Origin of the sequence: Acinetobacter sp. YH12086 (assembly GCF_013419345.1) — a bacterium.
GTDB classification, from domain to species: Bacteria; Pseudomonadota; Gammaproteobacteria; order Pseudomonadales; family Moraxellaceae; genus Acinetobacter; species Acinetobacter amyesii.
Genome location: NZ_VPAF01000005.1, coordinates 1 through 57,671 on the forward strand (window position 1 = coordinate 1; position 57,671 = coordinate 57,671).

General features: G+C 39.6%; 44 protein-coding genes and 4 pseudogenes (1 of these 48 running past the window's edge). 18 read left to right on the top strand and 30 right to left on the bottom strand.

Translation table 11 applies throughout. The features are described from left to right. Together FTU29_RS07375 and sbmA are read right to left on the bottom strand one after the other, a co-directional pair. The coding region (locus FTU29_RS07375) for a BapA prefix-like domain-containing protein (RefSeq protein ID WP_180121171.1) at window positions 1-2,317 on the bottom strand (2,317 nt) is incomplete at its 3' end. 499 nt (window positions 2,318-2,816) lie between these two features. Continuing rightward, window positions 2,817-4,013 (bottom strand): peptide antibiotic transporter SbmA, encoded by a 1,197-nt coding sequence (gene sbmA / locus FTU29_RS07380; protein WP_180121173.1) that lies wholly within the window; start codon window positions 4,011-4,013, stop codon window positions 2,817-2,819. A gap of 459 nt (window positions 4,014-4,472) precedes the next feature. On the opposite strand from sbmA, the gene FTU29_RS07385 reads away from it, so the two are divergent. Continuing rightward, window positions 4,473-4,667, top strand: a complete 195-nt coding sequence (locus tag FTU29_RS07385) for a hypothetical protein (RefSeq protein WP_078193067.1) — start codon at window positions 4,473-4,475, stop codon at window positions 4,665-4,667. Window positions 4,668-4,945: 278 nt separating this feature from the next. Here the strand turns inward: FTU29_RS07385 and FTU29_RS07390 are convergent, their stop codons facing one another. The 14 genes from FTU29_RS07390 to FTU29_RS07450 form a co-directional block, all read right to left on the bottom strand. Further along, a complete protein-coding gene (locus FTU29_RS07390; protein WP_180121175.1) occupies window positions 4,946-5,998 on the bottom strand; it encodes an AbrB family transcriptional regulator in 1,053 nt (350 codons plus the stop codon). Between the two features lie 46 nt (window positions 5,999-6,044). Then, window positions 6,045-7,544, bottom strand: coding sequence for a tripartite tricarboxylate transporter permease (locus tag FTU29_RS07395; protein ID WP_180121178.1), 1,500 nt, complete (start codon window positions 7,542-7,544; stop codon window positions 6,045-6,047). 13 nt (window positions 7,545-7,557) lie between these two features. Continuing rightward, window positions 7,558-8,004 carry a tripartite tricarboxylate transporter TctB family protein gene (locus tag FTU29_RS07400; protein ID WP_180024036.1) on the bottom strand — a complete coding sequence of 149 codons (447 nt, stop codon included), beginning with the start codon at window positions 8,002-8,004 and terminating at the stop codon, window positions 7,558-7,560. Window positions 8,005-8,058: 54 nt separating this feature from the next. After that, complete coding sequence (locus tag FTU29_RS07405; RefSeq protein ID WP_180077340.1) at window positions 8,059-9,114, bottom strand: tripartite tricarboxylate transporter substrate binding protein; 1,056 nt, start codon at window positions 9,112-9,114, stop codon at window positions 8,059-8,061. Window positions 9,115-9,149: 35 nt separating this feature from the next. Further along, window positions 9,150-10,301 carry a tricarballylate utilization 4Fe-4S protein TcuB gene (tcuB, locus tag FTU29_RS07410; protein WP_180121185.1) on the bottom strand — a complete coding sequence of 384 codons (1,152 nt, stop codon included), beginning with the start codon at window positions 10,299-10,301 and terminating at the stop codon, window positions 9,150-9,152. A gap of 3 nt (window positions 10,302-10,304) precedes the next feature. Continuing rightward, complete coding sequence (gene tcuA / locus FTU29_RS07415) at window positions 10,305-11,699, bottom strand: FAD-dependent tricarballylate dehydrogenase TcuA (protein ID WP_180024033.1); 1,395 nt, start codon at window positions 11,697-11,699, stop codon at window positions 10,305-10,307. 99 nt (window positions 11,700-11,798) lie between these two features. Then, window positions 11,799-12,731, bottom strand: coding sequence for a LysR family transcriptional regulator (locus FTU29_RS07420; RefSeq protein ID WP_180077346.1), 933 nt, complete (start codon window positions 12,729-12,731; stop codon window positions 11,799-11,801). A gap of 226 nt (window positions 12,732-12,957) precedes the next feature. Beyond that, a complete protein-coding gene (locus FTU29_RS07425; protein WP_111886050.1) occupies window positions 12,958-13,065 on the bottom strand; it encodes a DUF2474 family protein in 108 nt (35 codons plus the stop codon). Window positions 13,066-13,076: 11 nt separating this feature from the next. Next, window positions 13,077-14,081: a cytochrome d ubiquinol oxidase subunit II gene (gene cydB, locus FTU29_RS07430; RefSeq protein ID WP_078193076.1), complete on the bottom strand. Its 1,005-nt coding sequence runs from the start codon at window positions 14,079-14,081 to the stop codon at window positions 13,077-13,079. Next, window positions 14,074-15,504 (bottom strand): cytochrome ubiquinol oxidase subunit I, encoded by a 1,431-nt coding sequence (locus FTU29_RS07435; protein ID WP_180121186.1) that lies wholly within the window; start codon window positions 15,502-15,504, stop codon window positions 14,074-14,076. The genes cydB and FTU29_RS07435 overlap by 8 nt, the downstream gene beginning before the upstream one ends. Window positions 15,505-15,763: 259 nt before the next feature. Continuing rightward, window positions 15,764-16,177 (bottom strand): DUF2946 domain-containing protein, encoded by a 414-nt coding sequence (locus FTU29_RS17425; protein ID WP_078193302.1) that lies wholly within the window; start codon window positions 16,175-16,177, stop codon window positions 15,764-15,766. A gap of 206 nt (window positions 16,178-16,383) precedes the next feature. Further along, complete coding sequence (locus FTU29_RS07440; RefSeq protein WP_180121188.1) at window positions 16,384-17,256, bottom strand: MBL fold metallo-hydrolase; 873 nt, start codon at window positions 17,254-17,256, stop codon at window positions 16,384-16,386. Between the two features lie 2 nt (window positions 17,257-17,258). Next, window positions 17,259-17,675 carry a DUF6691 family protein gene (locus FTU29_RS07445; RefSeq protein ID WP_180121190.1) on the bottom strand — a complete coding sequence of 139 codons (417 nt, stop codon included), beginning with the start codon at window positions 17,673-17,675 and terminating at the stop codon, window positions 17,259-17,261. 1 nt (window position 17,676) lies between these two features. Then, entirely contained in the window at window positions 17,677-18,093 is a 417-nt protein-coding gene (locus FTU29_RS07450) for a YeeE/YedE family protein (protein ID WP_180035493.1), read from the bottom strand. A 125-nt stretch (window positions 18,094-18,218) separates the two neighbouring features. On the opposite strand from FTU29_RS07450, the gene FTU29_RS07455 reads away from it, so the two are divergent. After that, complete coding sequence (locus FTU29_RS07455) at window positions 18,219-18,530, top strand: metalloregulator ArsR/SmtB family transcription factor (RefSeq protein ID WP_078193081.1); 312 nt, start codon at window positions 18,219-18,221, stop codon at window positions 18,528-18,530. Window positions 18,531-18,570: 40 nt separating this feature from the next. On the opposite strand, the gene FTU29_RS07460 is transcribed toward FTU29_RS07455, so the two are convergent. The 4 genes from FTU29_RS07460 to dsbD form a co-directional block, all read right to left on the bottom strand. Beyond that, window positions 18,571-18,933 (bottom strand): YidH family protein, encoded by a 363-nt coding sequence (locus FTU29_RS07460; protein WP_180121192.1) that lies wholly within the window; start codon window positions 18,931-18,933, stop codon window positions 18,571-18,573. 88 nt (window positions 18,934-19,021) lie between these two features. Then, a complete protein-coding gene (gene dsbG, locus FTU29_RS07465) occupies window positions 19,022-19,774 on the bottom strand; it encodes a thiol:disulfide interchange protein DsbG (RefSeq protein ID WP_180121194.1) in 753 nt (250 codons plus the stop codon). 21 nt (window positions 19,775-19,795) lie between these two features. After that, window positions 19,796-20,638, bottom strand: a complete 843-nt coding sequence (locus FTU29_RS07470; RefSeq protein WP_180121196.1) for a TlpA disulfide reductase family protein — start codon at window positions 20,636-20,638, stop codon at window positions 19,796-19,798. Continuing rightward, window positions 20,635-22,608, bottom strand: coding sequence for a protein-disulfide reductase DsbD (gene dsbD, locus FTU29_RS07475; protein ID WP_180121197.1), 1,974 nt, complete (start codon window positions 22,606-22,608; stop codon window positions 20,635-20,637). Before dsbD ends, FTU29_RS07470 begins: the two co-directional genes overlap by 4 nt. Window positions 22,609-22,727: 119 nt before the next feature. Here dsbD and FTU29_RS07480 point away from each other — a divergent pair, with 119 nt between their 5' ends. Both FTU29_RS07480 and FTU29_RS07485 read left to right on the top strand, forming a co-directional pair. Further along, the gene (locus FTU29_RS07480; protein ID WP_180121199.1) at window positions 22,728-23,417 is read left to right on the top strand and encodes a response regulator transcription factor; all 690 of its coding nucleotides are present in this window, start codon (window positions 22,728-22,730) and stop codon (window positions 23,415-23,417) included. Beyond that, window positions 23,396-24,757: an ATP-binding protein gene (locus FTU29_RS07485; RefSeq protein WP_180121201.1), complete on the top strand. Its 1,362-nt coding sequence runs from the start codon at window positions 23,396-23,398 to the stop codon at window positions 24,755-24,757. Before FTU29_RS07480 ends, FTU29_RS07485 begins: the two co-directional genes overlap by 22 nt. A gap of 101 nt (window positions 24,758-24,858) precedes the next feature. Here FTU29_RS07485 and FTU29_RS07490 read toward each other — a convergent pair. Continuing rightward, window positions 24,859-25,095: pseudogene (locus FTU29_RS07490) on the bottom strand (Arm DNA-binding domain-containing protein); the annotation flags it as partial. Window positions 25,096-25,538: 443 nt separating this feature from the next. Here FTU29_RS07490 and FTU29_RS07495 point away from each other — a divergent pair. Beyond that, a pseudogene (locus FTU29_RS07495) lies at window positions 25,539-25,959 on the top strand (Fic family protein); the annotation flags it as partial. A gap of 55 nt (window positions 25,960-26,014) precedes the next feature. Here FTU29_RS07495 and FTU29_RS07500 read toward each other — a convergent pair. Continuing rightward, a complete protein-coding gene (locus FTU29_RS07500; protein WP_180115471.1) occupies window positions 26,015-29,455 on the bottom strand; it encodes a pyruvate carboxylase in 3,441 nt (1,146 codons plus the stop codon). Window positions 29,456-29,751: 296 nt separating this feature from the next. On the opposite strand from FTU29_RS07500, the gene FTU29_RS07505 reads away from it, so the two are divergent. Next, window positions 29,752-30,186, top strand: a complete 435-nt coding sequence (locus FTU29_RS07505; RefSeq protein WP_180115472.1) for a PaaI family thioesterase — start codon at window positions 29,752-29,754, stop codon at window positions 30,184-30,186. A gap of 72 nt (window positions 30,187-30,258) precedes the next feature. On the opposite strand, the gene FTU29_RS07510 is transcribed toward FTU29_RS07505, so the two are convergent. The 4 genes from FTU29_RS07510 to FTU29_RS07525 all read right to left on the bottom strand — a co-directional run bounded on the left by FTU29_RS07510 (window position 30,259) and on the right by FTU29_RS07525 (window position 35,235). Continuing rightward, a complete protein-coding gene (locus FTU29_RS07510; RefSeq protein ID WP_180115473.1) occupies window positions 30,259-31,497 on the bottom strand; it encodes a DcaP family trimeric outer membrane transporter in 1,239 nt (412 codons plus the stop codon). A gap of 183 nt (window positions 31,498-31,680) precedes the next feature. Further along, a complete protein-coding gene (locus FTU29_RS07515) occupies window positions 31,681-32,880 on the bottom strand; it encodes a CaiB/BaiF CoA-transferase family protein (RefSeq protein ID WP_180115474.1) in 1,200 nt (399 codons plus the stop codon). A 65-nt stretch (window positions 32,881-32,945) separates the two neighbouring features. Continuing rightward, on the bottom strand, window positions 32,946-34,463 hold the full coding sequence (locus FTU29_RS07520; RefSeq protein WP_180115475.1) for a 3-hydroxyacyl-CoA dehydrogenase: 1,518 nt from the start codon (window positions 34,461-34,463) through the stop codon (window positions 32,946-32,948). A 4-nt stretch (window positions 34,464-34,467) separates the two neighbouring features. Continuing rightward, a complete protein-coding gene (locus tag FTU29_RS07525) occupies window positions 34,468-35,235 on the bottom strand; it encodes an enoyl-CoA hydratase-related protein (protein WP_180115476.1) in 768 nt (255 codons plus the stop codon). Window positions 35,236-35,506: 271 nt separating this feature from the next. Here FTU29_RS07525 and FTU29_RS07530 point away from each other — a divergent pair, with 271 nt between their 5' ends. From FTU29_RS07530 to FTU29_RS07545, 4 genes and pseudogenes are all read left to right on the top strand, one after another. Further along, window positions 35,507-36,658: an acyl-CoA dehydrogenase family protein gene (locus tag FTU29_RS07530; RefSeq protein ID WP_180007406.1), complete on the top strand. Its 1,152-nt coding sequence runs from the start codon at window positions 35,507-35,509 to the stop codon at window positions 36,656-36,658. 59 nt (window positions 36,659-36,717) lie between these two features. Further along, entirely contained in the window at window positions 36,718-37,959 is a 1,242-nt protein-coding gene (locus tag FTU29_RS17650; RefSeq protein WP_373423586.1) for an acetyl-CoA hydrolase/transferase family protein, read from the top strand. A 12-nt stretch (window positions 37,960-37,971) separates the two neighbouring features. After that, the gene (locus FTU29_RS07540; protein ID WP_180115478.1) at window positions 37,972-39,165 is read left to right on the top strand and encodes an acetyl-CoA C-acetyltransferase; all 1,194 of its coding nucleotides are present in this window, start codon (window positions 37,972-37,974) and stop codon (window positions 39,163-39,165) included. Between the two features lie 382 nt (window positions 39,166-39,547). Continuing rightward, window positions 39,548-40,786, top strand: a pseudogene (locus tag FTU29_RS07545) (MFS transporter); the annotation flags it as partial. Window positions 40,787-40,900: 114 nt separating this feature from the next. Here the strand turns inward: FTU29_RS07545 and FTU29_RS07550 are convergent. Beyond that, on the bottom strand, window positions 40,901-41,836 hold the full coding sequence (locus FTU29_RS07550; RefSeq protein ID WP_180115480.1) for a LysR family transcriptional regulator: 936 nt from the start codon (window positions 41,834-41,836) through the stop codon (window positions 40,901-40,903). A gap of 112 nt (window positions 41,837-41,948) precedes the next feature. On the opposite strand from FTU29_RS07550, the gene FTU29_RS07555 reads away from it, so the two are divergent. The 6 genes and pseudogenes from FTU29_RS07555 (at window position 41,949) to FTU29_RS07580 (ending at window position 49,022) form a co-directional block, all read left to right on the top strand. After that, a complete protein-coding gene (locus FTU29_RS07555; protein WP_180115481.1) occupies window positions 41,949-43,109 on the top strand; it encodes an acyl-CoA dehydrogenase family protein in 1,161 nt (386 codons plus the stop codon). Between the two features lie 12 nt (window positions 43,110-43,121). Further along, complete coding sequence (locus FTU29_RS07560; protein ID WP_257223733.1) at window positions 43,122-43,934, top strand: CoA ester lyase; 813 nt, start codon at window positions 43,122-43,124, stop codon at window positions 43,932-43,934. Between the two features lie 31 nt (window positions 43,935-43,965). Then, window positions 43,966-44,808 (top strand): hypothetical protein, encoded by an 843-nt coding sequence (locus tag FTU29_RS07565; RefSeq protein WP_180115482.1) that lies wholly within the window; start codon window positions 43,966-43,968, stop codon window positions 44,806-44,808. 1 nt (window position 44,809) lies between these two features. After that, window positions 44,810-46,000: a CaiB/BaiF CoA-transferase family protein gene (locus FTU29_RS07570; protein WP_180115483.1), complete on the top strand. Its 1,191-nt coding sequence runs from the start codon at window positions 44,810-44,812 to the stop codon at window positions 45,998-46,000. 97 nt (window positions 46,001-46,097) lie between these two features. Beyond that, window positions 46,098-47,810 carry an electron transfer flavoprotein-ubiquinone oxidoreductase gene (locus tag FTU29_RS07575; RefSeq protein WP_180115484.1) on the top strand — a complete coding sequence of 571 codons (1,713 nt, stop codon included), beginning with the start codon at window positions 46,098-46,100 and terminating at the stop codon, window positions 47,808-47,810. Between the two features lie 382 nt (window positions 47,811-48,192). Beyond that, a pseudogene (locus FTU29_RS07580) lies at window positions 48,193-49,022 on the top strand (TIGR02391 family protein). A gap of 30 nt (window positions 49,023-49,052) precedes the next feature. Here the strand turns inward: FTU29_RS07580 and FTU29_RS07585 are convergent. The 3 genes from FTU29_RS07585 to FTU29_RS07595 form a co-directional block, all read right to left on the bottom strand. Then, window positions 49,053-52,190 (bottom strand): type I restriction endonuclease subunit R, encoded by a 3,138-nt coding sequence (locus tag FTU29_RS07585; RefSeq protein WP_180115485.1) that lies wholly within the window; start codon window positions 52,188-52,190, stop codon window positions 49,053-49,055. A 74-nt stretch (window positions 52,191-52,264) separates the two neighbouring features. Beyond that, window positions 52,265-53,521 carry a restriction endonuclease subunit S gene (locus FTU29_RS07590; RefSeq protein ID WP_180115486.1) on the bottom strand — a complete coding sequence of 419 codons (1,257 nt, stop codon included), beginning with the start codon at window positions 53,519-53,521 and terminating at the stop codon, window positions 52,265-52,267. A gap of 1 nt (window position 53,522) precedes the next feature. Beyond that, window positions 53,523-56,285: a type I restriction-modification system subunit M gene (locus FTU29_RS07595; RefSeq protein ID WP_180115487.1), complete on the bottom strand. Its 2,763-nt coding sequence runs from the start codon at window positions 56,283-56,285 to the stop codon at window positions 53,523-53,525. Window positions 56,286-56,482: 197 nt separating this feature from the next. Here FTU29_RS07595 and FTU29_RS07600 point away from each other — a divergent pair, with 197 nt between their 5' ends. Further along, on the top strand, window positions 56,483-57,487 hold the full coding sequence (locus FTU29_RS07600) for a hypothetical protein (protein ID WP_121523161.1): 1,005 nt from the start codon (window positions 56,483-56,485) through the stop codon (window positions 57,485-57,487). Beyond that, on the top strand, window positions 57,484-57,671 hold the beginning of the coding sequence (locus FTU29_RS07605) for a hypothetical protein (RefSeq protein WP_180115489.1). 430 nt of this gene lie beyond the right edge of the window; the window shows 188 of its 618 coding nt (coding positions 1-188); it begins with the start codon at window positions 57,484-57,486; the stop codon falls past the right edge of the window. Before FTU29_RS07600 ends, FTU29_RS07605 begins: the two co-directional genes overlap by 4 nt.

Below are 57,671 nucleotides of genomic sequence, written 5' to 3' on the forward strand. Positions count from 1 at the left end.
CTTCTGCTGCTTCAACAAGATCTGTGGCTAAATCAACTGGATTTTCTGTGCTGTCATCAACTCCGTTTTCATTGGCATCGTTGACTGCTGGAATGGTGATATCCGTCAACGCATCAATACGGTCTTGCAAACCATCTTTGGCATCTTGCACGGCTGCTGGTGCAGACGGTAAAGCATCCACTGCATCTTGCGCTGCGTCTTTGGCGTCTTGTGCCGCTTTGAGTGCTTCTTCAAGTTCAGCTTTTTCGGTTGGGGTGATTAAGCCGTTTGCATTGGCTTCTTCTAATGCATTTTCTGCGGCTTGATACGCATCTTCCGCGGCTTTTACTGCCGCTTCGGCATCGGCAATTTGTGCATCAACTGCATCATCAATGCCATTGCCATCGGTATCGGTGACCGCTGGAATCTCGATATCCGTTAAGGCATCAATGCGATCTTGCAGTGCATCTTTGTCCGCACTGTCTGGCAAGGCATCCACTGCATTTTGTGCTGCATCTTTGGCATCTTGCGCATCTTTCAAGGCATCTTCTAAAGCTGCTTGTTCTTCTGCTGTAATCACGCCATCTGCATTCGCATCAGTAAGTGCATCTTCTGCTGCTTGATACGCATCTTCTGCTGCTTCAACCAGATCTGTAGCTAAATCCACTGGATTTTCTGTGCTGTCATCTACGCCGTTTTCATTCGCATCGTTCACTGCTGGAATGGTGATATCTGTCAACGCATCAATACGGTCTTGGAAGCCATCTTTGGCATCTTGTACTGCTGCAGGTGCAGATGGCAAGGCATTCACCGCGTCTTGTGCTGCATCTTTGGCATCTTGTGCCGCTTTGAGGGCTTCTTCAAGTTCGGCTTTTTCGGTTGGCGTAATTAAGCCATTTGATTCAGCATCCGCTAAGGCATCTTCTGCAGCTTGGTACGCATCTTCTGCCGCTTTCACTGCCGCTTCTGCATCAGCAATTTGCGCATCCACCGCATCATCAATGCCATTACCATCTGCATCGGTCACAGGTGGAATCACGATATCCGTTAAGTTATCGAGACGATCTTGTAAGTCGTCTTTATCTGTTCCTGCTGGCAAGGCATCCACTGCATTTTGTGCTGCATCTTTGGCATCTTGCGCATCTTTCAAGGCATCTTCTAAAGCTGCTTGTTCTTCTGGTGTAATCACGCCATCTGCATTCGCATCAGTAAGTGCATCTTCTGCTGCTTGATACGCATCTTCTGCTGCTTCAACCAGATCTGTAGCTAAATCCACTGGATTTTCTGTGCTGTCATCAACTCCGTTTTCATTGGCATCGTTGACTGCTGGAATAGTGATATCCGTCAACGCATCAATTCGATCTTGGAAGCCATCTTTGGCATCTTGCACTGCTGCAGGTGCCGATGGTAAGGCATCGACCGCATCTTGCGCTGCGTCTTTGGCGTCTTGTGCCGCTTTGAGGGCTTCTTCAAGTTCAGCTTTTTCGGTTGGGGTGATTAAGCCATTTGATTCAGCCTCTGAAAGTGCATCTTCTGCTGCTTGGTACGCATCTTCCGCTGCTTTCACTGCTGCTTCTGCATCGGCAATTTGCGCATCCACCGCATCATCAATGCCATTACCATCTGCATCGGTCACAGGTGGAATCACGATATCCGTTAAGTTATCGAGACGATCTTGTAAGTTGTCTTTTTCAGTACTGTCTTTTAATGCGTCAACAGCTTTCTGAGCAGCATCCTCAGCAGCTTTGGCATCGGCAAGTGCTTGCTCAAGCTTGGTCTTTTCTTCAGGGGTAATTAATCCATCCGCTTGTGCATCGGTCAAAGCATCCTTTGCGGCTTTATTTGCATCTTCTGCTGCTTTTACCGCTTTTTCTGCCGCATCGAGTGCTTGATTTGAGTTACCCGAACCCGATGAACTATCTGAATCATTATTTGCCCAAGCTAAAATGCCTCCAGCAGTAACTAAAGGAAATAACCACGTCCATAAACCAACTGTTGAATCTGAATAGAGTAAAGGATTAATTTCATCGATCGGATTATAGTTAATTTCAAATAATCCAGCTTCATTTGGATTTGTTTCTAATAGATATAATTTATCATCTTCTTCTAGTACAACATTGTTTTCATTTGGATTATCTGTAAAGTAATTCTCAATTATTAGTTGCTGTCCGTCTTTCATTTTTATAATTAAAGTATTTCCACTTCTCTCCATACTTAAAACATTTTCTTTTGAAGTATGTATAACAACAACAGAAGCCTCCTTTAATAAAATATTACTCGTTTGTATGTTTTCTAAAACAGAATGATGTTCTTTTGATACAACTTGGACGTGTAACATGACAATTACCCTCTGGTTTATTTATATATTTATGATTTAAATTTTTTTTTAACCACAAGCTTTATCTTATTAATCAAAAGGCATGTGAATGGACATATAACAGTTCAGCAAAGTTAAAAAAAATATTAAAGTTTTTTTCTTTATCGCATTGTTAAGATGTTTCACGCCAAACAGAAAGAATAAATTTGCAAAAAAATACACACAAACACCAAAAATATGTGATTTTGTTTGCATTTCAAATGTAAAAAAAAGCAAATAAAATGTGATAAAATTCAACAAAAATGTAATTTTTATAAATTAATCATCGATATGAATACAATATACATACGTAAAATTACCAAAATTACATAATAAGTATTTTTATTTACATTTTTTTTAAAAAATCATGAAATAAGATCTAACCTCTTTAATTTATTGATTTTATTTATTTGTAATTCTCATTAATTAAAACCATAAAAAAAACCTGTAATTAACTACAGGTCATTTTTAAGATTAAAAATTAATTATTAATTGTTTTTTCAAATGATTTTAAACGTTTGTAAATAGAAATCAGTTCAATAATGGTTGTCCACGAGGAAATCAGGTATTGGAAAGAATCACGTACACGCCCAAAGACATTTAAAATTTGCATTAATATACCGAGCGTGATTGTTCCCGCTGCAATACTTGGAAACAATACAAAGAACCCATAAATATTATCAAGCTGCATATACCAAATACGAACTAGGTTGAAATAAGCATAGTGAAAATACAGTCTAAAATAATTAAATCGGACTTTACCAAATAATTCTTTTAATGTGAGAGGATCTGCTCGATCTGCATGATCTTCACCATAAACTAATTCTTTACGATATGCTGCTTCGACTTTTTGATTATTAAACTCCAAACCCGGTAGTTTATAACCCACAAGCATTAAAATAACCGTCCCTAATACTGCCCAAAGGACTGCCGCCCAAACTAATGCATAGGTGATTTCCCCCACGACAGGTAATTTCTTTACATGTGTTGACAAAGTTAACAGCACAGGGAGAAATGCAATTAATGTCATCACCGATTCAACCAAGCTAACCCCAAGTCCTTCTGTGGTTCTCGCAAAACGCATCGTATCTTCTTGAATACGCTGTGAGGCACCTTCGATGGTTCTCAGTTTTTCCCAATGCGCTGTATAAAAGTCATTCATTGCGGTACGCCAACGAAAAACATAATGACTAACGAAAAACAGGTTCAATACCGCCAGTGTGACATATACCATGGCCACATAGAGAAAAGTCAGCGTCTCTGAATATAGCGTCGCCACTTCGCCCCCACCACCTGAAAGCATCTTCTGGATCAGATCATAGAATGGGTTATACCAAGCATTGATTACGACATTACATTCCACACTAAACCAAACATTAAACAGGATAAATGCGGTTCCCCACACAGACCATCGTTGCCAAGGATTATCTGATTTAATCTTCCAAAAGGCTGCAAAGAGTGCCGTTGCTACAAAAAACCAAGCATAGAACCATAAAAATTTGGGGCTCCAAAATCGGCTAATACCAATAGGCAGCTCTGCTTGATGATAATTTGCAGGTAAACCAAACATCGTACCCCAACTATTGCCACCGCTATACCACAAGACAATATTGATCACGAACCATATAAGGAATGATCCAAAAAACCATTTTGGATTTGGAAAAAAAGATTTAAACATTGGTCCTACATTTCCCTGAATCTTTGTTTTTAGATTGAGTTGCTGATAATAAGTTTTATTTCATTAATTTTCTTGTTCAGATTGAAGATTTAACGCTGTTTAATCTGAAATTTAACAATCAAATACAAGACGACACATCATTCGGTTAGCTTAAGGATGAAAACTGAAGTTCACCTTAAATTCATTATTGATCATGCCCTTTTGATGATCTGGTCATTGTTTGTGGAACAAAAGACACATCTTAGGACATATAATTACAATTAAAAAGTTTGTCATATTTTAAAATTATTTTTGATATCAATAGATTAAAAAACCTTAATTTATTTAACCATTATTTAAACTTAAGTTATGGAAATTTCTAAAATATTTTCTGCGATGGAGCTCACATCATTTACAAAACATGTTTCTTCACCAATAATATGCTAAGTTCAATTAACAACCTATGCTTGGGGAAGTAAAATGGAAAGTGCAATTGTTGAATTACTCAAACCAATTACATTAAATAAAGAAAATTGCAGTCCTTTGGTTTTTGAAACTGGTACCGTTCTGAAAGTGATTATGCAAACGCCAGAAGGTCTGTTGGTAAGCAATGATGATAAATTTAACTTTATGATTTCATTCAAAGATAAGAATGATGTTTGGCGCGAAATTTAATTTTGACGTTAAATCTTCGAATTTTGCATAATAATGAAATTTAAAATTTACTGCTCTAAAACGGCATTAAAATAATAAGGGACTGACGAGAGCAGTCCTGAATCAAATTGATCCCTCTTGCTCATCTTCACTTTCAAACCATCATTTAAGACCCTTTTCTCAACTATCTTTCATTAATCTCATTTTTTTCTAACTTCTACTCCACTTTATTTTAAATGCAATCTATAGAAAGTGTTCTATTTAATTCATCTGAATCAAAGATCGAATTGAGTGGACGATTAAGGCTTATCTGTTGTTTTAAAAAATATTTTTTTGCTCAATTGATAGAAATAATTGGTGGTCAATATCACAAAAATCAGCCGTGATAGTTGAAACGCAACCACGATAGGCACAGCTAATCCAAGGGCTTTTGCCATTAAAGACATTTCTGCAATGCCGCCGGGAGATAAGCCTAAAACTAAAATCTTCCCATTAGCATGACTGATATACATCAAGAACAATGCAAACAGGATAGATAATCCTAATGCCAACAAATTCAAAATGGTCGTGATGGCGATGAATTTTTTATGGCTTTTTAAAAAGCCAAAAGGAAACTTTGTGCCTAATGACCAACCTATACATATTTGTCCAAAGGCCGTAAACCACGTCGGAAATTTTAATTCCAATGCTCCGAAAAATGAAAGAAATCCCACCATAACTAATGGTCCGAGAACCCATGCATTTAATACGTTGAATTTTTGAAATATTTGCGCAATCAAGCAGGCTAGAGCAAATAAAAGAAGAATTTGGACAATTCCAAAGTGATCAATGATGTGTGGGTCTAGACTCACCCAATGAATATCAAATAATGCTGCTAAAACGATTGGTACAAGCACCACAAGTGCCACGATTCTCAAACTATGCGCAGCAACAACTTTATCCACTTGCGCATGATGATGTTCTGCGATATTCACCATTTCACTGGCACTGCCGATTGCAGAAGAAAACCACGCCGTTGCCCAATCTAAACCATTGATACCATATTGTAATCCTGCGATAAGTGTTCCCAAAATCAATGACCATAAGATGCCGAGTACGATAAATATCCAATAGGCAGAAATAGCATGGACTAGCGCTGGGGTAAAATATAGTCCCAAAACCATACCAATAATGACTTGTCCCACTTTACGCCAATGCGGTGAACATGTGAGTGGTTGGCCTATACAACCAAACAATAAAGCCGCGAGTAATGGCCCGAGCAACCACGGTAAAGGGAGATGAAGTAAATTTGCGATGAGCGCACCGATCAGTGCGCATACCAATCCTTTGGCATTTAATTTTATTATTTCCATATGATCTAACAGCAATGGTCAGACTCGCTGACCATTGCTTCTCCATTTAAGCTTTTTGCTTTTTAATGAATAGATATTTACGGACGATTGGCAAGATCAACAACAGTGCTGACATGACCCATAGTCCCATACTGATGTTACTGCTCCACAGAATACTGAGCTCACCTTGAGAAATGGAGAGTGCACGTCGTAGATTTGACTCCATCAATTCACCCAGTACAAAACCAAGAATCAGAGGTGCCAATGGAAAATCAAATTTTCGAAGGATATATCCAACAATACCGAGCCCCATACAAAGCACGAGATCGAAAACAGTGCTGTGAATTGCAAATACCCCAACAAAGCTGACTGTAGCAATAATTGGAATCAAAATATAACTTGGAATCGAAAGTAAACGCGCAAAGAAGCCAACTAAGGGTAAGTTCAATACCAATAAGATAATATTTCCCACCATTAAGGATGCAATCAATACCCAAACCAAAACTGGTTGCTCCGTAAATAACTGCGGACCTGGAGTAATGTTATACATGGTCAAAGCCCCCATCATGACCGCAGTTGTTCCAGAACCCGGTACACCTAAAGTCAACATTGGGACAAAAGAACCACATGCTGCCGCGTTATTAGCACTTTCTGGCGCGGCCAAACCACGTAGATCACCTTTACCAAATTGACTACTATCCCCCGCCATTTTACGTTCAGTGGTATACGCCATGGCACTCGCCACACTGGCACCCGCACCCGGTAAAATCCCTGAGAAAAACCCAATCAAGGATCCACGAATCATGGTGGCTAAAGCACTCAGAAACTCTTTGACATTAAATAATGAGCGTTTTCCTTGTTCTAAAACCACTTTGCCCATCGTGGTCCGTTCAAGCAGCAGTAAAATTTCACTGATACTAAATAAACCAATCACCACAGTTGTAAAGGCAATGCCGTCACTTAAACCCACACTATCAAATGTAAAACGATAAACACCGGTAATCGCATCCATACCCACGGTCGAAATTGCCAGACCGATCAGCGCCATGATTAACGTTTTAAATGGTTGCGTGCTGACTAAACCCGTCAGGCAAACAATGGCAAAAACCATCAAGGCAAAGTATTCCGCTGGTCCAAAGGAAACCGCCCATCGTGCCAAAATCGGAGCAAATAAAACAATCCCAATAAAGGCAATCGTACTACCTATAAATGAGCTAACAGATGAAAGGGATAAAGCAATACCTGCCTTACCTTGCTGAGCCAAAGGATAACCATCTAAAGTGGTCATAATTGCACCCGCATCGCCCGGTACATTCAGCAAAATTGCAGAAATTCGTCCACCATATTCACAACCGAGATAGACTGCTGCCAATAAAATTAAAGCACTATCAACGGGTAATCCTAAGGCGTAAGCAAATGGTAATAAGATGGCAACACCATTGATTGGACCCAATCCCGGCAACAGTCCGACAATCGTTCCAATAAATGCACCAATAAAAGCAATGAGTAAATTTTGTGGTTGTAAGGCAACTTCAAAACCTGTCATTAAGAAATTAAATATGTCCATGTCGTTGTCATCCCTAACCCAAGAAGCCTAGTGGCAATGGCACATCCAAAACACGGTCAAACAGATAGTAGGTACTCATACTCAGCACCAAACCCGTAATAACAACTGGTACTGTTTTCCCGTTAAAAAGTTTCCCAACCGCGATGGTCATCAGTAGCGTTGCCGCGATAAATCCCAACCATTCGAAGCAAAGCGCATACAGTGACAATGCCAATGTACATAGAACAAGTTTGCCGATTAAATGCTTAGTCCAACCTAGTTCAACAGGTTCAAACATCATGGCTGGGCGCACAGTCAAATAAATGGCACTCACTGTAATTAAACCCATCAGTAAAATTGGAAAGGCTTTCGGTCCTACAGGGTCGTAGGAAATCGGCGCTTCAAAATTGCATGCGTAAATTAATAAGAAAAAACCGCAGACCGCAATGATGGCCGTAAGAATCCGTTCAGATTTCATCATCTATCCTCGAAAACAAAAAACTGAGTTGAAAAGGCATTCAACTCAGCGTATTTGTTATTTTGATAATTTATATTCTTCTGATAATTGACGCATTTCAGCCGTTTGCTTATAGACATAAGCACTAATTTCTTCACCTGTTAATTCAAATGGCAACAGATCCTGATTTTCTCGAACGGCATCAAATTTCTGATTGGTCATCATTTTATCAAAGGCATTTTTCCACCAAGCATATGCCTCATCACTGACCTTTGGTCCCATGTAGAAACCACGAATCACAGGCCATTCCAAGTCGTAGCCTTGTTCCTTCGCAGTTAATAACTTAGAAAATTTACCCGCTAAACGTTTATCAGAAAACACTGCTAGAACGCGGATATTACCCGCTTCGAGATGCGAGCCAATTTCACTCACATTCCCCACGCCCACTTGAATATGTTGACCTAACAAGGCTGTTAATACTTCGCCACCGCCTTCGAGAGCTACAAAACTCAAGTTGGCAGGATTTACCCCAGCCTTTTTAGCCAAAATTGCCGTTTGCATCCAATCTTGACCACCCACACTGCCAGCACCACCAAAACTGATCCCTTTTGGATTTTCTTTTAGCGCCTTCATCAGATCATCCAGTGTTTTTAATGGCGAATCCTTATGCACTGCCACTAAACCGTAATCAACAGCTACACCCGAAAGCCACTTCACATCCTTCTCAGTAAAATTACCAAATTTACCTTGAGCCAAATTCAGTAAAGAACCAGTTGAAAATGCGATGACCGCATTGTTATTTGCTGGATCATTATTCACGATTTTATTGTAAGCAACGGCCCCAACGCCGCCTGGCATATAGGTCACACGCATCGGATCTTTTAATACTTCTGTTTCTTTAAAGCCGGATTGGATCAGCTTACAGGTCATATCAAAACCACCACCCGGCTTTGCAGGTGCAATACATTCTGCACGTTTTGGATGACCAGGATCTTTTGAGGCATTGCCTGTGCCGCAGCCAACGACTGCAATACTGGTGCAAGCGACGGCTAACCATTTTAATTTCTTCATTGTTAAAATATCCTTATAACGTTGTAGTCCATTTAAAAATTCAATTTTCTTACCTATAGCCATCATCGACCTCCATGGTCCGGTTGTGGTTTGGGTGCTTACTTGGTTTTTGAATTCGTTTTAAGTTTTGCGACACGTTCTTCGACGGCAAATTTTAGTAATGCGGCACTTCGGTAAAAGCCGTGCGCAAACTTACCAAAAGGGATCGTCAAGAAGAAAGTCATAACGGTTGCAAGATGAACAATCAGCAAGAGAGCCATTGCGGAACTATCGCGAAATACCAATAACGCCAGACCTGTAATGCTGATCAGCAATAACAAGAAGATAAAACCACGGTCCATTGGTTTTTGTTTTGCATCACCATGCATCGGATGTCGTTTAATATTGAGATGTAGCAGCCCGATCGGTCCAATGATCAGACCAATACCGCCCAATGTACCTAAAATCACCGGTAAACTGGTGTAGGCATACGGTGCTTCTAAGCCCAAAAAGTAGTGATACATCGTCGCGACACTGGTTGCCATAAAGCAAAGTAAAAATCCATACATCGTAAAGTGATGGAAAACACGGCGGATTTGTGTATAACGATCATCTTCCTCATTACAGCCTTTACTATGTCCACCATCTAAATATTTTAAGGTCAGGACATTTTTTGACGCTTGTAAGATATCGGGTTGAGCAACGCCTTCTGGAATAATTTTTGAAGTTTGTTTCCAAAATTTTGCTATTCCCAAGCCCAAAAGCATAAAAGCTAAGAGAAATACAGAGCCAAATAACACGGCAAGAAAGTTATGCGGAAAAATTGCATAAAAATTCCCTTGATATTGACCAAAGATATTGGTGCCATTGAGCCAAACACCCAAGAGCATCAGTAATGCAAAAAATACCGACATCGCAGAAACTAGCGGAATTCCGGTCTTTTTATAAATCGCACCAAAAGATGCAGGAACTGCAAATTCTTGATAGGTTTCTAGGCGGACTTGTGCCATGGCTTGAGGAATATTGACGCCAAATTCATGCGGAGGCGCATACTGACAGGCATGTAAACATGCGCCACAGTTGTGACATAAATTTGCCATGTAATGAATATCGGCTTGAGTAAACTCAAGTCTTTTGGTCATTGCAGGGAAAACCGCGCAGAATGTTTCGCAGTAACGACATGCATTACAAATCTGTAAAGCCTGTTTTACTTGTTGTTCATGATCCGTGAGCTGCACAACTGGTATTAAGTTTTTAACATTTGCATTCATTCTTTAAACTCCCAGTTTAAACGCAGCTTGAGCCGCATTTTTTCCTGCAATCCGGCCAAATGTCGTTCCGATCGACATACCTACACCGGCCGTATAACCTTGCCCAAGTACATTGCCTGCCATCATTTCGCCTGCAACAAATAGATTTGGACTCGCGACATTTTCAAAGCGCACAGCGGCATCATCTTCGACTTTTAAGCCTAGATAGGTGAAAGTAATGCCTGGACGTAAAGCGTAGGCATAATATGGCGGTTGGTTTAAAGGAACAGCCCAATGTGTTTTTGCGGGCGTTAAATTTTCGGTATGGCAATTATCCAGTACCGTGTGATTAAACTCACCCGCCACACAGGCTTGGTTATAGTCCTTCACGGTTTGAACTAAAGTCGCAACATCTAGATTTAATTTTTCTGCCAACTCTTCGATCGTATCTGCCTTAGTACCTTCAAAGACTGGTGGCATAAAACGCCCAACCGATTTTGAATCAATAATTGAATACGCAATCTGACTTGGCTGTTTTGCAACTAAACGCCCCCAAATGGCATAACGTTTCGGCCAGAAATCTTCGCCTTCATCATAAAAACGTTGCGCATTTTTATTGACCACGATGCCGAGTGAAACACAGTCAATACGGGTGCAAATGCCACCATCGTAGAGCGGTGCGCGGGCATCAACTGCGACACAATGTGATTGAGATGGGTCGCCAATAATATCTGCACCCTGATCAATCATGAACTTTAATAAGTTGCCTTGGTTAAAACGTGTGCCTCGTATAATGAAATGATCTGCAGGCCATTCGCCATTTTCATTTTGTCCCCACGCTTCTTTTAACCATTCGCGATTGGATTCAAATCCACCTGCAGCTAATACACATGAAGCGCCGTCAAAACGCGTGCCATCTTCAGCAATTGCAGCAATAAATGTCCCATCTTCAATAATTAGTTCATTGATTTTTGTGTTGTAGCGAATCTCGACCCCTAAATCTTTTGCACTTCTAAAATAGGCATTCACCAAAGCTTTACCACCGCCCATAAAAAATGCATTGGTCCGTGCTACATGTAAGGCACCTGATAACGGTGGTTGAAAATTTACCCCATGTTGACGCATCCAATTACGGCAAGTTGCCGTGGTGCGAATCACTAAACGCGCTAAATGCTCATTGGTTTTACCTGCAGTTACTTTGAGTAAGTCCTGCCAATATTCTTCTTCTGGATAGGCATCGACTAACACATCTTGAGGTTCATCATGCATACAACGCAGGTTACGGGTATGTTGTGAATTTCCACCGCGCCATTCCTTTGGTGCTGCTTCTAACAATAAAACTGAAGCGCCAGCCTCCCTTGCTGTCAATGCTGCACATAAAGCGGCATTCCCACCGCCAATTACAATTACATCATGCATTCGATGTCTTCCCTTTCGAATTTGATGTAATTTAAGACCAAAACTGCCTAGCGCTGTGATAGGCAACTTTTAAATAGGTGTTTAGTAAAATTAAATAGGCTAAAAGTCTAATAGCTCTGCACTTGACCATAATCCTTTATTGATCAGCTGCTTAACACAAATTTTAATTGCTACTTTGGTCGCGAGACTTGCAGGAGAAAGCTCTTCTTCAGCAATACTAATAAGATAATTAATTCGATCCAGCACTGGTTCGACTACTTTGAGTAAACAAATATCTGATTTGAGATAATCAAAATGTGCACTGACAGGTTGAATAGTCGCCATATTTAAGTTGCTGACACAGTTCATGAGTAAGTGTAAACCATCAACTTCATAATTTACGTCTAGCCCCTCAACCTTTTGATCTATGAATTTACGTAAACCATGTCGTTGGCTTGGTAATACCAGAGGCAAACGATTCACATTTTCTAAATCAATTTTTCCATTTTCAATGCAGTGTTCAAAGCCATACTCTTTCAGTAAAGAACGATTTGCCATAAGAAACATTTGTTCTTTTAATAACGGTTGTACTGCCCAATTGGCATCGACATCTTGGGTAAAAATAATGGCAATGTCGAGCTGTCTTGAGTTGACTAAATTGGTTAAATTTCCCGAGAGACTTTCAACTAAATGAATTTTAATATCAGGATAACGCTCTGACATGAGCTGCATAAATGGTATGCCCAAAACTGACGCTATACTGGGTGAAAATCCAACGCTGACATGACCCGTCAGACGAGATGAGTGCGCCGCCTCAATGGCATATTGCACATGACGTAGAGAAAGTTGAGCTTGCTTAAAAAATGCTAAACCCGCTGGCGTGGGCGTCACACCTGTAGAATTTCGCTGTAATAAACGTGTACAAAGTTCATCTTCAAGTTTTGCAATTTGTTGACTGAGTGCCGATGTGCCAACCTCAAGTTTTTGTGCAGCTTTGCCTAAACTTCCAGATTCTACAATGGTGATGAAATATTTGAGCTGTTTAAGTTCCACTCACGCTCCTTAAGATTTTTTCAATGCTTCATGTTAGTTTTAACAATATAGAAGCTAAAAAAACAGAAAAATCATTCAAAAGAAGTATTGAATATAAAAAAATATATTTTATGTATTTCGACACTTTAAATTGTCATATTTTACCTACTCAATTCACCTTTAGTCCCTCAAAAAAATCCACTATCTTACCCGGCAAGATAGTGGATTCAGATTTAAGGAATAGGTTCTAGTAAGCCCACTGCACCAGCAGTCTAAAGAACCCTGCGACAAGCGCCAAACTCAAGACACCACCAAGCCATAGCACAATAAACCAGCCTGCTTGATTCAGTTTCATGATGATTCTCCTTAATGATAGCCATCATCGCCGACACGAACTTTGTCACGGAACACCCAATACGACAGTGCGGTATAGAACAAAATAATCGGTATCAGCACCAATGCTCCAATCAAGGCGAACAATTGACTGCTTTGCGGTGCTGCTGCCTGCCAAATGGTGACGGATGGTGGGATGATATTTGGCCATAGACTGATTAAGAACCCTGTATATGCCAGCACAACTAAGACAAGTGTATAAATAAATGGCGCAAATTCCTGACGTCTTTTACAGGCACGTAAAGCCAATAATGTGAAGATCAATACTAAAATCGGCACAGGGCTAAAATAGTACAGTTGCGGCAAGCTAAACCAACGATTTGCAATCTCTGCATGTACCAATGGGGTGTAAATACTCACCGCAGCAAAAATCACAAATAAGGCGATAATCAGTTTGGGCATGAGGCTAAACATATGATTTTGAACACGTGCATCCGTTTTAAAAATCAGCCAACCACAGCCTAAGGTGGCATACAGCACCACTACAGCAATCCCAGTAAAAATTGAAAATGGAGTCAGCCAATCCAATCCGCCTCCACTATAAATACCATTGGTGGTTTCAATCCCTTGGATATAAGCACCTAAAATCATACCTTGGAAGAATGATGCCAAGATCGAGCCCCAAATAAACGCTTGATCCCATAAATGTTTGGTTCGGTTCGCTTTAAAACGAAACTCAAAGGCGACTCCACGGAAAATCAGCGAGATGACCATTAAGATAATCGGCATATACAGCGCAGAGAGTACAGTCGAATACACCAATGGAAATGCCGCAAATAAGCCTGCACCACCTAAAACCATCCAAGTTTCATTGCCATCCCAAACTGGTGCAACGGTATTCATCATCACATCGCGTTCTTGGCGATCTTTTACTAAAGGAAAAAGGATACCAATCCCTAAATCAAAGCCATCGAGTACCACATAAATCAGCACACCTACAGCAATGATTACTACCCAAATTAAGGATAAATCAATCATGGTTTTTCTCCTGTGGTTGTACTTCAAGCGACTCATCAATCGTACTCATTGGACGATTTGATGCACGAATGACCTCACCATCGCTATGGGCATGAGAATGAATGAACTGTGGTCCTTTAACCATCAATTTGAGCATGTAATAAATCCCAATACCAAATACGATGCAGTACACGATCACAAAGATTATTAAGGTTAAACCGACTTGTTCTGCCGATACTGGTGACAAGGCGTCTTTGGTACGCAGTACGCCATACACGACCCAAGGTTGACGACCGACTTCTGTGGTAAACCAACCAGCAAGCAGGGCAATAAAGCCTGAAGGTCCCATACATAAGGCAAATTTGTGTAGCCATTTTGACTCATAAAATTTCCCAGTTTTACGCAACCATGCACCCATCAGAGCAAGTAAAATCATCAAGACTCCCATACCGACCATAATGCGGAAGCTCCAAAATACTATGAGCGAGTTTGGTCGATCTTCAGGGGCAAAGTCTTTTAAGCCTTTCACCTCTCCCTCTAAGGTGTGCGTCATGATCAGACTACCAAGGTTCGGAATGCCAATTGCATACTTGGTTTCTTCCGCCTCCATATCAGGAATACCGAACAAATATAACGGCATGCCATGATCTTTATTAGTTTCCCAATGTCCTTCAATTGCAGCAAGTTTCGCAGGTTGATGTTCTAATGTATTTAGACCATGCATATCCCCCACAAATACCTGTAAAGGTGCAAGTGCGAGAATCATCCACATCGCCATAGAAAATGATTTTTTTACTAAGGCATCACGGCGACCTTTGAGTAAGTGCCATGCTGCAGTAGCAGCGACCAATAAGCCAGATACAAGGAATGCTGCTAGAGCCATATGCGCTAAGCGATATGGGAATGATGGGTTAAAAACGATAGCAAACCAATCTTGCGGCACTATAATGCCATTTTCAAAGCTGAAGCCTTGTGGAGTTTGCATCCAGCTATTGGAAGATAAAATCCAAAACATGGAAATACAGGTGCCAATTGCCACCATCAGTGTGGCAAAGAAATGGGTTTTAGGACCCACTCTTCCCCACCCAAACAGCATAATGCCTAGGAAACCCGCTTCTAAGAAGAAGGCACTCAAGACCTCATAACTGAGTAAGGGGCCAGTGACACTACCCGCAATACGAGAGAATTCACTCCAGTTGGTGCCAAATTGGTAGCTCATGACTACCCCTGAAACCACTCCCATTCCGAAAGATAATGCAAACACCTTGATCCAAAATTGGAACAGATCACGGTAAACGGGATCTTGTGTTTTTAGCCAACGCCATTCTAAGACCGCAAGAAAACTTGCTAGCCCAATGGAAATTGCAGGGAAAATAATATGAAAAGAAACTGTAAAAGCGAATTGAATTCGCGCCAATTCAAGTGCTGTCAAACCTAAATCCATGTCTATCACCTTATTGTGGAATTATGCGGTGAACCACAAACGGCCCATAATTTCGGGACTGCTTTAGGAAAGATAGACCAGTACGATGACGCAGACTGTTGTGAATCTGTTGGGATTTGATCAATTGTTTTAGCCTAATGATATAGGCGAACCGATTCTGTTCGCATCCACTAAACGGTGCAAAAATATAAAGTTTCATAAAATCACTCTTTAAATACCGAGGTAAATCAACAATTCAAATTGTTGGTCTGATTAGGATTTAAAGTGTGTGTGGAGGTGCCCTACCTTGTGGAAGTAAGTAAAGCCTTTGCAGTGAGAAATATACATGTCGGAAAGCATCTTTATAGAAACTTAGACGGACTTGAATCTTATCGATGATTTCAACTATCTCAAAATCAAAAGGTAGGACAACATCACCATAGACGGTACAGTATTGGCATTGATGGTTATGTCCATTGTGATCGTCGTGATTATGATCGTGGGTCAGATGATGAACAAGTTCGTTATACGTCTCATGTACGTGTTTGTGCTTTTCTGGGGACAGTAAATTATGTGTAATAGAGAGACATACCGGAGCAATTTGAAATTCTTCGGGTAATAGTGGTTGTAAATATACTGCGATTTGCAAAACTAAAGTTAAAATTGCAAAAAACAGTCCACTCTGTCTTAGCAACATATTCTCTCAACAGATGCCAACGAAAGCAAAAATACTTAAAAGGCAGTGCTTCCTTGAAATCCGATCATACAAGTCAGCTTTATAGAATATAATATACCTAAAATACCAAGATCTTTAAAGTGAATATTCACTTTAAAGATATAAATATGAATTTTTAAGATAAAGACATAAATAAGTCTTTAATAATTTGAAATACAATATTTTTAGGTTTTAAAAAAATTAAGCGGTAACTTTAAATACGACACCCCATTTTCTTCAGGTTCGGGAAATTGACCCGCTTTCATATTGATTTGAATCGAAGGCAAAATCAGTTTAGGCATACTTAATGTTGCATCCCGCTCATGACGCATCTGCACAAATTCAGATTTTGTAGTTCCCTCATGAATATGAATATTGTGCTCTTTTTGCGTTTGAATATCGGTTTGGCAGTGATATTCATCACGCGTTTTTGGCAAATAGTCATGGCATAAGAACACCCGGGTGGACGCTGGCAATTGATACAGTTTTTGCACCGAATCAAATAAGGTATCTGCACTACCACGCGGAAAATCACAACGTGCTGTGCCATAATCTGGCATAAATAAAGTATCACCCACAAAAACTGCATCACCCACTACATAACTTAAACATGCAGGCGTATGACCTGGTGTCGGGATGTTATATGCCTCTAGCTCACCAATATGAAAATGCTCATGATCATCAAATAAATAATCAAATGGTTGTTGAGCATTAAACTGCTTGATATCTAAATTATAAATGGCACTAAAGGTTTCTTGCACCAAGGCAATGTGATGACTCATGGCAATTTTGCCACCGAGTACAGATTTTAAATACTGTGCTGCAGTCAAATGATCGGCATGCACATGGGTTTCCAAAATCCAATCTACTTTTAAATCTTGTACTTTGACATATGCAATGATTTCATCAGCATGGGTGGTCGAGGTGGTTGCCGAAGCCGCATCATAGTCCAAAACACTGTCAATGATAGCGCAGCGCTTGGTTACCGGATCACTCACCACATAACTAAATGTATTGGTCGCTTGATCAAAAAAATCCTGAACAATCGGTTGTTGCATAGTTAAGCTCCTGACCATTTACGGTGAATCAACACGCCTGCAAGCATCGCCACTATAAAATATAAAACTTGATAATGCCCTAAGCCAATTAAGGTGAAACTTGGCGCTGGGCAAATGCCGGCAATCCCCCATCCTGCACCAAATATTAAGGCACCGATAATAAGCTTTGAATCAATTTTATTGTTACTTGGTAAATCAATCTGCTCATTAAATACTGTGGTTGGTGCACTGCTACGTAGCGCTTTTTGGAATGGAATAAATGCCACAGCAATTGCCCCCATCATGACAAAGGCAAGGCTTGCATCCCAATTACCAAATATGTCTAAAAAATCGATCACTTTTTGCGGATTAGACATGCCAGAGAACATCAAACCCACTGAAAAAAGCGAACCAAATACAAAAGCTAAAAAGTTTTTCATTTTAGAATGCTCCAATCAAGTGACGAACGACATATACAGCAATAAAGCCTGCAAACATAAAGGTCATAGTTGCAATGATGGAACGTTTAGATAATCGGCTGATCCCACAAATACCGTGACCACTGGTACAACCAGAACCTAAGCGGGTACCAAAACCCACCAGTAAACCAGCAATAATCATCATTATTGGGCTAGCAGACACGATAATCTCTGGTTGTACAAAAAGACCATAAATAAATGGCGTGATGATCAAGCCTGAAAGAAACCACACTGCAGGCGTTTTAAAAATCGTTTGTGGATTCAGTACCTGCGCAATCAAGCCACTGATGCCTGCAATACGCCCATGGACATACAAATAACCCACCACTGCTATACCCAACAGAGCACCACCAAGAAACGCTGTCACAAAATCATGCATAGTTAACGCGCCATAAACAATATTCAAACTTATATTATATATCTTTGTATATTAATCAAGCCATTTTATGTTATTATCTCGACATACTTTGCTCTTTTTGCTTTTTATGATTCGGGTTAGACGTTATGAACATCGCATTCGATAACTTAAAAATTGAATTTACGCAGGTTGATACCGTTTCCAATTGTTTGAAAGTGTTATCAAATCCTGACCGTTTAAAAATTTTATGTGTGTTGATCAATGGCGAATTAAATGTTCAGCAAATTGAGGAATGTACCGATATTCATCAGCCGACCCTATCGCAACAATTGACCGTTTTACGGAACAATAAAATTGTTTCGACACGTCGCGAAGGCAAACAAATTTTTTATCAATTGGCAGACCCTAAAGTGCTGGGTATTATGCAAACGCTGTATCAATTGTACTGTCAGGAATAAACATTTTTGTGCATGCTTTTGTATGGAGGCTCAGCCAAGTTTAGTAAATCCAAAATGAGATGATCAGTAAAAACCCAGTCAGCATGGTCAATAAATTCAGCCACACGGGATGTTGGGTCTGATAATCCTCAATAAATTCCTGTTCGGTTAATGAGCGCAACCCTCGACGATATTGCAAAATTGAGGCAAAGTTCACCAATAAACCAAACACAATCACGACACTGCCAAGCCACTGTCCATAGATAATTTTGTGCTGATATTGCTCAGGGTGCAGTAGTTGTAGCAATACATTTGATTTTTCAATCACAAAACCAAAGGCTATCAGGGCTAAACCACTGCGGTTCCATGCCAATGCTGTACGTTCCAAAGCGAACAATACGCGTGGATCTTGTAAATTTGACATTGCGCCCCCTGATGTTTAAGTCGTTGACGTTGAGCTTAGCATGATCGTAGACGGGCTATTGTGTTGGCTTGGCGAACATCTATTTTCCTTATTTTTCAAATATTTCTTTGAGATCACTCGGCATCCCTTGTGCAGACTGGAAGTTCCCCTTGCTATCACGCCAAGCAATGGATGGTGTTGAGAAGAAACCATATTTGCCCATTAAGCTTTGGTTAAAATCAATTTTTTCTGCAATCTCTAAAGGAATATTTTCAGCTGGTTTAAGACGATTTTTGCCACGATTGATATTAATGTCATTAAATACGGCTGTTGGATTTTTTGACATGAGTAAAGTTGCCACCTGAGCACGGCTTTCTTCACGAATCACACCCACTTGAATATGACGTAATTGAACCTTGCCTGACTCTACCCAAGGACGTGCTTCTTGCCAAAATTTATGGCAATACGGGCAATTTGGATCAGAGAACACATAGACGATACGTGGTGCATCGCTTTTGCCATCTTGAATCCAAGTTGAACCTTCTAATGTTTTCCATACATCATCCAAAATGGCTTTTTTCATATGGGTTTCAATTTGGGTGTTTGAAAGATTATTGCCTTGGGCATCAAATAACTCACCTTTTATATAATATTTACCATCTTTAGAAATAAAAATGGTATTGGAATATTGGTCTTCATGCCCCACCCAACCTGTTAAACCTTCGGGTGCAGGAATTGGTTTTACAAATTGAAAGCCTTCTTTTTCTAGTTGTTTTTTAATGGCATTCGGATTAGCACTGACACCACATGCCACCGTCAACAGTGTTCCGATAACTAAACTGGTTTTAAGTAAAGTATTCATGACACATATCCTATGATTAATTTATGGATTCATTTTCTTTAAGTATTGTTGCAACATCGCTTGACTGATTTCGCCTTGATGACGCTCAATTAACTGACCTTGTGCATTGAAAAATAAGGTAGTGGGTAAACCTAAACTGTTCACTGCTTGTGGCATTTCACCCTGCATATCGAGCAAAATATTTTGAAAACTGAAGTGATGTTTTGTGAGATAAGTACGGACGGTATCGACCTCTTCACCTTGATTGAGCATGACAAAATGCACCTCAGGATATTGATCCTGCGCACGCTGTAATACAGGCATTTCACGATGACAAGGCGGACACCAACTCGCCCATAAATTCACAACCGTGGGCTGACCTTGAAATTGTTTTAGCGCAATCATTTCTGACCGACCTAGACTGGCTAGGTTCAGACTTGGAAAACTCAAACTTGGATAATGGCTGTCTTGATGCGTGATTTTTTGTGCTGTCCATCCTGTCCCTACGAGCATGACAAAGATCAGCAATAATGTGGCCTTTGCTTTGTTCGCAATGGCTGAATTTCGCCACCAAAACCATGCACTTCCTATAATTATTCCGCCACTCAGATGAAACCCTTTGTCTTGAATTTTCAGCATATCAATGGGCGATGCGAGATAAGATTCCAGATTTAATCCAATAAAGACTAGGCGTGCACCTATTAATCCGATCCAAACACTGTTCCAAATCGAATCTTGGAAACGCTGTTGAATCTCGGCTGACCACTGTGCTTTTTGCCCGACTTTTCGTCCAATCATGGCGCTGACCAGCAAAGCCAACACAAAACACAACAGTCCCCAAGGCAACATGAATGGTCCAAGATGCAAGGCTTCATTCGAAATCATCGCTGTGCTCCCACCTTAAGTCGGTTCAAGAGTTGCTCTGCACTAAAGGTACCCGTCAAACGTAGATTGCGCTGTTCTTGATGGTGTACATCTAAGAAAATCATGGTTGGAGGTCCTAAAATCTGCCAGTCTTTCAGCACAATATCTTGACTTGCTTCATATTCGGTTAAATCGAGTTTGATTCGAGCAACAGCATCTAAAGCTGTTTGTACATCGGCACGAGGTAACACCTCTTTTTCAATCGGCTGACAAGCCATACACCAATCAGCATACACATCGATGAGTACTGCTTGTCCTTTGACTTTATTGAGTGCCTGTTCAAGCTCAGCTTGGGTACGTACTTTTTGCCATGCGACTAATGATGTGGCTTGTGTTGTACTCAGTTGTGACCATGCTTGCGTGATATACCATCCACCGGATATTGCAGTAGCTAAGCTCATAACAATAAACAGTAGTTGCGTCGGCATCTGCGAAATATGCGGACGTATCTTCCATAAAATGTAAACCGTGATATCGATGAATAAGAGTCCCATCAACGTCAAATAAACCACGCTCGGCAGTAAAGGACGTAGGAAATACACCGCCAACAACAGCATGACAAAACCAAAAGTGAATTTCAGACGATCCATCCATACGCCCGGTTTGGGTAAGTACTGTGCACCAAACACACAAGCAATCAACAATGGTAAGCCCACACCTAGACCTAGAATAAACAGGTAACTAGCCCCCATCCACGGTTCAGGCAATTGCGCAACAAACAGCAAAGCCCCTGCCAATGGCGCACTCATACAGGGTCCGACAATTAGCGCAGAGATCATGCCCATAATGAATGAACCCCATAAGGTTCCACCTTTTTGTCGTTGTTGCCATTGATCTAAACGCTGTAATACACCTTGTGGTAAAGACAACTGGAATACGCCAAATAAATTCAATGCAAACAGCAAAAACATGACCGCAAATAACCCCATAAAGATGGGACTTTGTAACCAACGTTGGAAGTTATAGCCGAGTCCTGCCACAGCTAAACCCATCAAGGCATAAATCAATGCCATTCCGACCACAAAGACACCTGCAATCATGCCGGCACGATAGCCACGATGACGTTGCACTAAAATACTGGATAAGATCGGAATCAATGGTAAGGAACAAGGTAAGAATGCGAGCAATACACCTAAACCTAAAAAAATGATCAGATTCAGTGCAATATTGTCTGTTGAAAGTAAATAAAAGAAGTACTGGTCGTTGTTCCAATCGGCCTGCTTCGTACGCTGTACAGCATTCGTTGTAGTCACAGATTCAGAACTTGCCTGCATCATCAAGGCATCGTCTAGCTCTGGCGTACTGGCTTCGCTAGGTTCTGTTAAAGTAGTCACTTCAGAAGAGGGACTTAAACCATTTTCATCCTCTTTGATTTCTGCTGTATTTGCTGGCGTTACAACGGTTACAGTTTCAGTGTTTTTCGCCTGTGGATCTGCAGGCATTGCAGTATTGGGTAATGACGACGATGTGACTACATCTAATAATTTCTTTTGCGTTGTACTTTGCTGACTCAGCTTGCTTTCAGGCAATAATCCATCGCCATCGGTGTGAATGGTTGTACGCTGTACTGGATAACATAAGCCACTTTCGGCACAGCCTTGCCATTCAATTTTATAGCTTTGATTGGGTTGCATGGCGACAGTCGCTTGCACTTGCCCATAATGTACTTCAGTCATGCCGAAATTAGGGTCATCTTTTTGCTGTGGACGAGGCAGTTGCAGTGATAATGCTTTGCCATTTTCAATGACTTTAAGCTGATCATGATACAGATAATAACCATCAGCAATACGCCACGTGAAGCTGGCTTGGTCTTGCGCTGTCGATACAGCCTGAAAAGCAAATGCTTGATCAGGGGGTAAAAAATCAGCCAATGCGCTTTGCATACTCAAAATGCTGAATATTCCACACAACCCTGCTAACCCTATACGCATAGATGACTTCCAATACCCGATACGAATCTATTTTGGTTGATTATGCAAAAGCATAAATTAAGGGAGCATTAACAAGATAAATCATTTATAAAATACAGGTAGGAAGTCAGGAAAACGCTATGTTTGTTGTTTTGGTTGAAGATGATCCATATATTGCCTCAAGTATTTGTGCCACATTGGATTTTTTAAATATTTCAGTAGAACATGTGAGTCATGCGCGTGATGCAGATTATTTTATCCGCCACAGTGCGGTCGATCTATGTTTGCTGGATTTAGGCTTACCTGACCAAGATGGTTTAGACTTACTGCGATCATGGCGCAGAGATCAGATCCATATCCCTGTTTTGGTTTTAACCGCACGGTTACAGACCCAACAATGTGTTGAGGCATTAAATGTCGGTGCCGATGACTATTTAACCAAGCCTTTTGAACTGGATGAACTAATTGCACGGGTTCATGCACTCACCCGACGTCACCGCGGTTTTTCATCGAATGTCATTCAATTTGACCACTTAATGCTCAATAAAGACACTCAAGAAGTCCATTATCAAGATCAGATTATTCAGCTTTCACGACGTGAATACAGTTTGCTTGAAACCTTGATGAGCCATCCAAATCAAGTGCTTAAAAATGAAGTGCTGTTAGATAAGTTATACGGCTTTCAAGATAGCATTGAAAGTAATGCCCTGAATGTCCATATTTATCATTTACGGCAAAAATTGCATGCGGACTATATCCAGACCATTCGGGGCGTCGGCTATATGTTTAAAATTCCTGAGTCAATTCCATGCAAAAATCACACAGCTTAAAATGGCGCTTGGTCAGTAGTCTTTTGGCTGTGATGATCGGCTTATGGAGTGTGGTATTTGTTTGGCTGTATCTCGACTTACAAAAACGTCTACAGGACACCCTAGATCAACGTCTACATGCTTCCGCACAAATGGTCGCACGGCTAATTCAACAATTACCAGTGCAAAGCTTGGATGAGTCTGCCTTAGCTCAACAACTTCATTCCACAGACCAAGAACCATTGATCGCGTGCGAAGTATCATTATTTAGCTCTGACATCAGTGTAGGACAGCATGTCATTGCCAAAACACGCGGTGCACCGAAAGATTTAAGTCAGCAAGCGGTTGGTTTTAGTACTTGGCAACAAGGTGAGACGCAATGGCGCAGTTATGTGTTACGCCGTGGTGAGATTCAAGTGGTGGCTGCAGAGCGTATGTTTTTGCGGGAGTCTTTGCTAAAACAGATTTTGCAATCGGTCTTAATTCCGCTGATCTTGTCATTATTGTTGTGTATCGGCTTAATTGTTTTAATTGTTCGTCGAGAATTTAAAGCCTTGGATCAGGTTGTAAGCGATTTAAGTCAGTCTAATTTATCGCTCAATGAAGCAAGCCAATATTTAACGAGCTTAGATGCCAATACCATGCCCTCAGAGGTCTACCCTTTTGTGCAAAATTCGAATCGCTTAGTCCATAAACTGCATCAAAGTCTTGAAAATGAAAAAGTCTTTAGTGCATACGCGGCGCATGAATTACGGAGTCCTTTAACCGCAATTAAAACCAATGTGCAATTGGCACAACTGATGGCAAAAACGGACGGCAATATGAAATTGCAATATAGCTTGGATCAAGCAAATCAAAGTGTCCGTCGCTATGCTGATTTACTTGAGCAATTACTGATGTTATCGAATACTGATCAATCTATTGAACAGATCAAAGCAAGCATTCAGGTACAGCCTATTATTGCAAAAGTACTTGATGATTTAGCACTGATTTATCCTGAAGCAACAGCTAAAATTCAGGTCGATTGGCACAGTCTTGGTGATTTGGCATTACCTGAATTTGTCTTGTATTCTGTTCTTAAAAATCTGCTTGAAAATGCCTTATTGCATGCAAACGCTGATGTGATTGAGGTGAGAATGCAGGAAAATACGTTACGCATTCGAGATAACGGCCGACATTTAAATGCCGAAGACATTCGTTACTTAGGACAACGTTTTTGGCGTAAATCGGCTCAGCAGAAAGGTCATGGACTGGGCTTATCTTTGGTCAAAATAATGCTGCAACAATATGCTTATACCATCCAATTTGAACCGAATTTTCCTAAGGGATTAAAGATTACACTGTTATCTCAAGAGTATTGAATAAAGCAGATTATCATTTTTAGATCATGACTATTTATTCTTTAACTCTCAAACCAATTCTCAACGACCAATTTAAAAAATTGCTTGATATGTTTGTATTAGACTGACCTGTAATACAAGTATTTCAGTTCAAGGGCAAGCTCTCTTGCTTTCTTTAAGCTCATATCAGGATACGGACCCAGTGACTCTGACTTACGCTCACCATGAATGGTATAGCGCACATTCCAATATTTTTGCCCTGCTGGTGTGACCAATAGTGATAAGCCATTTTCATCAGAAAGACGATAACGCCTATCTTGGGGCTGTGCTTTTCTGCATTCCGTATCTGTGAGTTTCATCTGTATATACCCTTTATCTAGACTAAAAATAATTGGGTAAATTTTCCCAATAATTACCCACAAAAGGCAAAAATTGGGTCACACAGCTTAGGACAGGATCGGACAATACAGCCAATAAAAAAGCCCTTAAACATTGAATTTAAGGGCTTTTTCACATTCAGTCGAACATCTCTGAATTAAATTTTGGTGGAGATGGCGGGAGTTGAACTCAACTCCTAAACTATTGATTTAGTGAACCATAAAGTCAATAGCATTTTACCTGTACCCATTTTTTACCCAAATTAGATTTAGCGCATTGAATCACAAAATTTATTTTGTTCAAATCCATTAACAGGATTTGAAATGGTGTACTGATTTTAACACGTATACATTTAATATAAAAGAAATGTTATAACATTTCTTTTATATGTATCATTTAAAAATTCAACTGTAGATAAAAAGTTATGTTTGACATTATAGATACTTTAAAAACAAAATTAGATCAGCATCGTCCCCTTTCTCCTGCAATTGTAAAAAAATCTTATTGTTCGCTGAACATACCATTCAAATGCAATTGCAGCCAATACACTGACATTGCTAGAAACAAAAGTTGTGTTGGAAGGTATTACTGTTGGCGGGAAAGCATTACGAGCACATTTCGAGGCAATTAACCGTAGAAATGCGATTTACTATGTAGAAGGCTTTATTCGTAAAGAAGAGCCTTTTTCTGAATGGCAAATCCAGAACATCCATCAACTAATTCTTAAAAATATTGATAATGACAATGCTGGATGTTACAGACAGCAAAACATGCTTATTTCAGGTGCTACTACTCCCCCACCTGATTACACCTTATTGAATGACAAAATGGCTCAATTAATAAATTAGTATAAACGAAAACCCAGATTGCAAATCTGGGCTTGCTTGAATTTATTTTCTCTTAGGATAATGTCATCACCAAATCCATGGTTTTTACAGATTGACCCGAATTCAATAAAATGTCTTGAATAATACAATCCACTTCCGCTTTAACCGCCAACTCCATTTTCATTGCCTCAACAGTAAATAAAGTTTCTCCTTTCTCAACTTTCTGGCCTTGTTTCACAGCAACAGTACTGATCATACCCGGCATTGGCGCGCCAACATGCTGCGCATTTCCTGTTTCAGCTTGAGTACGGCTCTGCTCTGACAGTTGTCCAGTTTGCTGAATTTGCAGCAATCTCAACTGTCCATTTAATTCAATAAATAAATCAACGTTTCCATTCTTCGCTTGGGATTGCGCTAGAAGTTTAATTTCTAGCATTTTGCCTTTTTCAAGCGGAACTTCAACAGCTTCATTTTCCATTAAGCCATAAAAGAATGCAGTCGAAGGTATATTGGATACTGCACCATATTTCTGCTTATGCTGCATAAATTCCATAAATACTTTTGGATACATCAAATAAGAAGCAAATTCTTGCTCACGAATACACTGACCTAAAAGTTTTTGAACATTTTTCTTTTCCCCTGTTAAATCAACTGCAGGCAAAAGCGCACCAGGTCTGTCACTTAAAGGCTGTTCACCTTTTAAAATTTTTCGTTGTAAATCTTCAGGAAAACCATGCGCTGGCACTCCTAATTCACCCTTAAACAGCGAAATTACAGATTCAGGGAAATCAATTGCATAGTCTGCGCTTTTTACATTTTCGGTCGTCAAATTATTCGACACCATAAACAAAGCCATATCCCCTACAACTTTAGAGGTCGGCGTGACTTTAACGATATCACCAAACAGTAAATTGACTTGAGCATACGCATCTGAGATATCTGACCATTGCTCTTCTAAACCTAAAGAGCGCGCCTGTTCGCGTAGGTTGGTATATTGACCGCCTGGCATCTCGTGATGATAAACGTCTGCTGTGCCTGCACGCATATCTGCTTCAAACGGTGCATAAATATTGCGTACGCCTTCCCAATAGCTCGATAACGCTTGTAGACTTTTCTGATTTAAACCTGTATCACGCTCAGTATTTTGCAGTGCCGAAACAATGGAGCCCATACTTGGCTGCGAGGTCAAACCGCTCATTGCATCCATGGCGGTATCTACAGCATCTACTCCTGCATCAATTGCAGCTAAGATACTTGCCGAAGCAATCCCGCTTGTGTCATGTGTATGGAAGTGAACTGGTAAACCAGTCTCTTCTTTTAAGGTCTTAATCAATTCATAGGCAGCTTTAGGCTTACAAATACCGGCCATATCTTTAATTGCCAGAATATTTACTCCAGCCTTTTCCAGCTGTTTCGCCATATTGACATAATATTTCAAATCATAGCGGCGACTACGATCAAAAATATCGCCGGTATAGCAAATCGCGGTTTCACAAAGCATGCCCGTGTCACGTACAGCATCTATCGCGGTGCGCATATTATCCACTGCATTTAAAGAGTCAAAAACACGGAATAAATCAATACCAGACTGCGCGGCTTGCTGAATAAAATGACGTACGACATTATCAGGATAATTGGTGTATCCCACCGCATTTGAAGATCTGAGCAACATTTGGAATAAAATATTTGGTACAGCTTCACGTAGTTTTTCCAAACGCTCCCAAGGGTCTTCTTTTAAGAAACGCATCGATACATCAAAAGTTGCCCCGCCCCAGCATTCGAGTGAAAATAGCTGGTCTGCCATTTTTGAATAATATGGCGCAATGGCAAGCATATCTGCACTGCGCATTCGCGTCGCAAACAATGACTGATGTGCATCTCGCATAGTCGTATCGGTAATCAAGACGCGTTTCTGATCTAACATCCATTGACTGAAACCATCTGCGCCGAGCAATTTAAATTGCTCTCTAGAACCTGTTAAACCTGAATCATTGCTAAGTTCCCAAGACGGTAGTGGTGCTGAAAAGGTCTGTATTTGAGGTAATTGTCTACCTTTCAGTTCCGGCTGACCATTGACAGTGATATCACCTAAAAACTCTAAGAGCTTTGTTGCACGGTCTTGTTTAATTGGAAAGTTCAGCAGCTCTGGTGTTGTATCAATAAATTTTGTCGTACATTGGCCCGAACTGAATAATGGATGGGTAATTACATTTTCTAGAAAGGCTAAATTATTCGCAACACCGCGGATTCTAAATTCTTTTAAAGTTCTCAACATACGGGAATTGGCTTCATGCATAGATGAACCACGTACCGTCACTTTTGCAAGCAGCGAATCATAATATGGACTAATAACAGCACCAGTATAAGCTGTCCCGCTATCGACCCGCACCCCAAAACCTGTCCCTGCACGATATGCAGTCAGCTTGCCATAATCTGGCATAAACGCATTTTTCGGGTCTTCAGTGGTCAGACGGCATTGAACAGCGTGACCAAGCATTTTAATTTGCTCTTGGACAGGAACAAAACTTTCTTTCTCACCGATCTTCGCCCCTTCAGTAATACGAATCTGAGCTTTGACAATATCAATGCCAGTGATTTCCTCAGTGACTGTATGCTCTACTTGAATACGCGGATTGACTTCAATGAAGTAAAACTCGCTTGTTTCAGCATCCATTAAAAATTCAACTGTACCCGCATGCGTATAGTTCACCGCCTTTGCAAGCCTCAAGGCTGCTGCACAGAGTTTTTCACGCTGTTCTTCATTCAAATAAGGTGCAGGCGCACGCTCTACAACTTTTTGATTGCGACGCTGTACCGTACAATCACGCTCAAACAAATGAACAATATTGTTATGCATGTCCCCAAGTATCTGCACCTCAACATGACGTGCTTGACGAATCAACTTCTCTAAATAAATTTCATCATTACCAAAAGCAGATTTTGCTTCACGGCGTGCAATGTGAATAGCATCTTCAAGCTCACCCTCATGCTCAATTGCACGCATGCCACGACCACCACCACCCCAGCTTGCCTTCAGCATTAATGGATAACCCACTTGAGCGGCAATCTCTCGGCATTCCATAATTGATTCTGGCAGTGCATTTGTTGCTGGCACAACTGGCACACCAGCAATGACTGCGACATTACGCGCCATTACTTTGTTACCAAGCTGTCTCATCACATCTGCACTCGGTCCAATGAATAGTATTCCAGCTTCTTTACAAGCTTCTGCAAAATCTGGATTTTCTGATAAAAAACCATAACCTGGATGAATGGCATCTACATTATTTTCTAATGCAATTCTAATGATGTCCTTAATATCTAAGTAAGCCGCAATTGGTTTCTTGCCTGCTCCTACTCGGTATGCTTCATCTGATTTAAAACGATGCATGGCAAATTTATCTTCTTCTGCATAAATCGCAACGGTTCGAATGCCCATTTCAGATGCTGCCCGCATGACACGAATCGCAATTTCACCACGGTTCGCAACTAATATTTTATGAATTTGGCGCATAGTTTTCTACGTATTAATAATGAATAGAAGATACACATTGGAAAATAAATCACAATGCGACGTTTTAATTTATAAAATTCATATAAATAAAATGAATTTTCAACTTAAATCAAAACACCCTAAAAACAAATCTACATAAATAAACCAAACAGGTATAATAAAATTTTCTTCGGCTAACAATAGTTTTTCACTATACAAAGAGCAGTCCAATAACAAAGTTGTATTTAATTTTTAAAATTTTATGTTATAAATAAAATAAATATTCTCTTAGAACAGCAATATATTTAGGATTTAAAATGTCTACAGATCAACTTACGGGTTTAGAGTTTTTAACAGCAGTCAAAGATGGGAGTATTTCCCACGCCCCGATGGCCAGCACCATCCCAATGAAACTGGTTGAAGTAAAAACTGGATATATTGTTTATGAAGTTACGCCAAATCAACATCATATAAACCTTCAAGGCGGTGTTCATGGTGGCTTTTGCGCAACGGTATTAGACAGTGTAACTGGCGCTGCAGCACATACTGTCATGGAAAAAGGGATTCGTTTTGCCACGACTGACCTAAATATTAAAATGATCCGTCCGATGCAAATTAATAAAACCTACAGGGGAATTGGAACCATTATCAATACAGGTAAAACTTTGGTTATGACTGAAGGTAGAATTATTGATGAAAATAATAAAGTTTTTGCGCATGGCACAGCAACATTAATGATCATCAAACGATAATATTAATTTTTTCCAAAAAAAATAATATCAGGCCATATTAATATATAGCCTGATATTTAAATAACAAACCAATTAAAAATCATATTTCGCCATAAATTCTAAACGGCTATCTTTACCTTGTTTATTATCCATCGTTTCACGTTCACCATATATATACTCCATACCAAAAGTCACTGGTTTAAATGGGTTATACATCAGGTTTAGCCAAGCTTGCTGTAAACTCTCATTTCCAGTCGCATTATTTTCATCATAAAATAATGCACCATAACCTAAAGTACTTCTTAATTTCGGATTAATACGATACGTTAAACCTGCGCTCACTGCATCAAACTCAACTAACTTCAAATCATTGCTTTGAATATAGCTGTTTGAAGCGTTATATAAAAAATACTTATCATCACCAACGACATGTGAGTAGTTTGCATTCACTGTCACATTATTCGCGGGTTGATATTGCAGACCTGCTGCGACACCCCAGCCAAATTCCGTGAGATCATCCTGCTGAGAACGGTTTCTGACTTCTTGCGCCAAAACTCGACCATTAATTAATAATTTGTTATCGGCCAGTTTTTGACTGACTTTTGCCGTCAGTGCGGGAAACTCATTGGCATCACTGGATTTTTCTATCCCCACCAAAAGCTGTGCATCCGGTGACAGCGCATGGCTATAGCGAACCATTGGCGTTCGATAAACGCCACCACCCAAAACACCATTAAAATCTAAAAGCTCTGGCAGTGTCTCAGTGGATAAAAATGATGATGTTGTTTGACCAACAAGCCAATTGTCCCAAGCCAAATAAGCATGACGAATACGAATGGTATCGTTTTTATCACCGCCGCGAAAATCGACTTCCACTTTAGCATTGATATCTTTATCTGCCAGTTTAGTCTTTAAATCCATCCCAATACGTGATGAAGTCAATGTGCTGTCGAAGCGGTTTTCCGTTTGCTTTTTATTGGCATCACCCTCTAAAGCCACGTTGTTGATACGGTTAAAAATACCGTTACCGCCTTCAAATTGATACGCAGCATCCGCACGGACAAAACCATAGAGCGTGACTTCCGCACCGCCTTTAGAACGGGCTTGAACGATGGTTTGATCAGCTTTTTCTGTATTTGCTACGAGTGTTGCCGTGGTATTTTGATTTTGCTGCAGTTGCGCATTTTGCTGCGCAACCATTGCTTTCAACTGATCTATTTCCTTGTAAAGCGCATCAATCTTTTGATTGATTTCCGTATTCGCATACGTCATTGGAATAAATAAACAGCTGCTCAGCGCTGCAACTAAACTTGATTTTAAAAATGGCAACATAGTGCCCTCCCTGTGATTTTCAAACATCCATTTATTTGAATTTATTATGAAATTTTCATTTCAATTTCATGAAACAAGTGTCCCCCTCAAATTTCATAAAAAAATTTGATGCCTTTTTGCAGGGGGACTTAAACACTTAGTTTTCGCTTAAATTGGCAATTTAAGCGAAATAACACTTTTTGATTAACCGACAATACCCTTCGTACGCAGCTGAGAAATTTCTTCAGCTCCAAGGTATCGTTCTAAAACAGCATCGGTGTCTTCACCCAAGGTTGGCGGTGCCTTACGATATTGCACTGGAGTGCGTGAAAATTTCATTGGCGAAGCAATGACTTTCAATTTCTCTTTCATTGGATGCTTCATTTCAACCAGCATTTTTCGGGCAATCACTTGTGGTTCAGCAAAGGTCTGTTCAAGATTATTGATGACACCGACAGGAACTTTGACTTTCTGAATGGTTTCCACCCAGTATTTTCCTGTATTGGTTAAGAAATGCTGACTTAAAATTTCGACAATTTCATCACGGTTTTTAAGTCGAAGTGCATTGGTCACAAAACGTGGATCTGTTGCTAATTCGGGTAAACCAATCGCTTCACACAGCACTACATATTGCTTGTCATTTCCGCAAGCCACAATAAAGTCTTGATCAGAAGCTTTAAAAACTTGATATGGAACAACATTGGCATGCTGATTGCCATAACGCTTCGGAATTTCACCTGATGTAATATAGTTCATGCCAATATTGGCTAAACATGCGACTTGTACATCCAACAGCGCCATATCAATATGCTGACCTTGACCTGTCTTAAAGCGGTTAATAATCGCTGCTTGAATGGCAATGGCCGAATATAAACCTGTATTTAAGTCGGCAAATGCAACGCTGGTTTTTAACGGCTCTTTATCACCCGTAACTGACATCAAACCGCCAATACCTTGAATGATGTAGTCATAACCCGGCTCTTCTGCACGTGGTCCATCTTGACCGAAGCCTGTAATAGAGCAATACACCAAGCCTGGATTAATTTCTTTTAAGCTCTCATAGTCTAAACCGTAGTTTTTTAAGGAACCCGCCTTATAGTTTTCAATAACAACATCAGAATCCTTCGCAAGTTGACGGACAATCTCTTGTCCTTCTGGCTTAGAAATATCAATGGTAATTGAATGCTTATTGCGGTTCGCAGCTTGGAAATACGCACCTTCACGTGTTTCTTCCCCAGCATCGTTTTTCATCCAAGGTGGACCCCACATACGGGTATCGTCTCCCACACGTGGACGTTCCACTTTAATCACTTCTGCACCAAGGTCAGCCAATATTTGACCACACCAAGGACCCGCTAAAATACGACTTAAATCTAGGACACGAATACCTTCTAAAGTACCCATAATAAATCACCTCTAAATCCGTTCAGAATATTGTTTCGTTCTTGAAAAAATGATGAATAAATGCGTTAAATCGACGCTGTGTGCAGCAAATCTAATTTAAGTTTTGCTCGGCGCTGTAACCATGGGCTTGGACGGTAGCGCTGATCACCGGTAATCGCATAAATACGATCAAGTACCAATAAAATACGATGTGCGCCAAGCACATTACCCCAGCTGATCGGGCCATGCGGATAACCAAGACCTAAACGTACCGCTTTATCAATATCTGAAGCAGATGCAATACGCTGCTGAGCAATATCACATGCCAAATTAATGATCATTGAAATTACACGCTGACTGACGAAGCCTACACTTTCTTCAATCACGCTGACGCCATGATTATTCTTTGCAAATAATGCATGCGCTTGATCAATGTATTTTTTATCCGTAATGATGGACGGCATTAATACGCGGCGCATATTAAAGTCAGTCAACATATCGATGCTGACACTTCGCGCTGCATCGACATTAAAACGTTGGCTAGCTGTTGTTGTGTCTTCGCCATAAGTCGCCAATACAATCAGGCTATCCGCAGCAGGACTTTCGGCATGATCTAAAATGAATCCGTGTGATTGAACATATTGCGCCAAAATTTCACGGTCCGTTTCAAAGTCTGTACCCAGCCAAACCGCATTAAAGTCTTTTACATTCGGTACAGCTTGCGGCGGTGCTTGATCTAAACGTGTATCTTGATCATAACGATAGAAACCTTGACCAACTTTTTTACCTACTGTATTGCCAGACAGCATTAAGCGGGTCAGTGTACTTGGACGGTAACGGTCTTCTTGATAATACTGATTGAAAATGGATTCCATCACACGATGAGAAACATCTAAACCTGTTAAATCATACAGTTCAAACGGCCCCATTTTAAAACCTGCAGACTCACGTAAAATGCGATCCATTTCACTGACAGTTGCAACACCTTCACCTAAAATTTTAAGTGATTCTGTTCCAAAAGCACGTCCTGCATGATTCACCAAAAATCCTGGTGTATCCTTAGTTTTCACACCAAAGTGACCCATGCACTCAGCCAATTCTAATAAAGAATCTACAACTTCATCCGAAGTAAATAAACCTTTGACCACTTCTACAATTTTCATCAGCGGCACAGGATTGAAAAAATGGAATCCTGCTATACGTTCTTTATGCTTACAGCTTGCAGCAATTTCTGTAACGACCAATGACGAAGTATTTGAAACTAAAATAGCCGACTCAGAGACAATGTCTTCCAGCTGCTTAAACAAGGTCTGTTTAATTTCCAAGTTTTCAATAATTGCTTCAACAACCAAGTCAACACCAGCTACTTGCTCTAACTGATCAACCACAATGAAACGGGAAATAGTTTGCTCAAAAGCAGCTGGAGAAATTTTCCCTTTCGCTACCAATTTTTCCAAAGTAGCTTTGAGTTTATTTAAACCTACTTGAGCCGCACCTTCTTTCGCATCAAATAAACGAACCTCAAGACCTGCCTGTGCTGCAATTTGCGCAATACCCATACCCATTACGCCAGTACCCACTAGCGCCATTTTCTCAATTTTCATTGTGTTACTCTCCTTGATACACAGCTGGTCTTTTTTCTAAAAAGGCTTTTGCACCCTCTTTTTGATCCTTCGTATCAAATAAAATTTGCAAAGCTTTACGCTCTAGCGCAAGTGCGCCATCTAAAGACATATCCTGTCCTAAATTGGTCACTTCCTTAATCTGCTGTACTGCAATCGTTGAAAAACCAGCAATTGTATTTGCTATTTCAATCGCTTTTGGCGTCGCATCACCTGCTGTTACTTCTGAAACCAAACCCATTTGCAATGCTTCCTGAGCAGGAATTAATTTTCCTGTCAACACCAACAGCATGGTTTTATATTTGCCAATAGCACGTAATAAACGCTGCGTACCGCCTGCACCCGGCATAAGACCGAGCTTGACTTCTGGCTGTCCAAAAGTTGCTGTTTCGCTCGCAATAATAATGTCTGCATGCATGGCAAGTTCACAGCCTCCACCCAATGCATAGCCATTAACAGCAGCAATAATAGGCTTGCTGCAATTTGATATACTTTTCCAGTATTTTTCAGTATGGCGCAAATACATTTGGCTAGTTGTAGCCGTTAGAAAATCGTTAACATCAGCACCAGCAGCAAAGATTTTTTCACCGCCAGTCAACACAATCACTTTTACGTTTTTATCGGCATCTAAAGTATCAAAGGCATTTGCCAAGGCCTCTCTAAGCGCTAAATTTAAAGCATTTCGCGCTTCAGGGCGATGCAATTCAACAATTGCAACCCCATCTTCCTTAACCGCTATTTTAAGTATATCCATACCGTTCTTTTGTATTCCGTACAGCGTATTTTTAAATCAATATACAGATGATTATTTTTAAAAGGAATGATTAAAGCTATGAAAATAGACTAAAAGTGGATATTAATTTTTGATTATTTTGATCAAAAATTAACATATAAAATTCACTGTGTAATCTTAAAATCTGATTGAAGTGATAACATTGACACTGTATAAAGTGAGAAATAATTAAACAAAATTGAATAGCTGTTCAGACGAGAACAGTTCATAAATGACACAAGGAGCCACTGTCATGATCCGCGATCAAGAAACATTAGATCAATTGGTAGATACAATTCGTCAATTCGTTGATGGCGTATTAATTCCGAATGAAGAGTTAATGGCTGAAACAGATGAAATGCCACCGCATGTCGTTCAGCAAATGAAAGAGTTAGGACTATTTGGTTTAACAATTCCTGATCAATATGAAGGTCTTGGCTTAACCATGGAAGAAGAAGTCATCATTGCATTTGAGCTTGGACGCACCTCTCCAGCCTTCCGTTCGTACATTGGCACAAATAACGGTATTGGAGCTGCGGGTTTAATCATTGATGGCACAGAAGAACAAAAACAGCAATTTTTACCTAAATTTGCTTCAGGCGAAATCATTGGTTCTTTCTGCTTAACTGAACCCAACTCAGGTTCTGATGCGGCTTCATTAAAAACAACAGCAGTAAAAGATGGTGATGAATACATTTTAAATGGTACGAAGCGTTTTATTACCAATGCCCCGCATGCCGGTGTCTTTACAGTAATGGCACGTACTAACCCAGATATTAAAGGTGCAGGCGGTATTTCGGCTTTTATCATCGACAGTAAATTACCAGGCATTTCACTTGGTAAGCGTGATAAAAAAATGGGGCAAAAAGGCGCGCATACCTGTGACGTTATTTTTGAAAACTGCCGTATTCCTGCATCAAGCCTGATTGGCGGTGTTGAAGGTGTCGGTTTTAAAACTGCCATGAAAGTGCTCGACAAAGGCCGTCTGCATATTGCAGCACTTAGTGCGGGTGCAGCAACACGTATCCTAGAAGACTCTTTACGCTATGCAATGGAACGTACCCAATTTGGTGAGCCAATTGCTAATTTCCAATTGATTCAAGCCATGCTTGCAGACTCTAAAGCTGAGATTTATGCATCAAAATGCATGGTTTTAGATGCAGCAAGAAAACGTGATGCGGGACAAAATGTCAGCACGGAATCCTCTTGTGCAAAAATGTTTGCCACTGAAATGTGCGGCCGAGTAGCAGACCGCGGTGTACAAATTTTAGGTGGATCAGGCTATATCAGCGAATACCCTATTGAACGCTTCTACCGTGATGTACGCTTATTCCGTTTATATGAAGGTACAACACAAATTCAGCAAATCATTATTGCCCGCAACATGATTCGCGAAGCATCATAAAAAATAATGGGGCTCGACAGGACGAGCCCTTTTTTGTTCTTATGTATAAATGAATGAATATGATGAACAAAGTAAAAAGTGTCGACTGGAAAAACATCATTAAAGAAAACGACTTAATTGTTTGGGGACAAGCTCAGGCTGAACCTATTTCTTTAACTCAGGATTTAATGCAAAAGTTACCTGAGCTGCCAAAATTCCGTGTTTTTTTAGGTATCAGTAACTACGCCACATGTCAGCCAGCACATGCTGAAAAAATCGATTTCTCAAGTTATTGCGGTGCTGGAAGTAATCGTAATTTGGCAAAAAATCATCATTTAGATATTCTGCCTTTACATTATTCAATGCTAGCAGAGCACATATCTCCTGATATTTTATTAATACAGCTCTCAGCACCCAATGAGTTAGGACAATATAGTTTTGGACATGGTCAGGATTATATTTCAGATTTAATCCCTAAGTCTAAAATCATTATTGCACAAATTAATTCAGATATTCCATGGACATATTCAGAGACATATTTAACGCAAGAAAATTTTGATTATTTCATTGAATCCAATCATAAACATATTACCGAAATAAATAATGAACACTCATTGGTTAATTTGCAAATTGCAGAGAATGTAGCCTCATTAATTCCAAATGGTTCAACCTTACAAATTGGCATCGGCACCCTGCCTGAAGCCGTTTTAAATGCCTTAAATCAGCACAAGAATTTAGGTATTCATAGCGGCATTATTAGTGATGGTGTTGGTGAACTGACCAAAATTGGCGTGATTAACAATGCCGAGAAACCCATTGATACCGGTATCACAATTACTGGCTTAGTGAACGGCTCGGACGCATTACAGCAGCTGGTACACCTCAACCCGAATATTCAATTGAGGCCAACGTCCTATACGCACAGTGCCAGCGTTCTGACTAAAATTCACAACTTAATCGCAGTGAATTCAGCAATTGAAGTTGATCTGACTGGGCAAGTTAATGCTGAAGTTGCAAATGGCGTCTATGTCGGTGCAATTGGCGGCGCATTAGATTTCATTCGCGCGGCAAATCAGGCACAAAATGGCTGTTCCATCATTGCATTACCTGCAGCAGGTAAAAATTTTTCACGGATTGTCTCACAATTAAACGGCCCTGTTTCAACGCCTCGATGTGACATTGGCATTGTTGTTACTGAATTTGGTATTGCCGATTTACGTGGCTTGTCTATTAAACAGCGTGTAGAAAAAATGATTGAGATTGCAGCACCTGAGTACAGAGCACAGTTGGAATCAGATGCACAAAATACGATTTATCTTTAAATGGAGTTAATGATGAAAGAAGCATATATTGTCAGCCCAATCCGCACGCCTATTGGTAAATTTGGCGGTGGTCTAGCATCCTTATCTGCTGTAGATCTTGCCGTGAAAGTGATTGAAGCAGTTCTAGAAAAAACTCAAATTGATCCATCGACGATTGATGAGGTGATTGCCTCACAATCTTATGCATCCAGTGAAGCACCCTGCCTGGGCCGCTATGCCGCTTTAGCAGCCAATCTTCCAATTGAGGTTCCCGGCTACACACTTGACCGTCGCTGTGGTTCAGGCCTCCAAGCCTTGATGAATGCTGCAATGAATATTCAAACCGGCCAAGCAGAATCTGTTCTTGTTCTGGGTGTAGAAAGCATGAGTAATATTGAATATTACTCGACCAATATGCGCTGGGGCTCACGCGCAGGTAATGTGACTTTTTATGACCGCTTAGAGCGTGGCCGTGAGCGTTCACAACCTGTGGAGCGTTTCGGCTATATTTCAGGCATGCCCGAAACTGCAGATAATTTAGCACATGATTACAATATCAGTCGTGAAGAATGCGATGCTTTTGCCGCACTGAGTCATCAAAGAGCAGATGCTGCATGGAATAATGGTTTGTTTACAGATGAAGTTATTCCTGTTGAAGTTAAAACTAAAAAACAAACAACAGTGGTACTCCGTGACGAAGGAATTCGAGCTGATACAACTGCAGAAGGTTTAGCTAAACTTCGTATTCTGCGTGAAAATGGTGTGACCACCGCAGGAAATTCGAGTCAGCAAAATGATGCGGCTGCAGGATGTTTAGTGGTCAGCGCAGAATATGCAGAAAAACATGGTTTGAAACCATTGGCTAAAATTGTAGGTTGGACTGCAGTTGGTTGTGAACCCAGCCGCATGGGTATTGGTCCTGTACCAGCAGTACAAAAATTGCTGTCAAAACACAATATCAGCTTAGATGAAATTGACTTGCTTGAAGTGAATGAAGCCTTTGCTGCTCAAGCGTTAGCAGTGTTAAAAGCATTAGATATACACGACTACTCACGTGTCAATGTCAATGGTTCCGGGATTTCACTCGGTCATCCTATTGGTGCAACGGGCATCCGTATTATGACGACGCTTTTACATGAAATGCAGCGCAGAGATGCAAAGTATGGATTAGAAACCATGTGCATCGGCGGCGGGCAAGGCATTGCTGCCTTATTTGAAAAAGTCTAAATACGACGTAAAAAACCATCACTTTCAGTGATGGTTTTTTGTTTAAATAGCAATCAATTTTCAGCATTAAATAGATCAAAACATAACATATTTATATCTATTTAAATTCAAATAAAGCATCGTTATATTAAATATAGATCTTTAGGTTGTCTGTTTTTTCAGACACACTTAATAATCAAAATAAATTAATTGAATCAGGATCGATAAATTAATTTACCCATTTAAATAACTTTCGCAACTATATTTTAATTATAGTCAATCATGCTATCTATTTATTAACTGAATTCCATATTCAGCATAATAAAACGTATAAAATAAGATGTTCACATCTTAAAAAACATAGCAGGCTATTAAATATAAAAAACATTTAAGGATGAATTATATGCAAGCAGCAAATGTAGTCAGTTCACCGCCTAAGCAAAAGTGGATTGCAGCTTTTATATTCTGCTTTTTGGTTCTTTTAGTCGATGGCGCAGATATGCTGCTCCTCTCTTATAGCCTCTCTAGTTTAAAAGCAGAATTTGGCTTGTCGTCATTTCAAGCTGGAATGCTAGGCAGTGTAACTCTTGCCGGTATGGCCATCGGAGGTATTTTTGGCGGTTGGGCCAGCGATAAATTCGGCCGTGTCCGTATTATTTCCTTGAGTATCATTAAATTCTCAATCTTGACTGCACTTTTAGGTTTTGTTACAGACGTTTACCAATTTGCTGCTGTTCGCTTTCTTTCTGCTCTAGGCTTAGGTGCGGTTTATATGGTATGTGCAGGTTTGATGTCAGAACTTGTTCCTACAAAATATCGTACAACGATTATTGCGACAATTTTTACTGGATGGACATTTGGCTATATTGTAGCTTCATTGCTTGCTGGTGCGATTATTCCAGAACATGGCTGGCGTATGCTATTCATGGTGAGTGGTTCAGCCGCAATTATTGGTATTCTTATGCCATTTTTTGTCAAAGAATCAGAAGCTTGGAAAAATGCACGACTCAATCGTACTCAAAATGAAGCTAAGATGGTCAAAACTGACCGCTCAGTATTTAAAGCATTGGTTGAAGATAAATTAATTTTCAGAACGCTCGTGTTTTGGATGATTGTCGCTGGCTTCATGCAGTTTGGTTATTATGGTGTAAATAACTGGATGCCGTTGTACCTAGAGCAAGAATTGGGCATGAACTTCAAGTCTATGACCAACTATTTGATCGGCAGCTATACAGCAATGATTGGTGGTAAGATTTTAGCTGGTGTGATGGGTGATAAACTCGGACGTAAGTTCACCTTCATGTTCGGTGCGATTTCTACTGCAATTTTCTTAATCATCATTGTAATGTTCCATAATGCCAGCAATATTCTGTACTTGCTTGTGATCTTTGGTTTCTTATATGGCATGCCGTTGGGTGTATATACCACCTATATGTCTGAGAGTTTCCCGACCAATGTACGTGGAACTGCCATTGGTACCGCACATAATGTTGGACGTATCGGTTCGACTATTGCCCCTGCAACCATTGGCTTCATTGCAACAGAAGGTTCTATTGGTTTAGGCTTCTTGGTGATGGGTGTTGCATATTTAATATGTGCATTACCAACATTGTTTATTAAAGAAAAAATGTATGACCCTCAAGCAGACACCAAAAATTTAGAGTCAGCGGATAGCAAAGCAAATGCAACTGTCGCTGCAAATAAAACAGCGTAAGTTTGATACTCTATAAAAAAATGCTCCTGAGGGAGCATTTTTTTATTCTTGGCCGATCCATTCACAGCCAAGCCATGTACCAGAACGTACCGCCTGTCTTGAACTCGCAATAATTTCATTGGCAATGGTATGCACCAATTTTGAAATATGGCGTGTATTCGGGAGTGCCAAACCAATTTCACGCATAAAATCTGGGTGATTAATAATTGAGGCCTGCAAAGTCTTTTGCGCTAATTCTGTTTTAATAGAAACCAGCGGTAAAATCGTAAATCCAAAGCCTTCTTTCACCAATTGTTTTTGCACATTGAGATCATTCACTTCTGCACTGATCTTTAGTTCATATTTAGCTTTATGAAAACCTTGCTCAATCAGTGTACGTAAACGATGCGGTGTGTATGGCAAAATTAATTCAAATGCAGACATCTGCTTCAACTCTACTTCTTCCAGTTCATTTAGTTTAGAGTCGTAAGCGCCTATCAGCCACAGCTGTTCACGTACAAGCGGCTGTAAATCTAAAAACTTAGATGAAACTGACCCATAAATCAAAGCAACATCAATCTCACCGCTTTCTAGCCATTCTTTTAAATGCCCTGAATACCCCACTGTAATTTTTAAATTGACAAAGGGATATTTTTCTTTTATCACCCGCATGAGAGATACAGAGAGCGCTTCGCTTAGACTTGCTAAGATCCCAACATTGACCGTACCTTTCAACGCACCGTCTGATGAAGTTAATTCAATTTTTGCAGTTTCAATTTCCTTTAGAACTCGTCTTGCATAAACTTCTAGAATTTTTCCTTCATTGGTTAAGTGCATGCCATGACGGCCGCGTTCAAACAATTCGACACCAAGCTCATCCTCAAGTAAATGAATTTGCCGTGAAACTGCAGGCTGTACAATATTTAATAAAGCTGCTGCTTTAGTAATATTCTTAGTCTCTGAAATTGTTATAAAAGATCGTAATTGTTTGATGTCCATTTCAATATTCTTTTAGCATAACGACTATCAAAATATTCTATTTTATTATTCTCATAATAACAATATATGATCATTACAAGTTACTAAAAACCTGTTTCGATAAGGACATCAAATGAAAAGCACAATCAATAATTACCAAGAAATCCGCGAAGCAGTCCGCGCTTTATGTGCAGAATTTCCAGCAGAATATCATCGTAAAATTGATGAAGAACGTGCCTACCCAGAAGAATTCGTTGATGCATTGACAAAAGCTGGCTGGATGGCGGCCATGATTCCTGAAGAATATGGCGGTTCTGGTCTAGGCTTGACTGAAGCCTCTATTATTATGGAAGAAGTTAACCGCAGCGGCGGCAATGCTGGATCATGCCATGGTCAAATGTATAACATGGGCACATTATTGCGCCACGGTTCTAAAGCACAAAAGGAATTGTATTTACCTAAGATTGCAACAGGCGAATGGCGCTTACAAACCATGGGTGTGACTGAACCAACAACGGGTACAGACACCACCAAAATTAAAACCACAGCAGTAAAAAAAAGCGACCGCTATGTGGTAAATGGACAAAAAGTTTTTATTTCTCGTGTACAGCACAGTGACTGGATGATTCTGCTAGCACGTACAACTCCACTTTCTGAAGTCACTAAAAAATCAGAAGGTATGTCCATTTTCATGGTGGATTTACGTGAAGCTGAAAAAAATGGCATGATCGTCCGCCCTATTCCAAATATGGTTAACCATGAAACCAACGAAATTTTCTTTGATAATTTAGAAATTCCTGAAGAAAACCTAATTGGTGAAGAAGGCAAAGGCTTTAAATATATTTTAGATGGCTTGAATGCTGAGCGTACTTTAATTGCCGCAGAATGTATTGGCGATGGTTACTGGTTTATGGACCGTGCTACACAATATGTAAAAGACCGCGTAGTTTTTGGCCGTCCAATTGGTCAGAACCAAGGTGTACAGTTCCCATTGGCAGAGAACTTCATTGAAATTGAAGCTGCAAACCTAATGCGCTTCCGTGCATGTGAAATGTTTGATCGTGGTGAAAAATGTGGTGCAGAAGCCAATATGGCAAAGTATCTAGCAGCGAAATCAAGTTGGGAAGCGGCAAATAACTGCCTTCAATTCCATGGCGGTTTCGGTTTTGCTAATGAATATGATATCGAACGTAAATTCCGTGAAACACGCTTATATCAAGTTGCACCTATTTCAACCAACTTAATTTACAGCTTTGTTGCTGAACACTTACTTGGTCTTCCACGTTCATTCTAATGAGGTAAGTCAATGAATAAAGTGATGAAATCAGCACGTTCTTATCTCTTTGTTCCAGCCAATCGTGTTGAGCGCTTCGAAAAAGCGCTCAATGCCGATGCCGATGCTGTGATCATCGATTTAGAAGATGCCGTTCCATTCGATCTTAAACAGTCTTCACGTGATGCACTTGCTGCTTGGCTGCAAGACCATCCTGAACATCAAGTGATGATCCGCGTGAACTCAAGCCAAACTGAATGGTTCTTGGCGGATATCGAATTAGCGAAATTTCCCAATATAAGCGCAATTGTGCTGCCTAAAACTGAATCCAGCGCAGACATTGAAGCTGTGCTGAAAATTCGTGATGTTGGTATTTTTCCACTGATTGAAACACCTCAGGGTTTCGCAAATGTCAGACAAATTGCTTGTACCAAGCAAGTCATTGCTTTGATGTTTGGCACGATTGATTTCCAACTTGAGTTGAATATGAATGGCGGTTATTTAGAACTGCTATCGTTTAGAAATGAAATTGTTTTAGCCTCTCAACTCGCGAAGATTCAAGCACCTGTAGATGGTGTGACGGTTGATTTTAAGGATGAAGATTTAATTCAATTAGAAACACAGCAAGCTAAAAACTTAGGTTTCGCTGGCAAATTGTGTATTCACCCCAACCAAGTCAATCTTGTCAATCAAACGTTTAATCCAAGCACTCAGGAAATTTCTTGGGCAAACCAAATTATGCAAGCTGTTGAAGACGCAAAAGGACAAGCAGTCAGCTTGAATGGAAAAATGATTGATCTACCGGTTATTTTGCAAGCACAAAAAATTATTGATCGTGCATCTTAAGGAATAAAAAAAGGAATATAGGGATAAGAATATGGAAAATTTTGATGCTTGGATTGGCAAAAAAGAAGTTTTAAATGATTTTACACATCCGCGCTCTGTCTCAATGATGCAAGCGCTGCTAAATCAGACGGAAAATAAAATCAGTGAGTTACCGCACCTATATCAATGGTTTTACTTCCTGCCAATTGTAAATTCAGAAAACCTCGCTGAAGATGGACATCCTCAAAAAGGCGGATTCTTACCCCCAATTCCTTTTCCTAAACGTATGTGGGCAGGCAGCCGCATTGAATTTATTGAACCTGTACTACTCAATACCAACGTCCGTAAAGAATCTGAAATTATTAAAATTCAGTTCAAATCTGGCAAAAGTGGCGATATGTACTTCGTTACGGTAAAGCACTCTATATTTTCCAATGATATTTTAGCCATTGTTGAAGAGCAGGATATCGTTTATCGCGCTGCATCTAATCAGCCACAAACGCTTAAAGCTGCTGCGCCAATTGCGGTCACAGAAAAGCCATATACATACAAAAAAAGTTTTTCAGTGAATACCACTACGTTATTCCGCTATTCTGCTTTAACCTTCAATAGTCATAAAATCCATTATGATCGTCCGTATGCGATGGAAACAGAAGGCTACCCAGGCCTCGTCGTTCACGGCCCCCTTTTAGCAACATTGTTGCTGCATACATTTAAACAAGAACATAGCGATAAAAAAATTTCGCGCTTCGAATTCAAAGCTGTTAATCCTGTATATGATTTCAATACATTTTCAATTTGCGGCGATGTACAGCTCAACCAAGCTGAATTATGGATTGAAAAATCTGACGGGCAAATTGCAATGAAAGGCGCTGTACAATATCACGAGGGTTAACATGCCAGCTTTAGATGGAATCACTGTAGTCTCTTTAGAACATGCGATTGCTGCGCCATTTTGTACAAGGCAACTCGCAGACCTTGGGGCACGTGTCATCAAAATTGAACGCCCACAGGTTGGTGACTTTGCCCGAAAGTACGATGAACGTGTCGATGGCATGTCCTCGCATTTTGTTTGGACAAACCGTTCAAAAGAAAGCCTGACGTTAGATTTAAAAACTGAACAAGCAAAAGCTGTAGTCAAACAACTTTTATTAAAAGTTGATGTATTAGTACAAAACTTAGCGCCTGGTGCGGCATCACGCTTAGGCTTTTCATACGAAGAGCTTGCTGAAATTAATCCTAGAATTATTGTCTGCGACATTTCTGGATATGGCGATGATCTTAATCATCCTGGGCCATACCGCGACAAAAAAGCGTATGACTTGCTGATTCAGAGTGAGTCAGGCTTTCTCTCTATTACTGGCACGGATGAGGAAAGTGTTAAAGCAGGATGTTCCATCGCAGATATTTCTGCTGGCATGTATGCCTACAGTAATATTCTGGCTGCGCTGATTGAGCGCGGTAAAACAGGCAAAGGTAAACGCATTGATGTCTCTATGCTGGAAAGCATGACAGAATGGATGGGATACCCGCTGTATTACACTCTAAATGGTGAGTCCTCACCACCTCGGAGCGGTGCTTCACATGCCACCATTTACCCTTATGGGCCATTCCCAACAGGCGATCAAAAGCAAGTCATTTTAGGTGTGCAAAATGATCGTGAATGGCAAGCCTTTTGTGAAATGGTACTAGAAGCTCCTGAACTTTATCTCGATGCAAGATTCCACACCAATACACTCCGCTCGCAAAACAGACATACATTGTGTCATATGATCGAAAAAAAGTTCAGCCAGTGGTCACAAGCTGAAATTATGCAGCGTTTAGAAAGCGCAAATATTGCCAATGCACGTGTCAATCAAGTTCAAGACCTATGGCAGCATCCACAGCTTCAGGCACGCCAGCGTTGGATTGAGGTCGATTCCCCTGTTGGAAAAATCCCAACCTTAAAACCAGTCGGTTTATCCAATACTGAGGATTTTACTGTAAAAGGCATACCTAGTTTAGGTCAGCATACCCACAGTATTTTAAAGGAATTGGAGTTTAGTCCAGAATATATTCAATCCTTATCAGTTGAAGGCATTATTTAACTTCTTATCTCGCTTGCTTAGGCCAGCAAGCGGGTTTTTAAATTTAAGCTGAAATTTCTCACCCCAATTTTATGAAATAATCCACAGAGTAAAAATCATGGAAGATATTACACGTGAATCGATGGAGTTTGACGTAGTAATCGTTGGTGCAGGCCCTGCGGGTCTTTCTGCAGCGATTAAAATCCGTCAACTTGCAATTGAAAATAACCTGAACGATTTGTCCGTTTGTGTCGTAGAAAAGGGCTCCGAAGTAGGGGCGCATATTCTGTCTGGCGCTGTGCTTGAACCGCGCGCGATGAATGAACTCTTCCCTGACTGGAAAGAACAAGGCGCTCCTTTAAATGTGCCTGTCACTGAAGACAAAACCTATTTCTTATTGTCTGATGAAAAATCTCAAGAAATGCCGCATTGGATGGTGCCAAAAACCATGCACAATGATGGCAACTATGTCATTTCATTGGGCAACGTGGTTCGCTGGTTAGGCGCTAAAGCTGAAGAATTAGAAGTATCAATATTCCCAGGCTTTGCAGCTTCAGAAATCCTTTACCATGAAGACGGTACGGTTAAAGGCATCCAAACTGGCGACATGGGCATTGGCAAAGATGGCGAACCGACGCACAACTTTACCCCTGGCTATGAACTGCATGCAAAATACACATTATTTGCTGAAGGCTGCCGCGGCCATCTAGGCAAACGCCTTATTTCTAAATTTGATTTAGATAAAGATGCTGATCCGCAGCATTACGGTATCGGTATTAAAGAGCTTTGGGAAATCGACCCTGCAAAACACAAAGCAGGTACGGTAATGCACGGTGCTGGCTGGCCTTTAACTGAAACGGGTTCTTCAGGCGGCTGGTGGTTATACCACGCAGAAAACAACCAAGTGACTTTGGGTATGATCGTAGACTTGTCATATACCAACCCGCACATGTACCCATTCATGGAAATGCAGCGCTGGAAAACACACCCGCTGATCAAACAGTTCCTTGAAGGCGGCAAGCGTATTTCTTATGGCGCGCGTGCAGTTGTGAAAGGAGGTTTCAACTCGCTTCCTAAATTCACATTCCCAGGCGGCTCGCTGATTGGTGATGACGCTGGCTTCTTGAACTTTGCAAAAATCAAAGGCTCTCACACTGCCATGAAATCTGGCATGCTGTGCGGTGAAGCAGTATTTGAAGCGATTGCTGCCGGTGTAGAAAAAGGCGGTGACCTTGCTATTGCCCGTGTGACCGAAGGTGAAGACTTCTTCGCTAAAGAAGTGACTGCATACACTGAGAAATTTAACAACAGCTGGTTAAAAGAAGAGTTATACAACGCTCGTAACTTTGGCCCTGCAATGCATAAATTCGGTACATTCGGCGGCGGCGCATTTAACTTTATCGATCAAAACATCTTTAAAGTGCCATTTACGCTGCATGACTTACAGCCTGACTACAGCGCAATGAAATCTGTAGAAGCGAACAACATGAAACCAGACTATCCAAAACCGGATGGCAAGTTAACGTTCGACCGCCTATCTTCTGTATTCGTTTCAAACACAGTACATGAAGAAAACCAGCCTGCTCACTTGAAGCTGACAGATGCCTCTATTCCAGTAAATGTGAACTTACCAAAATGGGATGAGCCTGCTCAGCGCTACTGCCCTGCTGGTGTTTATGAAATTATGGAAGAGAATGACGGTTTTAAACGTTTCCAAATTAACGCAGCAAACTGTGTGCATTGTAAGACTTGTGACATCAAAGATCCCTCTCAGAATATCACCTGGGTAACGCCTGAAGGCGGTGGTGGTCCGAATTATCCAAATATGTAATTTAAGATAGTTCTTGTGAGGAAGCTCACATATACCCATACATGTGGAGTTATAACTAGCTCTTCATTTTAATTTTTTAGGTAATCTCAGTGCCTTAGGGTGCTGAGATTGAAAATATAACTGCAGTATGGAATATAATAAAAAATTAACTCTTCAAAAAAAAGTATAATTATTTTTTATTCATTGGCTCATATATAAATTCAAGATAATTTTTTGCAAAAAAAAATGAACGGTTTTTAAATAATAGCTTTTTTTGAGGTGGTGGCAATTGAACTCACCCAAAATCCCCAAAGAAATCTAGCAATTAGAAAATTTGAAGTACTAGATTTTTACCCCAATTTACCCCATCATCTTTTCGAACAACAATTCTCTATTTATAAAAATGTTTAAAACAGAAAATTACTATCGTGTCGATTATTTAGGTGAAGAAGGCATTACAGAAACATGTCTATTAAGCCTGCACAATTTGATCCAAACTCATGCAGATCTAAGTTACGCCCTATTGCTGACAAGTGAACAATCTCATGCCTTTATCTTGAAAGATCTAACCGAAAATTATTATGTCATTCGCTCTGGCTTTACATCTTGTTATTCAGGTGAAGGACCAAAGGGTCTAGCAAAAGCATTAGCTCTTTTAAGCAAACATAGAATTGAAACTGAAGAAATTCTAATACCTACGAAGCTTCTCAATAGATTGAATAACTCATCATTAAATGATCAGGATATTGATTTTATTTTTCAGCAAAAAATCATTCGTCCTATTCGTCTGCATGATTATATTTATCCTTTCGAAAATGAAGCAGCCCACACTGTTAATTCAAAGCGTTACTACCCTTTAGAACTACCCTACTCGATTATTGATGACAGAATTTTTGACCTTGCTCTACTCTTTAAACAAGATCCCGACTCTGCTTTAACAAAAGCATATAAGCGTCTTGAAGATATTATTCGTACACGTACAGGTATCCGTGAGCATAGCACCAAGCTGTTTGCTCAAGTCTTTCAAGGGGAAATGCCATTCTCACTTGGGATGTACCAGAGAGTGCCGAGATCAAAGGTCGAGTAAATTTATTTACAGGTGCCTATATGGCTTTCCGGAACGCTCGTGCACATCGAGAGAAAGATGAAAACTTAATTCATCAGTACCGAGAGTTTCTATTAATCAATGAGTTATATCTACTAGAAGCTGAAGCAATAACAGAATCAAAATAAGACAAGGCCATTTGGCCTCGTCTTATATTACTATGTTAATTCTTTGCCGTTACTTAATATGAATTTTCGCAACATTGCATCCACTCGAATATTTACTTTGTGAGGAAGAATGGTTGCTCCATCTTTAGCTTCTAAATATTGTTTTGCTTTGACTTTATCTACCGTTGCTAGAAGCTCATCAAAACGTCCAAACTCATTAATATTATTTACAGTCACCTGCGTATTCATGAGTTGTCTTAACTTCGTTTCATCGAGTCCTAGTGCTTCTGCAAGATCATGAATTCCATCTTCTTGTGCTTGGAATTGATACTCAGTAATGTAATCCCTGAACGATTTACCAGCAACAAGAGTCACATCTCCACTCTGTACATCATGCAAGAAGATATTAGCAAACTTCTGTTCTTCGGCACTGAGCATTGCAAAACTCTTATGCAATTCATTTAACGCATCTTCAATAGAAAGTTCTAAATCACCATTACGCAGTGCTTTTAGATATTTATCAAAACGACTATTCATGTAGTCTGAATCGATTTTGTCTGTATCGATTTCTGTTAAATAGCCTTCTACTTCAAAAGGTATGCTCCCACCACCTGAACCGCCACCACCGCCATTCGAGAACAGTTCTTTATAACGCAGTGCCAGAACTAAGAAAGTTTGCTCATCCAACTTTAATTGAATCGTAAATTTCTTTTTATGCTCATCAGTAAATTCATAACTCAATTTATCCCATTTAAAGCCCTGAATTTTAGCCGCTTCAAGATATTCGTTGAGTTGTTTAAACAGTTTGGCAAATAAAGCACAGGACTGATCATCTTCTGGTAACTTCTCAAAATTAGACACATGGGCACTTTTAAATACGCTATCAATTTTTTCGAAGATGTCATTGATGTTTTTTAAATTGCTTGGCAATTTATCGACAAATAAAGCCAATGGCTTATCACCCGAATATAATTTTACCGCAGCGTCGATATTACGCTTCATGGTGTGCGGACGACGATAATAACGAATAATGCCAAATGGCTTATCTTTGCCAAACAAGCGATTGGTACGTGAGAAGGCTTGGATTAGATTTGCATATTCTAACATCTTATCCAAATACAGCGTGTTAACCCATTTTGAGTCAAAACCTGTCAGCATTTGATCCACCACAATTAACAGATCAAGCTGTTTTTCAGGCGTATTTTCGATGCGTTTATAGGCTTCTTTGTGTGATAGGCGATCTGCAATATCTCTCTTCATCTTGGCATGAGTAGCTAAACTAAAGTCCACACCATAAAGTGCATTGTAGTCTTGAATAATTTCAACTAAGCCATCCTGTTTAAAGGCAGCATTACCATTGTTATCAATATTTGGATCAAATAAGGCTGTGACTTTTAGCTCTGGCATCGACGTTTTAATCAGTCGATAGTACTCAATTGCTTCAGGAATACTACTGGTTGCAAACATGGCATGGAATTTATGATTTTGGCTAAACTGCATCCAATTGTCTTTAATATCTTCAACAACTTTATTGCGATGCTCAGTACGATGATATTGTGATGTTGGCAGATAGTCTTCGATTCCTTTTATGTATTTGCCAGACTTATCTATACGCCCTGCCATTTCAACTTGCTTACTGTCCATAAAGTGTTGATAGACTGCTTTTTTGTCAGGATCATCGATGGCTTCTTTTTCTGTATTGGCTTTTGCCTGATACAGTGCAACTTCTTTACGCAATTTAGAATCTTTATAGGTTGAAACCAAATAAGGGTCAAAACCTAAAACGTTTTTATCTCGAATACCATCTGCAATGCTGTAACGGTGTAATTCATTACCAAATACCGTTGCAGTGGTATTCATATTTTTTTCGTTTTCTTCCTGAATCGGCGTACCTGTAAAACCAAAGAATACTGCTTGTGGGAAGGTATCTTTAATGGTCATCAACATTTCACCAAATGTAGAGCGATGTGCTTCATCTACGATGATGACAATCCGTTTTTTATTGATCAGTTCAATGTCATGTGCATTTAAACCGCCATCTTCATCCTTAATATTACTCATTTTTTGAATTGAGCTTACGATCAAGACTTCATTTGGATTTTTACTTTTAAGTTTACTGACCAAGGCATGGGTATTTTCAGTGGCTTGGACAAAGTCTTCAATTTCAGCAAAGTTGTTATATTGCTCAAGTGATTGCACACCCAATTCAATACGATCCATTAAGAAAATCACTTTATCTGCATCTTTGCTCAGAGCAATCAAATGGGCTGCTTTAAAGCTGGTCATGGTTTTACCTGATCCAGTAGTATGCCAAATATAACCACCTAAACGATCTCGGCCATCCCATTCTATACTTGCCACTCGATCCGTGATTTCATGTACAGCAAAACATTGATAACTGCGCATCACTTTTAAAATACCATCAGTTTTATCCGCAATAGTATAAAAACCAATAAGTTGATGAGCCATGGGGATAGAAAGCAGATTCCCTGCAATATCTTTCCAATAGTTCACGGGTTCGTTATTAAAATCTCCCCAATTGAAATAGAAATCTGAGTTAAATGTGCCATCAGGTCCCGGGTTGGCAAAGTACCATGTTTCTTCTGGGTTCATTGCCACGAAGATTTGTACCAATGCAAACAAACCTGTAAAGATGCCCGAACGTGCATAGTTTTCAATTTGGTGTGCCGCTTGACTCACTGGCACGCCTGAGCGTTTTAGCTCGATATGAAAAACAGGCATACCATTAATGAGCAGCATTAAGTCGCCACGACGGTCATTTAAGATTTTAGATTTGGTTGGGAATTTGGGTTGTTGCGCAATTTGATAACGGCTTTTACCTGCGGCAATTTCTTGACGGTCGTAAATGGTTAAGCTGACTTCTTTACCACAATGTAGTTCATCATTTGGATTGTCACGTTTAATGGATACGGTTTTACCGTTAATAAATCCATTGAGGGCAAACGGTGTACGTAGCGTATTGATCTGTTCAATAATCTGATCCATTTCCCCTTGAGTTAAAGGCTGATTATTCAGTCGATCAATTTCTCGGTTATTTTGAAATAGGATCTTTGCCCAGTTATCAATCAGATCCTGTTCCGTTGGGTTTTTAATGACATCTTGCCAACCTTTTTTTAAAAGGAGATCAATGAGTGCTTGTTCGAATGCTGTTTCGCTTTTAAAAGTCATATCAAATTTAGTTTTATAAAGTCAGTATTTAGATTTTAAAAATCCCCCTTACATCAAGGGGGATATAGCAATTATTAAACAAACATTTTTTCTAAAAATGCTTGTTTCAGATTTTTTACAGTTTGGAGCTGTTGCTGGTGTAAATAGATCTTTTCATCAATTTTTTTGAAGAATTGACCTATTTTTTCCTGTTCAGCTGGCTCTGGGATTTTACAGGTAAATCCTAAAATCTTACTTGGAGAAGTATGCTTTACTGTCGTACCTGTTGCCGCTAGTACGATATATTTATGGTAGGATTTGGTCTGCAATAAATAGAATAAAAACTCTTTATCTAACTCTGAGTTTTCAAAATTAATTAGTCCTAATCGCTGATTATGAAGGAAGGTTTTTCCTTTAATTGATGGTAATAATGCAGGTAGACCTAAAGTATCACTTTCTTTACTTAAGTCAGTCATAGTTACAATAAGATCATTTTCCTTAAGGATATAATTCTTAGGAACTTCACCCTTATAGTAGATAAATTTTTCAGCTTTAAATCCACCACCAATCCTAAAGTTACCCGGCGTTAATAAACAATAATCGGTTTCTTTATCGCTAAAAAACTCACCATTAAATGCATAACCATGCTTAATCGAAATATAATCTAATAATTTTGAGCTATGCCAATCCCCACCAAAACCTTTTAAACGAATTTCAGGACGTTGAGCTCCCTGTTTTGGAAACATTTTTCCCAACATCGCTTTTTTAAAATTTTGGGTTTGAGCCAATTTCTTTTCATGTAAAGCAATTGATTGATCAAGCTTTCTGAACAAGTCACCAATAATAATCTGCTCTGATTGGTCTGGTAAAAAAAATGTGAAATTTCTAATATCATTAAGACTCAAATGAGGCACAGCAGTTTCAGTTTTGATTCCAGAAATATGACTTAAAAAGCCCTTATGTATATACTGGTAAATAAACTCACTTTCAACCTTATTACTCCTTACACGAGCAACTCGCTGAACTAAAAGTGCTGGTAAATCTTTTGAATTTATCTTAGCATAACTTTTCCCAATTAATGCACCATCCATTTGAATAACAATATCTTCGGCTTGTAGCAAATAGCGCTCTAAACCTTTTGAAGACGGCCAATATTTAGATAAATTAGCAGAGGTATCTAGATAACCTCTTTTGACATTCATTCCTCTTACTAGAAGAACACCACTAGATGTAAACTCATTGCTATCAAAGGGATTGCCTGTAAGCAAATCTGTACATTTGGCTAAACTTGATTTGAACCATCCGCCTACAAAGCCTATAAATCGCACCTCAGGGCATTTTTGCTTTTCCACATTACGCCCCTTTTAACAATGCTTGAAACTGTGCCAAACCTTGCATATCAAACTCATCACCTGTTAAGTCATCAATCAAGGCTGCAAGGCTATGCTCTGCCTCAGTCAGCTTTTGCGTGGTTTCCGTATAGGTCACGGCATACTTATCTGCCAAAGCCTGTACCGTATCGGTAAAATGCTCAATCACTTCATTCGGCAATGCCAAAATCGCAGACACAATCGGTTCAACCCACTTCGCTTCTAGCAACGCTTTCACTTGCGCTTCTTCTAAAGCTTCAATCGTGGTTTTGGTTAAAAGATGCAGTACAGCTTCTTCTTTACTAATCTGTGCTTTTAACTCTTTCTCTTGTGCAAGTAACTCATCGACCTGTACCAAAGTTGCCTCTAAACTGCCTTCTTCAAAACTAAAGCCTGAACGCAATTGCTTTAAATAGGCTTTTACTTTTGGTGCTGCATAAGTGCCATCTTTATTGGCTTCAATGTTAGACCACTTCACTTCCGCATGAGTTTGTACAAATTGCTCTTTTTGTTGCTTCTTCGGTTTAGGGTCTGTTCCTAAAAACTCAAGATATTCATTGAGTGCCACAATTTCAGGCGTTTCAATTTCCGCATAAGCTTGCTTTAACGCTTTAGCAATTTCAGCAGGCACAAATGCATCATTGGCTTCATTTAATAACTGCTCTTTATCTTCTTCAGATAAAGACTCCATCAAAGACTCGATCTCTGCACTCGCTTCTGCAAGTTCACGCTCTTTGACTTTTAAGGCTTCCAATTCTTTAGACAATAAACGTTGCTGTACTAGATCAAATGGCAATACATAGCCTACCCAACCTTCTTGTACTTCATGCTCTTTACCATCTTTCTTTTTAATCACGATATTTGGATTAACAATTTTGGCAGCATCCAAACCTTCAGATTGAATAATCTCCAAATCACCTGCAATACCTTGCCATTGATCATCTAAAGCTTGGTACGCCTGATATTTATCCACCAGTGGAATATCAGCTAAACGTTTAAAGATGTCCTTACTTAAAACATTTTCTTGCTGGGCAATATGCAAGCTTTGCATTTTGCCAATGAGTTCACCCTTCAAGTAATCCTTAAAATCAGCAAATGCGGTATTAAACTGAGTCACAAAGCCCTTCACATCTTGATGGCTGTGAATCGCTTGGCTAATTTCAGTCGTTGCTAAATTGACATAAGGCGTATCACTCTCGGCAAATAAGTCTTGGCGTAATTGTGGGAATGCCTTCCAATATGCACTGTGCGCATCAATTTCTTTTTTCGGAATACCGCCAAACATCGTGGCATAGATATCCCATGTTTCAGCCGTTGCTGAAGAGTCTACATAACGAGGAATATTCAGGTTGTAGCCCTGATCCTGAATTTCTTTTTGCGTCACTAGACGTGAGAACTGCTCAACATCTTTACGTTCAATCACAGCATCGACAATTTTCTTAATATTCGATGCTTGAAGATGGTTGTTTTTACCGAGCTTCACAAAGCCTTTAGATGCATCAACAATCAACACGTCTGTAGTTGGACGTTGTTGTTTTAAAATAAGGATGACCGTTGGAATACCCGTACCAAAGAAAATATTGGCAGGTAAACCAATAATCGCATCAATGTGGTTTTTCTTAATTAAATTGGTACGTATACGCTCTTCTTCACCGCCACGGAACAATACGCCATGTGGTAAGACAATCGCCATAATGCCATTTGGTTTTAAATGATATAAATCATGCAACAAGAACGCATAATCCGCCTTAGTTTTAGGGGCTAAACCGAATTCTTTGTATCGAGGGTCTGCATCTTTATTTGCTGGATCCCAGGCTTGTGAATATGGTGGATTCGATACCACTGCATCTACATAGAGTGGTTCGTAAGTATTGATGGGATCATTGTCTTCAAAAAATGGCCAGTCATCTTCTAAAGTATCAGCATTTCTCGCCACAATATTGGCAGGTAAAATACCACGCATCACCAAGTTCATACGGGTTAAGTTATAGGTATTCTCTTTTAATTCTTGTGCGTAGTATTTGATTTTATTGGCATCATTCACATGCTTCGCCACAGAACTACCAATATTAATCAGCAATGACCCTGACCCACTTGTTGGATCGTAAATTTTAATTTCAGGCTGGTCTTTTAAATGATGCGCAATAATTTCAGACATAAGCACTGAAACTTCATGCGGTGTATAGAACTCACCTGCTTTTTTACCCGCATTTGCTGCAAAAGAACCAATTAAGTATTCATAAATGAAACCAAGCACGTCATAGTCTTGCTTGTTATTCATTGGAATGACTTTGATCAGTTGCAACAAGTCACTGATCGCTTTGGTCTGGCTATTTGAGTTATCGCCTAATTTACTTAGACCTGTCTCTAATGTCTTGAAAATACCTTCAAAAACTTTTTTATGGGAACTATGAATGTGGCGTGAGAAAGCGGATAGCGCATCACGAACATCAGCAACTGTAAAGTCTAAGCCTTTATTGAGCCATGTTGAGAACAGGTCATCATAAGCGATGAAATAACCAATACCATTTTTAATAAATTCTACGGTTTCAGCATCTTCTTCTGTCAGTGCTTCAATATCTGACTGTGTAAAATCGTTCGCTTCTAAAAAGCTTTGTTCTTTATCGGAAAGAAACTTGTAGAACATGAACCCTAGGATATAGTCTTTATATTCATTTGCCTCAATCTTTGAGCGCATTTTATTGGCTGATTCCCAGATTTTGGAAGCGAGTTGTTGCTTGTTCATAGGGTTGTCTACAGTTCTTAAATAAGGTTAAAGCCTTTAATGACCAGAAGGCTTATGATGCCTGTATTCTCGTTGATTTGGGGGGTATTCTCAATAAGAACCGTCAAATAAGAAATATTTATAATTTTAAAGTGTTTTATATTTCATTAAATTTAATATAATATTTTCATGCATTTAACTTGAATGATACTCACAATATGGCAACTTTAGAAAAAAACTTAGAAATAGCAAATTTAGTATGTAAATTTGGGGATCACAATTTATTAGACTTATATAAAGAAGTTGTGGAGCCTTCATTTTTCAAAAACAAAAATCGAAAAGCTGGCAAAAGTAATTTCTATTTTGATGAAGTTTCATTGGTGAATCTAGGTGACGATATCCTAGGGGAGAAGAATACTCTTGCTTTAGTTGGCCGATTTGTTAAACAGACCAAACTTGAACGTGAGCAGTATCGTGATGCAGCTGGAAAGTTAGTAAAAGATAAGAAAAAACTTGATTCGGCACCTTCTGCGATTTTTGCTTTAATTTTAAACAACCATAGATTACTTTATGCTGCTGAAACGAAATATGCTCCAACTCCAGAAAATTTTAGAAGTACATTGTCATATTTTTTAAGAAATGAACAAATTAATTATAAAGATAGTTTACCGAAAGAAGAAAGAAATCCCTTTTTAAAAGAATTCCCAATTGTTGAGCTGACACTGACTCCGCTGACCAACCAAAAAACTTTAAATGAGAATATATACTTATTCAATAAGTTGAAAAAAGTTACATTTATTCTCAATGATCGTAATTCTGAAATTGATGGAGAGGATATGTTCCGTCAAATGCAAGAAACTTCAGATGAAGCTGGAGGTCAAGGAAAATTTGAAATTACTAATAACAAAGGTTTAAACCAAAAAGTTATTGCGAAAGAAGCTAATAAAGCAACTATACAAGGCAACCAAAATATTATACTTCTTGGTACTGACGCCACTGGAAAAAAATTAAAAATTGACAATGAAGATGTTAAAATTCAAACAACTATTGATGTCGTTCAAAATAATATTTTTGCTACCGTTGTACATATGTTTTCAGCCTTTACAAAACTTATTCAGTCCAAAGAAATTAAAGTCAAACAAACAGATGCGGAAACCCAAGAAATTCTAAATACTATTGATACAAATAAGGTTATGACAATCCATCAGAATGAGACCGAATGATGAACGGATTATTGGAAGAAAAAAATATTCGTGAGATCTATAAAAAATCCAAAGCTATACCTTTGTCAAATTTTAATAAGTTTTTCCCAATCCTACTCGGCCTATTCTTTTTCTTCATCCTTATAATTAATAATGTAAGCATTGAAACAAGTTACACTAAAATTAACGAGTTGGTTTCTTTCTT

Bases quoted from the DNA above. Each gene is read 5' to 3' on its own strand.
- sbmA (WP_180121173.1), bottom strand. From the start codon at position 4,013: ATGTTTAAATCTTTTTTTCCAAATCCAAAATGGTTTTTTGGATCATTC.
- FTU29_RS07385 (WP_078193067.1), top strand. From the start codon at position 4,473: ATGGAAAGTGCAATTGTTGAATTACTCAAACCAATTACATTAAATAAA.
- FTU29_RS07390 (WP_180121175.1), bottom strand. From the start codon at position 5,998: ATGGAAATAATAAAATTAAATGCCAAAGGATTGGTATGCGCACTGATC.
- FTU29_RS07395 (WP_180121178.1), bottom strand. From the start codon at position 7,544: ATGGACATATTTAATTTCTTAATGACAGGTTTTGAAGTTGCCTTACAA.
- FTU29_RS07400 (WP_180024036.1), bottom strand. From the start codon at position 8,004: ATGATGAAATCTGAACGGATTCTTACGGCCATCATTGCGGTCTGCGGT.
- FTU29_RS07405 (WP_180077340.1), bottom strand. From the start codon at position 9,114: ATGGCTATAGGTAAGAAAATTGAATTTTTAAATGGACTACAACGTTAT.
- tcuB (WP_180121185.1), bottom strand. From the start codon at position 10,301: ATGAATGCAAATGTTAAAAACTTAATACCAGTTGTGCAGCTCACGGAT.
- tcuA (WP_180024033.1), bottom strand. From the start codon at position 11,699: ATGCATGATGTAATTGTAATTGGCGGTGGGAATGCCGCTTTATGTGCA.
- FTU29_RS07425 (WP_111886050.1), bottom strand. From the start codon at position 13,065: ATGAAACTGAATCAAGCAGGCTGGTTTATTGTGCTATGGCTTGGTGGT.
- cydB (WP_078193076.1), bottom strand. From the start codon at position 14,081: ATGATTGATTTATCCTTAATTTGGGTAGTAATCATTGCTGTAGGTGTG.
- FTU29_RS07435 (WP_180121186.1), bottom strand. From the start codon at position 15,504: ATGGATTTAGGTTTGACAGCACTTGAATTGGCGCGAATTCAATTCGCT.
- FTU29_RS07440 (WP_180121188.1), bottom strand. From the start codon at position 17,256: ATGCAACAACCGATTGTTCAGGATTTTTTTGATCAAGCGACCAATACA.
- FTU29_RS07445 (WP_180121190.1), bottom strand. From the start codon at position 17,675: ATGAAAAACTTTTTAGCTTTTGTATTTGGTTCGCTTTTTTCAGTGGGT.
- FTU29_RS07450 (WP_180035493.1), bottom strand. From the start codon at position 18,093: ATGCATGATTTTGTGACAGCGTTTCTTGGTGGTGCTCTGTTGGGTATA.
- FTU29_RS07455 (WP_078193081.1), top strand. From the start codon at position 18,219: ATGAACATCGCATTCGATAACTTAAAAATTGAATTTACGCAGGTTGAT.
- FTU29_RS07460 (WP_180121192.1), bottom strand. From the start codon at position 18,933: ATGTCAAATTTACAAGATCCACGCGTATTGTTCGCTTTGGAACGTACA.
- dsbG (WP_180121194.1), bottom strand. From the start codon at position 19,774: ATGAATACTTTACTTAAAACCAGTTTAGTTATCGGAACACTGTTGACG.
- FTU29_RS07470 (WP_180121196.1), bottom strand. From the start codon at position 20,638: ATGATTTCGAATGAAGCCTTGCATCTTGGACCATTCATGTTGCCTTGG.
- dsbD (WP_180121197.1), bottom strand. From the start codon at position 22,608: ATGCGTATAGGGTTAGCAGGGTTGTGTGGAATATTCAGCATTTTGAGT.
- FTU29_RS07480 (WP_180121199.1), top strand. From the start codon at position 22,728: ATGTTTGTTGTTTTGGTTGAAGATGATCCATATATTGCCTCAAGTATT.
- FTU29_RS07485 (WP_180121201.1), top strand. From the start codon at position 23,396: ATGCAAAAATCACACAGCTTAAAATGGCGCTTGGTCAGTAGTCTTTTG.
- FTU29_RS07500 (WP_180115471.1), bottom strand. From the start codon at position 29,455: ATGCGCCAAATTCATAAAATATTAGTTGCGAACCGTGGTGAAATTGCG.
- FTU29_RS07505 (WP_180115472.1), top strand. From the start codon at position 29,752: ATGTCTACAGATCAACTTACGGGTTTAGAGTTTTTAACAGCAGTCAAA.
- FTU29_RS07510 (WP_180115473.1), bottom strand. From the start codon at position 31,497: ATGTTGCCATTTTTAAAATCAAGTTTAGTTGCAGCGCTGAGCAGCTGT.
- FTU29_RS07515 (WP_180115474.1), bottom strand. From the start codon at position 32,880: ATGGGTACTTTAGAAGGTATTCGTGTCCTAGATTTAAGTCGTATTTTA.
- FTU29_RS07520 (WP_180115475.1), bottom strand. From the start codon at position 34,463: ATGAAAATTGAGAAAATGGCGCTAGTGGGTACTGGCGTAATGGGTATG.
- FTU29_RS07525 (WP_180115476.1), bottom strand. From the start codon at position 35,235: ATGGATATACTTAAAATAGCGGTTAAGGAAGATGGGGTTGCAATTGTT.
- FTU29_RS07530 (WP_180007406.1), top strand. From the start codon at position 35,507: ATGATCCGCGATCAAGAAACATTAGATCAATTGGTAGATACAATTCGT.
- FTU29_RS17650 (WP_373423586.1), top strand. From the start codon at position 36,718: ATGATGAACAAAGTAAAAAGTGTCGACTGGAAAAACATCATTAAAGAA.
- FTU29_RS07540 (WP_180115478.1), top strand. From the start codon at position 37,972: ATGAAAGAAGCATATATTGTCAGCCCAATCCGCACGCCTATTGGTAAA.
- FTU29_RS07550 (WP_180115480.1), bottom strand. From the start codon at position 41,836: ATGGACATCAAACAATTACGATCTTTTATAACAATTTCAGAGACTAAG.
- FTU29_RS07555 (WP_180115481.1), top strand. From the start codon at position 41,949: ATGAAAAGCACAATCAATAATTACCAAGAAATCCGCGAAGCAGTCCGC.
- FTU29_RS07560 (WP_257223733.1), top strand. From the start codon at position 43,122: ATGAATAAAGTGATGAAATCAGCACGTTCTTATCTCTTTGTTCCAGCC.
- FTU29_RS07565 (WP_180115482.1), top strand. From the start codon at position 43,966: ATGGAAAATTTTGATGCTTGGATTGGCAAAAAAGAAGTTTTAAATGAT.
- FTU29_RS07570 (WP_180115483.1), top strand. From the start codon at position 44,810: ATGCCAGCTTTAGATGGAATCACTGTAGTCTCTTTAGAACATGCGATT.
- FTU29_RS07575 (WP_180115484.1), top strand. From the start codon at position 46,098: ATGGAAGATATTACACGTGAATCGATGGAGTTTGACGTAGTAATCGTT.
- FTU29_RS07585 (WP_180115485.1), bottom strand. From the start codon at position 52,190: ATGACTTTTAAAAGCGAAACAGCATTCGAACAAGCACTCATTGATCTC.
- FTU29_RS07595 (WP_180115487.1), bottom strand. From the start codon at position 56,285: ATGAACAAGCAACAACTCGCTTCCAAAATCTGGGAATCAGCCAATAAA.
- FTU29_RS07600 (WP_121523161.1), top strand. From the start codon at position 56,483: ATGGCAACTTTAGAAAAAAACTTAGAAATAGCAAATTTAGTATGTAAA.